Source organism: Roseobacter weihaiensis (genome assembly GCF_020622345.1).
Classification (GTDB): domain Bacteria; phylum Pseudomonadota; class Alphaproteobacteria; order Rhodobacterales; family Rhodobacteraceae; genus Roseobacter; species Roseobacter weihaiensis.
Map to the genome: position 1 here is coordinate 1 of NZ_JACNMO010000028.1, position 54,995 is coordinate 54,995.

Annotated in this window: 59 protein-coding genes and 1 tRNA gene (1 of these 60 running past the window's edge); 36 read left to right on the forward strand and 24 right to left on the reverse strand. The window is 59.5% G+C overall.

Annotation, left to right across the window (positions count from 1 at the left end):
- A partial coding sequence (locus tag H7847_RS22035; RefSeq protein ID WP_227271652.1) for an IS3 family transposase occupies positions 1–576 on the forward strand: 576 nt, incomplete at its 5' end.
- A 265-nt stretch (positions 577–841) separates the two neighbouring features.
- On the opposite strand, the gene H7847_RS22040 is transcribed toward H7847_RS22035, so the two are convergent.
- On the reverse strand, positions 842–2,797 hold the full coding sequence (locus tag H7847_RS22040) for a bifunctional 2',3'-cyclic-nucleotide 2'-phosphodiesterase/3'-nucleotidase (RefSeq protein ID WP_227271653.1): 1,956 nt from the start codon (positions 2,795–2,797) through the stop codon (positions 842–844).
- A 537-nt stretch (positions 2,798–3,334) separates the two neighbouring features.
- On the opposite strand from H7847_RS22040, the gene H7847_RS22045 reads away from it, so the two are divergent.
- On the forward strand, positions 3,335–3,772 hold the full coding sequence (locus tag H7847_RS22045) for an aggregation factor core (protein WP_227271654.1): 438 nt from the start codon (positions 3,335–3,337) through the stop codon (positions 3,770–3,772).
- A gap of 29 nt (positions 3,773–3,801) precedes the next feature.
- Here H7847_RS22045 and H7847_RS22050 read toward each other — a convergent pair whose 3' ends face one another.
- A complete protein-coding gene (locus H7847_RS22050) occupies positions 3,802–4,890 on the reverse strand; it encodes an SGNH/GDSL hydrolase family protein (RefSeq protein ID WP_227271655.1) in 1,089 nt (362 codons plus the stop codon).
- A 227-nt stretch (positions 4,891–5,117) separates the two neighbouring features.
- Positions 5,118–5,801, reverse strand: a complete 684-nt coding sequence (locus tag H7847_RS22055) for a fumarylacetoacetate hydrolase family protein (protein ID WP_227271656.1) — start codon at positions 5,799–5,801, stop codon at positions 5,118–5,120.
- 140 nt (positions 5,802–5,941) lie between these two features.
- Here H7847_RS22055 and H7847_RS22060 point away from each other — a divergent pair, with 140 nt between their 5' ends.
- From H7847_RS22060 to H7847_RS22135, 16 genes are all read left to right on the forward strand, one after another.
- Positions 5,942–6,661, forward strand: coding sequence for a FadR/GntR family transcriptional regulator (locus H7847_RS22060; RefSeq protein ID WP_227271657.1), 720 nt, complete (start codon positions 5,942–5,944; stop codon positions 6,659–6,661).
- An 87-nt stretch (positions 6,662–6,748) separates the two neighbouring features.
- On the forward strand, positions 6,749–7,732 hold the full coding sequence (locus tag H7847_RS22065) for an ABC transporter substrate-binding protein (protein WP_227271658.1): 984 nt from the start codon (positions 6,749–6,751) through the stop codon (positions 7,730–7,732).
- A gap of 59 nt (positions 7,733–7,791) precedes the next feature.
- On the forward strand, positions 7,792–8,607 hold the full coding sequence (locus H7847_RS22070; protein WP_227271659.1) for an ABC transporter permease: 816 nt from the start codon (positions 7,792–7,794) through the stop codon (positions 8,605–8,607).
- Positions 8,607–9,407, forward strand: a complete 801-nt coding sequence (locus H7847_RS22075) for an ABC transporter ATP-binding protein (RefSeq protein ID WP_227271660.1) — start codon at positions 8,607–8,609, stop codon at positions 9,405–9,407. The genes H7847_RS22070 and H7847_RS22075 overlap by 1 nt, the downstream gene beginning before the upstream one ends.
- A gap of 3 nt (positions 9,408–9,410) precedes the next feature.
- On the forward strand, positions 9,411–10,163 hold the full coding sequence (locus H7847_RS22080; protein WP_227271661.1) for an ABC transporter permease: 753 nt from the start codon (positions 9,411–9,413) through the stop codon (positions 10,161–10,163).
- Complete coding sequence (locus tag H7847_RS22085; protein ID WP_227271662.1) at positions 10,160–11,137, forward strand: substrate-binding domain-containing protein; 978 nt, start codon at positions 10,160–10,162, stop codon at positions 11,135–11,137. Before H7847_RS22080 ends, H7847_RS22085 begins: the two co-directional genes overlap by 4 nt.
- Complete coding sequence (locus H7847_RS22090; protein WP_227271663.1) at positions 11,134–11,889, forward strand: sulfite exporter TauE/SafE family protein; 756 nt, start codon at positions 11,134–11,136, stop codon at positions 11,887–11,889. The genes H7847_RS22085 and H7847_RS22090 overlap by 4 nt, the downstream gene beginning before the upstream one ends.
- A 95-nt stretch (positions 11,890–11,984) precedes the next feature.
- Complete coding sequence (locus H7847_RS22095; protein WP_227271664.1) at positions 11,985–12,983, forward strand: Bug family tripartite tricarboxylate transporter substrate binding protein; 999 nt, start codon at positions 11,985–11,987, stop codon at positions 12,981–12,983.
- A gap of 80 nt (positions 12,984–13,063) precedes the next feature.
- Positions 13,064–13,576 (forward strand): tripartite tricarboxylate transporter TctB family protein, encoded by a 513-nt coding sequence (locus H7847_RS22100; protein WP_227271665.1) that lies wholly within the window; start codon positions 13,064–13,066, stop codon positions 13,574–13,576.
- Positions 13,569–15,083 (forward strand): tripartite tricarboxylate transporter permease, encoded by a 1,515-nt coding sequence (locus H7847_RS22105; RefSeq protein WP_227271666.1) that lies wholly within the window; start codon positions 13,569–13,571, stop codon positions 15,081–15,083. Before H7847_RS22100 ends, H7847_RS22105 begins: the two co-directional genes overlap by 8 nt.
- On the forward strand, positions 15,080–16,339 hold the full coding sequence (locus tag H7847_RS22110; RefSeq protein WP_227271667.1) for an LVIVD repeat-containing protein: 1,260 nt from the start codon (positions 15,080–15,082) through the stop codon (positions 16,337–16,339). Before H7847_RS22105 ends, H7847_RS22110 begins: the two co-directional genes overlap by 4 nt.
- A complete protein-coding gene (locus H7847_RS22115; protein ID WP_227271668.1) occupies positions 16,336–16,824 on the forward strand; it encodes an OsmC family protein in 489 nt (162 codons plus the stop codon). The genes H7847_RS22110 and H7847_RS22115 overlap by 4 nt, the downstream gene beginning before the upstream one ends.
- Complete coding sequence (locus H7847_RS22120) at positions 16,818–17,276, forward strand: (2Fe-2S)-binding protein (RefSeq protein ID WP_227271669.1); 459 nt, start codon at positions 16,818–16,820, stop codon at positions 17,274–17,276. The genes H7847_RS22115 and H7847_RS22120 overlap by 7 nt, the downstream gene beginning before the upstream one ends.
- On the forward strand, positions 17,273–19,390 hold the full coding sequence (locus tag H7847_RS22125; protein WP_227271670.1) for a molybdopterin cofactor-binding domain-containing protein: 2,118 nt from the start codon (positions 17,273–17,275) through the stop codon (positions 19,388–19,390). The genes H7847_RS22120 and H7847_RS22125 overlap by 4 nt, the downstream gene beginning before the upstream one ends.
- Entirely contained in the window at positions 19,387–19,752 is a 366-nt protein-coding gene (locus H7847_RS22130) for a site-specific integrase (protein ID WP_227271671.1), read from the forward strand. Before H7847_RS22125 ends, H7847_RS22130 begins: the two co-directional genes overlap by 4 nt.
- A gap of 628 nt (positions 19,753–20,380) precedes the next feature.
- Positions 20,381–21,199: a DUF2189 domain-containing protein gene (locus H7847_RS22135; protein ID WP_227271672.1), complete on the forward strand. Its 819-nt coding sequence runs from the start codon at positions 20,381–20,383 to the stop codon at positions 21,197–21,199.
- A gap of 160 nt (positions 21,200–21,359) precedes the next feature.
- Here H7847_RS22135 and H7847_RS22140 read toward each other — a convergent pair.
- A tRNA-Thr gene (locus H7847_RS22140) sits at positions 21,360–21,434 on the reverse strand.
- Between the two features lie 86 nt (positions 21,435–21,520).
- Between H7847_RS22140 and H7847_RS22145 the strand changes: the two genes are divergently transcribed.
- From H7847_RS22145 to H7847_RS22175, 7 genes are all read left to right on the forward strand, one after another.
- The gene (locus H7847_RS22145; protein ID WP_227271673.1) at positions 21,521–21,700 is read left to right on the forward strand and encodes a hypothetical protein; all 180 of its coding nucleotides are present in this window, start codon (positions 21,521–21,523) and stop codon (positions 21,698–21,700) included.
- A 4-nt stretch (positions 21,701–21,704) separates the two neighbouring features.
- Positions 21,705–22,973 (forward strand): UDP-N-acetylglucosamine 1-carboxyvinyltransferase, encoded by a 1,269-nt coding sequence (gene murA / locus H7847_RS22150; protein WP_227271674.1) that lies wholly within the window; start codon positions 21,705–21,707, stop codon positions 22,971–22,973.
- Positions 22,970–23,437: a DUF2948 family protein gene (locus tag H7847_RS22155; RefSeq protein ID WP_227271675.1), complete on the forward strand. Its 468-nt coding sequence runs from the start codon at positions 22,970–22,972 to the stop codon at positions 23,435–23,437. Before murA ends, H7847_RS22155 begins: the two co-directional genes overlap by 4 nt.
- A gap of 66 nt (positions 23,438–23,503) precedes the next feature.
- Complete coding sequence (hisD, locus tag H7847_RS22160; protein ID WP_227271676.1) at positions 23,504–24,805, forward strand: histidinol dehydrogenase; 1,302 nt, start codon at positions 23,504–23,506, stop codon at positions 24,803–24,805.
- 70 nt (positions 24,806–24,875) lie between these two features.
- The gene (locus H7847_RS22165; protein ID WP_227271677.1) at positions 24,876–25,355 is read left to right on the forward strand and encodes a UPF0262 family protein; all 480 of its coding nucleotides are present in this window, start codon (positions 24,876–24,878) and stop codon (positions 25,353–25,355) included.
- Complete coding sequence (locus H7847_RS22170; RefSeq protein WP_227271678.1) at positions 25,356–25,817, forward strand: arsenate-mycothiol transferase ArsC; 462 nt, start codon at positions 25,356–25,358, stop codon at positions 25,815–25,817.
- 195 nt (positions 25,818–26,012) lie between these two features.
- A complete protein-coding gene (locus H7847_RS22175) occupies positions 26,013–26,468 on the forward strand; it encodes a plastocyanin/azurin family copper-binding protein (protein ID WP_227271679.1) in 456 nt (151 codons plus the stop codon).
- A 17-nt stretch (positions 26,469–26,485) separates the two neighbouring features.
- Here H7847_RS22175 and H7847_RS22180 read toward each other — a convergent pair whose 3' ends face one another.
- A complete protein-coding gene (locus H7847_RS22180; protein WP_227271680.1) occupies positions 26,486–28,048 on the reverse strand; it encodes a peroxidase family protein in 1,563 nt (520 codons plus the stop codon).
- 249 nt (positions 28,049–28,297) lie between these two features.
- On the opposite strand from H7847_RS22180, the gene H7847_RS22185 reads away from it, so the two are divergent.
- From H7847_RS22185 to H7847_RS22195, 3 genes are read left to right on the forward strand one after another with little or no spacing between them, the layout of a single operon-like run.
- The gene (locus tag H7847_RS22185) at positions 28,298–28,612 is read left to right on the forward strand and encodes a DUF3775 domain-containing protein (RefSeq protein WP_227271681.1); all 315 of its coding nucleotides are present in this window, start codon (positions 28,298–28,300) and stop codon (positions 28,610–28,612) included.
- Between the two features lie 3 nt (positions 28,613–28,615).
- Positions 28,616–29,023: a nuclear transport factor 2 family protein gene (locus H7847_RS22190; RefSeq protein WP_227271682.1), complete on the forward strand. Its 408-nt coding sequence runs from the start codon at positions 28,616–28,618 to the stop codon at positions 29,021–29,023.
- Positions 29,013–29,600: a GNAT family N-acetyltransferase gene (locus H7847_RS22195; protein WP_227271683.1), complete on the forward strand. Its 588-nt coding sequence runs from the start codon at positions 29,013–29,015 to the stop codon at positions 29,598–29,600. Before H7847_RS22190 ends, H7847_RS22195 begins: the two co-directional genes overlap by 11 nt.
- A gap of 2 nt (positions 29,601–29,602) precedes the next feature.
- Here H7847_RS22195 and H7847_RS22200 read toward each other — a convergent pair whose 3' ends face one another.
- The 3 genes from H7847_RS22200 to H7847_RS22210 form a co-directional block, all read right to left on the reverse strand.
- Positions 29,603–29,992, reverse strand: coding sequence for a hypothetical protein (locus tag H7847_RS22200; RefSeq protein ID WP_227271684.1), 390 nt, complete (start codon positions 29,990–29,992; stop codon positions 29,603–29,605).
- 72 nt (positions 29,993–30,064) lie between these two features.
- Entirely contained in the window at positions 30,065–31,162 is a 1,098-nt protein-coding gene (locus tag H7847_RS22205; RefSeq protein WP_227271685.1) for a porin, read from the reverse strand.
- Positions 31,163–31,302: 140 nt separating this feature from the next.
- Entirely contained in the window at positions 31,303–32,811 is a 1,509-nt protein-coding gene (locus H7847_RS22210) for a hypothetical protein (RefSeq protein ID WP_227271686.1), read from the reverse strand.
- A 36-nt stretch (positions 32,812–32,847) separates the two neighbouring features.
- Between H7847_RS22210 and lepA the strand changes: the two genes are divergently transcribed.
- Positions 32,848–34,647: a translation elongation factor 4 gene (gene lepA, locus H7847_RS22215; protein ID WP_227271687.1), complete on the forward strand. Its 1,800-nt coding sequence runs from the start codon at positions 32,848–32,850 to the stop codon at positions 34,645–34,647.
- A 166-nt stretch (positions 34,648–34,813) separates the two neighbouring features.
- Here the strand turns inward: lepA and H7847_RS22220 are convergent, their stop codons facing one another.
- The gene (locus tag H7847_RS22220) at positions 34,814–35,374 is read right to left on the reverse strand and encodes a hypothetical protein (protein ID WP_227271688.1); all 561 of its coding nucleotides are present in this window, start codon (positions 35,372–35,374) and stop codon (positions 34,814–34,816) included.
- The gene (locus tag H7847_RS22225) at positions 35,371–35,721 is read right to left on the reverse strand and encodes a hypothetical protein (RefSeq protein WP_227271689.1); all 351 of its coding nucleotides are present in this window, start codon (positions 35,719–35,721) and stop codon (positions 35,371–35,373) included. Before H7847_RS22225 ends, H7847_RS22220 begins: the two co-directional genes overlap by 4 nt.
- Positions 35,722–36,093: 372 nt before the next feature.
- Here H7847_RS22225 and H7847_RS22230 point away from each other — a divergent pair, with 372 nt between their 5' ends.
- Together H7847_RS22230 and H7847_RS22235 are read left to right on the forward strand one after the other, a co-directional pair.
- Entirely contained in the window at positions 36,094–36,273 is a 180-nt protein-coding gene (locus tag H7847_RS22230; RefSeq protein ID WP_227271690.1) for a CTP synthetase, read from the forward strand.
- 77 nt (positions 36,274–36,350) lie between these two features.
- On the forward strand, positions 36,351–36,665 hold the full coding sequence (locus H7847_RS22235) for a TraR/DksA family transcriptional regulator (protein WP_227271691.1): 315 nt from the start codon (positions 36,351–36,353) through the stop codon (positions 36,663–36,665).
- A gap of 63 nt (positions 36,666–36,728) precedes the next feature.
- Here H7847_RS22235 and H7847_RS22240 read toward each other — a convergent pair whose 3' ends face one another.
- The 9 genes from H7847_RS22240 to H7847_RS22280 form a co-directional block, all read right to left on the reverse strand.
- Positions 36,729–36,845, reverse strand: a complete 117-nt coding sequence (locus tag H7847_RS22240; protein ID WP_227271692.1) for an entericidin A/B family lipoprotein — start codon at positions 36,843–36,845, stop codon at positions 36,729–36,731.
- Positions 36,846–37,146: 301 nt separating this feature from the next.
- Positions 37,147–37,269: an entericidin A/B family lipoprotein gene (locus H7847_RS22245; RefSeq protein ID WP_227271693.1), complete on the reverse strand. Its 123-nt coding sequence runs from the start codon at positions 37,267–37,269 to the stop codon at positions 37,147–37,149.
- Positions 37,270–37,336: 67 nt separating this feature from the next.
- Positions 37,337–37,816: a class I SAM-dependent methyltransferase gene (locus tag H7847_RS22250; protein ID WP_227271694.1), complete on the reverse strand. Its 480-nt coding sequence runs from the start codon at positions 37,814–37,816 to the stop codon at positions 37,337–37,339.
- Positions 37,813–38,574, reverse strand: coding sequence for a polysaccharide deacetylase family protein (locus H7847_RS22255; RefSeq protein WP_227271695.1), 762 nt, complete (start codon positions 38,572–38,574; stop codon positions 37,813–37,815). The genes H7847_RS22250 and H7847_RS22255 overlap by 4 nt, the downstream gene beginning before the upstream one ends.
- Positions 38,564–39,712, reverse strand: coding sequence for a glycosyltransferase family protein (locus H7847_RS22260; RefSeq protein ID WP_227271696.1), 1,149 nt, complete (start codon positions 39,710–39,712; stop codon positions 38,564–38,566). The genes H7847_RS22255 and H7847_RS22260 overlap by 11 nt, the downstream gene beginning before the upstream one ends.
- On the reverse strand, positions 39,709–40,293 hold the full coding sequence (locus H7847_RS22265) for a histidine phosphatase family protein (RefSeq protein ID WP_227271697.1): 585 nt from the start codon (positions 40,291–40,293) through the stop codon (positions 39,709–39,711). The genes H7847_RS22260 and H7847_RS22265 overlap by 4 nt, the downstream gene beginning before the upstream one ends.
- Entirely contained in the window at positions 40,290–41,369 is a 1,080-nt protein-coding gene (locus H7847_RS22270) for a glycosyltransferase family 4 protein (RefSeq protein WP_227271698.1), read from the reverse strand. Before H7847_RS22270 ends, H7847_RS22265 begins: the two co-directional genes overlap by 4 nt.
- Complete coding sequence (locus H7847_RS22275; protein ID WP_227271699.1) at positions 41,366–42,613, reverse strand: glycosyltransferase family 4 protein; 1,248 nt, start codon at positions 42,611–42,613, stop codon at positions 41,366–41,368. Before H7847_RS22275 ends, H7847_RS22270 begins: the two co-directional genes overlap by 4 nt.
- Positions 42,610–43,758: a glycosyltransferase family protein gene (locus H7847_RS22280; protein WP_227271718.1), complete on the reverse strand. Its 1,149-nt coding sequence runs from the start codon at positions 43,756–43,758 to the stop codon at positions 42,610–42,612. The genes H7847_RS22275 and H7847_RS22280 overlap by 4 nt, the downstream gene beginning before the upstream one ends.
- Between H7847_RS22280 and H7847_RS26865 the strand changes: the two genes are divergently transcribed.
- Both H7847_RS26865 and H7847_RS22285 read left to right on the forward strand, forming a co-directional pair.
- Positions 43,744–43,875: a hypothetical protein gene (locus H7847_RS26865; protein ID WP_264479680.1), complete on the forward strand. Its 132-nt coding sequence runs from the start codon at positions 43,744–43,746 to the stop codon at positions 43,873–43,875. The genes H7847_RS22280 and H7847_RS26865 overlap by 15 nt on opposite strands.
- 245 nt (positions 43,876–44,120) lie before the next feature.
- On the forward strand, positions 44,121–46,496 hold the full coding sequence (locus H7847_RS22285; protein ID WP_227271719.1) for a mechanosensitive ion channel family protein: 2,376 nt from the start codon (positions 44,121–44,123) through the stop codon (positions 46,494–46,496).
- Between the two features lie 3 nt (positions 46,497–46,499).
- Here the strand turns inward: H7847_RS22285 and H7847_RS22290 are convergent, their stop codons facing one another.
- The 4 genes from H7847_RS22290 to H7847_RS22305 are packed head-to-tail and all read right to left on the reverse strand — an operon-like array spanning position 46,500 to position 52,366.
- Entirely contained in the window at positions 46,500–47,654 is a 1,155-nt protein-coding gene (locus H7847_RS22290; RefSeq protein WP_227271700.1) for an ABC transporter permease, read from the reverse strand.
- The gene (locus H7847_RS22295) at positions 47,651–48,679 is read right to left on the reverse strand and encodes an ABC transporter permease (RefSeq protein ID WP_227271701.1); all 1,029 of its coding nucleotides are present in this window, start codon (positions 48,677–48,679) and stop codon (positions 47,651–47,653) included. Before H7847_RS22295 ends, H7847_RS22290 begins: the two co-directional genes overlap by 4 nt.
- Entirely contained in the window at positions 48,676–50,601 is a 1,926-nt protein-coding gene (locus tag H7847_RS22300) for an ABC transporter substrate-binding protein (RefSeq protein WP_406676033.1), read from the reverse strand. Before H7847_RS22300 ends, H7847_RS22295 begins: the two co-directional genes overlap by 4 nt.
- Complete coding sequence (locus tag H7847_RS22305; protein ID WP_227271702.1) at positions 50,594–52,366, reverse strand: ABC transporter ATP-binding protein; 1,773 nt, start codon at positions 52,364–52,366, stop codon at positions 50,594–50,596. The genes H7847_RS22300 and H7847_RS22305 overlap by 8 nt, the downstream gene beginning before the upstream one ends.
- Before the next feature lie 174 nt (positions 52,367–52,540).
- On the opposite strand from H7847_RS22305, the gene H7847_RS22310 reads away from it, so the two are divergent.
- A complete protein-coding gene (locus H7847_RS22310; protein ID WP_227271703.1) occupies positions 52,541–53,026 on the forward strand; it encodes a class I SAM-dependent methyltransferase in 486 nt (161 codons plus the stop codon).
- A gap of 46 nt (positions 53,027–53,072) precedes the next feature.
- Here the strand turns inward: H7847_RS22310 and rpe are convergent, their stop codons facing one another.
- Entirely contained in the window at positions 53,073–53,765 is a 693-nt protein-coding gene (rpe, locus tag H7847_RS22315; RefSeq protein ID WP_227271704.1) for a ribulose-phosphate 3-epimerase, read from the reverse strand.
- Between the two features lie 286 nt (positions 53,766–54,051).
- Between rpe and H7847_RS22320 the strand changes: the two genes are divergently transcribed.
- A complete protein-coding gene (locus tag H7847_RS22320; protein ID WP_227271705.1) occupies positions 54,052–54,588 on the forward strand; it encodes a peroxiredoxin-like family protein in 537 nt (178 codons plus the stop codon).
- Positions 54,589–54,828: 240 nt separating this feature from the next.
- Positions 54,829–54,995 carry the start of an iron-containing alcohol dehydrogenase gene (locus tag H7847_RS22325; RefSeq protein WP_227271706.1) on the forward strand. Its footprint extends 979 nt past the window's final position, so 167 of the gene's 1,146 nt are visible here — the first part of the coding sequence; its start codon is at positions 54,829–54,831; the stop codon falls past the right edge of the window.

A 54,995-nucleotide genomic window follows, 5' to 3' on the forward strand; every position in this document is an offset into this window, starting at 1 on the left:
GCCATTGGTTCGAGCACAATGGCGCGCGGGCGGCTCTGGCTGAACAACGGGTCGTGCGTGCGTCTGCGGCCCGAACGTCCCAATCATGTGTGGTCCTATGATTTCGTGCAGGATCGTACCGCCGCTGGCCGCGCCTATCGGACACTGAACATCATTGATGAATACACCAGGGAGGCGCTGATGATCCGCGTCGACCGCAAGCTCAATTCCACAGACGTGCTGGACGCGCTGACGGACCTGTTCATCCTGCGCGGGCCACCAGAATATATAAGATCCGACAATGGCCCCGAGTTCATTGCTCAGAAGGTGCGGGATTGGATCGCAGCGGTCGGTGCCAAGACCGCTTACATTGAGCCCGGATCGCCATGGGAGAACGGATACTGCGAAAGCTTCAATGCACGCTTCCGCGATGAACTTCTCAACGGCGAGCTGTTCTACAGCCTGTGGGAGGCCCAAATCCTGATCGAGCAATGGCGCATACACTACAACACGGTCAGGCCACATAGCGCATTGGGCTATCGCGCGCCCGCCCCAGAAAGCATCGTCCAGATGGACCCGAGACCCACGATGCACTAACAATCAAACCGGACCACCCGAACGGGGCACGCCAAGCCTGTCTTTCGCGGTGTTTGACGTATGGGTGCTGTTAGCATCTTTGCTGACATTCGCCACTGCCTTTTCGCATTTGGCGCAATTGGTTGTTCAACCGACTCAAAACCTCGTTGCCTGCAAACGCGGTGAGAACTTTGAACTGGTTGATTAGACTGAGCGCCCCCAGCCTAACCAATATCTCTCTGGCTCTACGGCAAGAGCAACGTTTGTTTTGGACGTATGCAGACCCCTAGAGCGAGATACGGAAGCGTGCAAAACCGTCTGGACCATCGCCAGCGGGTTCTATTTTGACGTCAACCTGATCGAGATAGGCTTTGGCCGCAGGGCCTGTATCGAACAGGACTGTGGTGCCTTCCATCGGTGCGAATGACCAGTTGCTATCTGCCCGCGGGCTGATTGTGCCCTTTTCGACAATATAGCGCACGATGACATCACGGTTGGTGTCCGGGCCTTCAAACACGGTAGTCTCTGATGTTGCACCCGGGAAATCACCGCCACCGCCTGCGCGATAATTGTTGGTTGCGATGATGAACTCGGCCGCCATATCCAGCGGTGCACCATCATAGGTCAGATTGACAATGCGACTTGCGTTTGCATCCAGCAGCACGCCTTTGGGATCGTATTTGGAAGGTTGTGAAAGGTCGATTTGATACTCGACACCATCGATCACATCAAAGTTGTAGCTTGGAAACGCAGGGTTCAGCAGCACAACGTCCTGCGCGCCGGGTGTAACTTGGTTAAAGATGCCCGCTGAACGCTCCAGCCAGTCTTTGACCTGTTGACCTGTAACCCGCACCGCACGGGCGGTATTTGGATAGAGATACAGATCAGAGACGTTCTTGATGGCAATATCGCCCTTCGGTACATCGGTGAAGTACTCCGGGCCACCACGGCCACCAGCCTTGAACGGTGCTGCTGCGGAAAGGATCGGCAAGCCTTCGTGCTCTGTCCCTTTCATCATCTGTTCAATGTACCAGAGCTGCGCGATAGACACGATTTGAACCGACGGATCGTCTGCGACCAGGGCAAAGTAGCTGTGCAGGGGTGCGTCGGTTTTGCCCACAGCGCGGCGAACATAAGTCAGCGTCTCGTCATGCTCGGTTTGCACGGAAGCCAACACCGCTGCATCGCTTTCAACCAGCGGGGTGATCGAGCGGTCATCGTTGCTCTTGGAAATCGGCCGGGCTTCAGACATTGCGGATACAACGCGCCATTCATTGCCGTCTTTTTCAACCAGCAGGTCGATCAGGCCCATGTGGCTGCCCCAGAACCCGCCCATCGTGGCGGGGGTGCCCATCAACGTGCCTGCTTCCACATCCGCACCTGCGAAATCTGCGTAGCCGGCGGAGGGGAAAACCAGATGGCTGTGACCTGTCAGAATGGCATCCACCCCATCAAGCCCGGCTAAGGGAACCGATGCATTTTCCATTCCCTCAGACGCATCCGCCGCGCCAATGCCGGAATGCGAAAGGGCAACGATGACGTCTGCACCCTGTTCCTTCATCTGCGGGATATAAGCCATGGCCGTCTCGATAATATCTCGGGCTTGCACATTGCCTTCCAGATGGCGCCGGTCCCAGTTCATCACCTGTGGCGGCGTAAATCCGATCAGGCCCACCTTGATCGCGTGCTCAGCGCCCGCACCATCCGTCACCTTGTGATCCAGAATGACATACGGCGGGATCAGCGTTTTGTCCTTGGTCGGATCCGACCCCAGTTCCAGCGCGACGTTGGCGTTCACCACCGGGAAATTTGCACCGGCCAGCGATTTCATCAAGAAATCGAGGCCATAGTTGAATTCATGGTTGCCCAGCGTCGATGCATTAAAACCAAGCGTGTTCATCGCTTCGATCACCGGATGCGTGTCGCCTTCCTTCATGCCACGCTCATAGGCAATGTAATCACCCATTGGGTTACCTTGCAGGAAATCGCCGTTGTCTATCAATAGTGAGTTGGACGCTTCATCACGGATGGCTTTGATCAAGGAAGCCGTGCGTGCCAACCCAACTGTATCGCGCGTTTTGTCCGCATAGTAATCATACGGAAACACATGCACGTGCAGGTCTGTCGTTTCCATAATCCGTAAATGCGCCTGATTGTTTGCAGCATTGGCCGAGAACGGATGCAGTGCGATAAAGCCGGCGGTGCTAGTAAGAAAGCTGCGGCGATTGAGCGTGATGGACATGAGTATACTCCCCCAAGGATTAACTGATTTCCCAATACCACATATTGGTATTCTTTTGATGTCACGTCGCAAGACGAAACATTGGGCGGATCCTATTGGCAGGCGGCATGAACACGCGGCTTATGCCCAACTTCTGTCAAAAAGAGGCTTTGACAGGCGTTAGATGAAGTACGATGTGATCACTCAGCATAGGGCGGTCTTTTGTGCCAGTTTGCGCAAAAGCGACCGTTCGCACGCGCCGCTGCATATGGCACTTTGGGCTCTTGCCCGACCTCGGATGCGGCGCAGCATCGCCTCCGCCCAGATCTGCTGGGCTGTACCGACGGCCCAATGTGTATGTACCGGCTGCTGTTCGCAAATGATTTCTTCGCATGTTCTCGGAAGTCGCTCATATGTATCCGGCCTACTGATCGACGCGCGGGTCGTGGCCTTGCTGGGGTTATCTGAAGTCAGAACAGGATGGAGATCGGAGATGAAGCACCTTACCCTTGCCGCCCTTTTTGCGACCCTCTGCCCCCGGCGATTGCGGAGGTGGTTGTGCGCTTCGACGAAGCTGCCCCCAAAGATCGGTTTACAGTTGAGAATGCGGGCTCTTGTCCACTGGGGGAGTTTACCCTCAGAATCGATCTTGGCGCCTCGGCGGCTGGTTTGATTTTCGATGTGACCGGGCAGGGGGCTGGCGTGCAGGTTTTCCAACCGCTTGAACTGGTGGAGGGGCAGGCGTTTTTATCGGAGGTACCGCAAGTGCGCGATGGTGACAACGTGATCGTACTGCCTGTCATGTCGCTGTCGCCGGGCGGGCGCATTGTTTTTACCGTTGATGTGGATGACACTGCCGGAAGCCGCGCCACGATAGTGTCCGGCGCGGAAATCCAGGATGCAAAGATTGTTCTGGAACAGAACGCGACTTTGCTGGAAGCAACCTTCGGGCAGGATGCCGTCGCAGGCGTTGCTTTCAGCGGGTGCCATACCTGAGCGCGGCGGAAAAAGCGCCGGAATGTTGGCTATGCGGCCTTTTCCCGGCGCCGGCGCAGAGCCATCGTGGCACCGAGGGCTGTCACGAGCATTAAGGCAGGGGCCGGAAGTGGAACGGGTTGTATGTCGTAGGTCTGCACCAAGCCTTCGCGCGTCAAATCAGCGATCAGCCCGTGTCCGTTCTGCGTTGGATGAATGTTGTCAAAATAGAGAAATCCCGAACAGTCCGCCACGCCGGGGGTCAGTACACAGGCATTCTGAGTATCGCGCAACCCAAGGGGGGCCAGCCGGTCTGCATCCGTTAACGCGCCGTAGATGTCGACGCTGGTGACATTGACGCCAGTGGCGCGCAGCCCGTACAGATAAAGCCCCAGCGCGCTGTTGTAATTTACCACTGTATCTGACAGCGCGGTGCCCAGACCTGTGGTGTCATCGTTGAAGAGTGGAATGACGGAAAAGTCCGGCACATTCATGACGACAAGGTCGTTGATGCCGGCCCCGACAAGCGCTTTGATGTTTGCCTGAACCGCCCCAAAGGTCGCCTGAGCAACCTGCGGCAGAGTGACGGTCGGATCAGCCCCGTTGCTGATCGCCTCCGCGGCGTCCAGAAAGTCGTTGCCCCCGACGAAAACCGTCACCAAAGGGGTGCTGCCCCAGTCCGATTGCCGGTCCAGCAGCCCGCCCTGACCGTCGGGATACTTTGGCGTTGTGCCGGACAGGGTCAGGAATTCATTGAGCTCAAAGGAGGTTGTGAAACTGTCACCTGCCGCAACCTGGGCATCCAGATCAGGGGGGCCGCTGCCGTTGCCCCCGGCGCGGGCGGCGCCGAACGACAGGTTTGCAGTGGCCTTGCCGGCGGCGGCAAATGCGTCTGTAAATTCACGGGCCCAGGTAAAACCATCGGATGAGACGCCGGGCTGTTGCAGGGATGAGCCGCCCGGCAGCGGGATCGGGGGCACCTGTTGTGCCGCGAGGCGGGACACCATGGTCGCGGTATTCCCATTGTCGGACAGGCTGTCTCCCAGCACCCAGAAGCTCGTGAACTGATCTATAATGGGCGAGGCGTGAACGGGTGTTGCGAGGATCGTGGCCAGCCCGAATGCTGTTAAGTATCTCATCTGGTTTCTCCCGGTTGGTTTCGCTTCTTTGCTGAGCGCTGGGCAAACCCTAGGCGATCCAAGGCGGGCAGGGCTAGTCTACCCTTGCGTCACTTCTCGCGGCTGTGGAACCTCGCTGCGTGACCACGGGTCTGCCACTGCCAGCTCGCAATCCGTTTTTCAAAATCAAAGGCGGGCGGGGTATGATGCCCCGCCCGCACAAGCCTAGAATCTCAATGTAACAGGCGTCAGACGACGGTCACCGTCATGGCGCCGAGACCCTCGACGTCGATTGTCATCTTATCGCCTTTCTGCACCGGGCCGACCCCGGCGGGCGTGCCGGACAGGATGACATCGCCGGGGGCGAGGGTGTAATACTCCGACAGGTAAGAGATCATTTCGGGAACCTTCCAGATCATCTGGTTCAGGTCCCCTTCCTGCTTGATATCGCCATTGACCTTCAAAGTCAGTTTGCCGTGGTCAAGATGGCCGACCTCTTCCACCTTGTGGATCGGTCCAACCGGGGCGGAGGCGTCGAAAGCCTTGCCGATCTCCCAGGGTCGTCCCATCTTTTTTGCGACACCCTGAAGATCCCGGCGGGTCATATCAAGACTGAGGGCATAGCCGTAGACATGGTCCAGCGCGCTTTCCAGCGGAATGTTGGTGCCGCCGGATTTCAGAAAGACGGCGACTTCTGCTTCGTGGTGCACGTCGGTGCTTTGGGGCGGGTACGGAAAGCTGCCGGTTGTGTTCAGATCATCAGGGTTTTTCTGGAAAAAGAACGGGGGTTCACGGTCCGGATCGTGGCCCATTTCCACGGCATGGGCGGCGTAGTTACGCCCGATGCAGTACACGCGGCGCACGGGAAAGGTACCTCCGCTGGCGACAGGTACAGAGACTGTCGGTGGAACGGGAATCACGAAGTCGGACATAGAACTCTCCCTGAGTTTTGATGATTCCTTGTGTCTTACACGCGTCGAATAAACAAATCAATCCAAACCAATTTTTATGTATACAAAAGAATACATTGATTATAGTCAAGATACAGGTATTTTGGGCAGGTATGAATGCTTTGGCTAACCAATATCAAACCAATTTGCTGATTGATCGCGCGTCGGATGACATCGAGATCGTCAGCCGCGTGCGGGCCTTCATCGAGAAGGGGGACTACCAGCCGGGCGACAGGCTGCCAGCAGAACGTCATCTGATCGGGAAATTGGGGATGCCGCGGGGCGCGTTGCGCCGCGCCTTTGACGCGTTGGAGCGCGAAGGGGTGATCTGGCGTCACGTGGGTAAGGGCACCTTTATTTCGCGCGACAGTCAGGAGGCGCTGCCCAACGTCGCGGACTGGACGACAGACGTCGCGCGTCAGATCACGCCGTTGCGGATGGTCCGCGCACGGTTGTGCATCGAGCCTGCCCTGGCGAGCGAGGCGGCCCTGAATGCCTCTGCCTCTGCAGTGACGAGAATGCGCATTGCGCAGGAGCGCGCGAGCGCCGCGACCAATTGGGAAGACTATGAAACTCAGGACGATCTTTTCCACCGCGCCATCGCCGAGGCGTCGGACAACCTGCTGCTGTTGGGGCTTTTCGATCAGTTGAACAAGGTCCGCCGCGCGGTGGCTTTCGGGGCGGTAACGCGCAGTACGCCAAGGCCATCGGCCGAGCATTCCAGCTTTGCAGAACACGAAGCCATCGCAGAGGCCATCGAGCGCCGCGACCGCGGTGCGGCACAGGATGCCATGCGGGCGCATCTGCAATCCGTGTCCAAACGTCTTTTCGAGGAGGGCTAGGAGCACATCAGAGCAGCATCATTCCGAAAGGTCCCGGCAGAGGATCGTCTGAATTCGATACATCGACATGCACCAAGGGAGGAGCACATGTCCTTTTCAAGAAGACTAATCCTGAAAGCCGCAGGCGCGGTCACCGCGTTTGCGATGACGGCGACCGGGGCGCTGGCCTCTGACCCACTGCGCGTCGGCCTGGGCGATATTGCAAGCGTTGAAAGCCTCAACCTGCTGATTGCGATGGAGCGGGCGAAAGAGCGGGGCGTGGACATGGAGATGACATTCTTCAATTCCGAGGATGTCGCCGTGCAGGCTGTTCTGTCCGGTGAAGCGCATATCGGTGTGGGGGCACCCTATGCTTTCATGGCTAACTCCAAAGCGCCGATCCGCATGTTTTTCCGCATGTCGACCTTGCTGTTCTTCCCGGTTGTGAATTCCGAGGTCTACGCGGGATGGGCTGATCTGGACGGGCAGGAGATTACCGTGCATTCGCGTGGCTCCGGCACAGAGGCACTTATGCGGCTGATGGAAAAGGTCCACGGTATTGAATACGCCAACGTTTCGTATGTTCCGGGCTCCGAAGTGCGTGCAGGCGCGATGTTGCAGGGCACGATCAATGCGTCGATCGTGGACGCTGCCAACTTCCGCCTCCTGCAAGAGCAGGGCGGCGATAAGTTCGCGCGGTTGCCGCTGGACGGGGTGAATGCCACGGATGAAGCACTTTACGCCCGCGCGGACGTTCTCGAAGGGCGCGCGGATGAGATGCAGATCTTTGTCGAAGAGCTGCTGCGCACCTGGCACGACATCGCGGAAAATCCCGCCATCGTCGAAGAGTTGCGCCTGCAGTATGATCTGCTGCCGGACCTGCCGGAAGACGTCATTGCCGAGGCGGTGCCTTATTACACCGAGGCTGTGGAAAACGGCATCTACCCTCTGAACGGCGGGCAACCCTCTGATGCGCGCGATGACATCGCCTTTCTGGCCGCTGCCGGACAGGTCGAGGGCGACCCCGAGGAGGTGAACCCTGCAGAGTATTGGGATTTCACAGTGCTCGACGCGGCCAAAGCATCGAACTGACCCCGGTCTGACCGCCCCGGCATCGGTCGGGGCGGCAGTCTCACGCAAGGACAGATGGAATGTCGAGTGTTCAGACAAACTCCGGCCTGATTGCAGGCCCCACCAGCAGGGCTTTTGCGATGGTGGGTGGCACGCCGCTTTTGTGGCGGCTGGCCTCGCTCGCGATCTTCTGCGCGGTGTGGGAAATTGCGGGACGGACCAACTTCAACTGGGCTTTTCCAACTTTTTTCGAGACGATGGCGGCCCTCTGGTCCATGCTGGCGGATGGGTCGATGATCATGGCCTACGGGCGCACGCTGGAGCCGCTGGTGATCGGCCTGGTGATCTCGCTCAGCATTGGTGTCGGGGCGGGTGTTCTAATGGGCCTGCGCAGGGATGCCGAATGGATCACCCTGCCGATCTTTATCACGATGCAGGCCGCCCCGATGGCGGCTCTCATTCCGCTGATTACCTTTGTTTACGGCATCGGGCTGACCGCCAAGGTGCTGGCGGTGTGCATGCTCGCCATGCCGGTGATTGCCATCAACAGTTACAAGGCCGTGCGCAACGTGCCGCCCTCTCTGGTGGATATGAGCCAGAGCTTTATGGGCAGCCGGTCGCAACAGGTGTTCAAGGTCATCCTGCCCGCCGCCAGCCCGATGATGTTTGCAGGTATTCGCCTCGGCGTCGCCGAAGGCTTTTCGGGCGTGGTGCTGGCCGAGTTGCTGATCACCCCGACAGGGATCGGCGATCTCATTACCTTCAACCGCTCGATTGCGAAGTTCGATCACATGTATGCGGCGATCTTTTCCATCGTGGCCTTTGCGGTCATCGCCGTGTCGCTGCTGCACCGTCTGGAGATTACGATTTTCCGGCCTGAGAAACGAGGCGCCTGATGAACATGAATACAGCGATCAATATACAGGAGCAGGCGGCCACGGACGCGATCATTGAGGTGCGCGGCGTGCACAAGGTCTACGGCGAAACCGTCACCGCGCTTCAGGATATCAACCTCGATTTCAATCGGGGCGAGTTGACCTCGCTGCTGGGCCCTTCCGGGTGTGGTAAGACCACCCTGCTGAAAATCATCGCAGGCCTGCTGAAACCCACCAGCGGTGAGGTCCGTGTCAATGGCCGCCCGGTGACGGGTCCGGGTCCGGAACGCGCCTTTGTGTTTCAGGACTTCGCGCTGATGCCCTGGGCCACAGTGGTGCGTAACGCGGCTTTCGGGCTGGAGCTTCAGGGGGTGGCCAAGGCCGAGCGGGAGGCCCGCGCCCGCCACTACGTCGAAGAGGTCGGGCTTGCGGGGTTCGAGGATAAATACCCGCATGAGCTTTCTGGGGGAATGCGCCAGCGGGTTGGGCTGGCCCGCGCACTGGCGGTGGATGCGGATGTTCTGCTGATGGACGAGCCCTTTTCAGCCGTCGATGAGCAGACCCGCCGCAAGTTCCAGGAAGACCTGATCCGTCTGCGCGAGGTGGAGAACAAGACCTTCATCCTCGTGACCCACTCCATCGAAGAGTCCGTGTACCTGTCGGACCGGATCATCATGTTGTCACCGCGTCCGGGGCGGCTCAACCGCATCGTCACGCCGGAGATTGACCGGTCCGGCGACCCGGATCTCATTCGTCGCAACCCCGAGTACCTTGATCTCATTGATGAGATCTGGACCGGGCTCAGAGCCTATGTGGAGTAGCTGATGGAACTTTATGGCTTCAAGGTTCCCCGGTTTACCGCGTTGCTCTTTTGGGCCGCACTTTGGGAATTTGTCGGACAGTTTGAGCTGTTGTTGCTGTTCCCGCCGCTCTCGGAGGTGCTGATGGCCCTGCCGGACGTTCTGACGACGCCAAGCTTTGGCGAAGCGGCCCGCCTGACGGTGGCAAGCTACCTGGGCGGTCTGACACTGGCCATCGTGATCGGTGTGGGGCTGGGCATGTTGATGGGGTTGGTCAAGGCCGCCGATAACCTGTTGAACATGTGGGTGAATATTTTTCTCTCAGCCCCCCTGTCGGCGCTCGTCCCGGTTATCATGATCCTTTTCGGCATGGGGATGCCCACCGTGGTGGTGACCGTCTTCATGTTTGCCGTCTGGATCATTGCGCTGGATACGCGGGCCGGGGTGTTGCATGTTTCGCCCTCGCTGATGGAGATGTCGCGCTCCTTTGGCGCATCGCGCGTCGCGCGTTTTCGCATCATCCTGTGGTCCGCCATGCCGGAGATCCTGGCCGGCGTGCGCCTTGGTGTGATCCGCGGGGTCAAGGGGGTTGTGATCGGTCAGCTGCTGGTCTCCATCATCGGGGTGGGCGCGCTCTTTTCGCTCTATTCGCAAAACTTCCTGATGGCGCATTTCTGGGCGCTCATCCTGATCCTGTTTGCCTTTGCATTGACCCTTGCCGATCTCATCGCCCGGCTGGAAACGCGCATCGAATACTACGCAGGCGCGCGCGCATGAAGCTGACGCTCGCCACCTGGGACCACGACCGCGTCATGCCGCTGCATGACGGGCGGGTCACCGTGCCGGGCGTGGCGTTTGACAGTCACATCCTGCCCACTGGCAAGCTCTTTCCACTTGCGGTGCAGGAGGCGCGGTTCGACATCACCGAGCTGTCGGTATCGAGCTATGTGCTGCAGGTTTCGCGCGGCGAAAGCGCCTATACCGCTATCCCGGCCTTTATCAGCCGGGCCTTTCGGCACAGCGGGTTTTACGCGCACCGCGATGCCCGGATCGAGACCTTGGCCGATCTGGCGGACAAGCGTGTCGGGGTGCCCGAGTATCAGATGACGGCCGCCCTGTGGATGCGCGGTCTGCTGGCCGATGAATACGGTGTGGATTGCACGAAACTGCACTGGCGCACCGGGGCGCTGGACACCGGCGTGCGGCACGAAAGACTGGCCCTTGATCTGCCCGACGGCATGGTTGTTGCGCCGATCAAGGACGGTGAGACGCTTCAGGACCTCTTGCTGGCGGGCGAGATTGATGCGCTTTTGGCCCCCAACCCGCCAAAGGCGTTTCTGGAGAATGACCCGGCGATCAGACGCATTATCTTGGACTTCGGCCCGGCCGAACGCGCCTATCACCGCAAGACGGGGTTCTTTCCGATCATGCATCTGATCGGCGTGCGCAAATCACTGGTCACGGCGCACCCGTGGTTGCCAAAGGCCCTGCTTGACGGTTTTACCAAGGCCCGTGACATCGCGCTTGACCGTTTGAATGCCGTGTGGCTCGGGTCGGCCAATCGCCTTTCGTTGCCCTGGCTGAACGAAGCCATGGAAGCGACCCGCGCTGCGATGGGTCAGGACTATTGGCCCTACGGGTTTGAGGCCAACCGCAAGGAGCTGACCGCGATCTGCCGGTATTCCAGCGCGCAGTACCTTGCCGCCCGCCCCGTCTCTCCCGAAGAGCTTTTCCCGGAGGCGGTGCGATGACCCCCGAGCTGATCCACGCGGGCCTTGGATGGCCTGTCGCAGGAACACTGGCGGCGCTGAGCTTTGTGGCGTCTTTCATCACGGTGGCCTTCGGGATTGGCGGCGGGGCGGTGATGCTGGCCGTCATGGCGGTGCTCTTGCCTGCCGCAGCCATCATCCCGGTGCACGGTCTGGTGCAGCTGGGCTCCAACGCCGGGCGGTTGTCGATCATGTTGGGCCATGTCCAGCGCGCGGTGATCCCGGCGTTTTTGCTGGGCGCCATCGTTGGGGTGGCAATCGGTGGATCAATGGTGGTGCAACTGCCTGCGGGGGCCATCCAGCTTGGGGTCGGCATGTTCATTTTGTGGTCGGTCTTTTTCAGACCCCCCGGCTTTATGCGCAACTCATCCAGCGTTACGGGCGTTCTTTCAAGTTTTCTGACGATGTTTTTCGGCGGAACCGGCCCCTTCGTGGCGACCTTTGTCAAAGCGCAAGGGTTCGACCGGATGGGTCATGTGGCCACCCATGCCGCTTTGATGACCATCCAGCACCTGCTGAAAATCCTGGTTTTCGGCTTTCTGGGCTTTGCCTTTTCTCAGTGGATCGGATTTGTCGCCTTGCTGATCGCAGCCGGCTTTCTGGGCACAGTCGTGGGCCGTCAGGTGCTGACCAAGATCAACGAAAAGCGCTTTCACTTGCTGCTCAACGCCGTGCTGACTGTTCTGGCATTGCGGCTGATCTGGTCGGGAGGGACCGGGCTGATGAGCGGATAGCCTTATCTGACAACCAAATGTTCAGGCAGTGCGCCAAGCCTGAACTCAGAACAAAAAAGGCGCAAGGAGAAATGTATTCAAGGGAGGATACCAGAATGACGAAGATGAAAATGAACCGCCGGATGCTTCTCGGCACCGGCATCGCGGCATCTGCGATGACTCTGGCCACGCCGGGTCTGTTGCGGGCGTCCAGTTTCCCCGACCGAAACATGAAGGTCTACATTCCGACCCGCGAAGGCGGTGGTGCCGACCGAAACTTCCGTGCGTTTTCCAGTGTCTGGAAGACCAAGCTCGGGGTGGATTTTGAGCCCGGATTCTATCCCGGCGCCTCGGGTCGCGTGGGCTATGAAATCTACATGGGCAAGGCCGAGCCTGACGCCTACAACCTGATCTTTGGCAACATGGGGCCGGAGGTGCTGAACTGGGCGGTGCAGGCTCCGAGCTTTGACGTGGAGGATTACTTCTATTTTGGCCGGGTCGACACCGATCCGGGCTGCGCGTTCGTGGGCGCTGAAAGCAGCTTGCAATCCATCGAAGACATCATTGCCGAAGGTAAAAAGCGGACCCTGACCGTGGGCACGAGCCGTATGGCGCATCCGGCCTCCATCGGGATTCTGGCCTTGGGCGAGGCGACGGGCGCGAGCTTCAACCTGATCCCGCTGTCTGGCGGCAAGAACACCGTCGCAGGGGCCGTTACGGGTGAGGTTGATTTCTCCGTTCTGACCTCCGGGTCCGTGATTGCCGCGGGTGACAGCGTCAAGACCGTCTTGGTGTTTGGCGAAAACAAGGTCGGTGAGGCCCTGGATAATGCGCAAAACATCAATGACGCCTTTGATCTTGATCTGCCCGAGATGCTTTCGTCACGGGCCTTTGGCATCCACAAGGCGGCTGCGGACAATCATCCTGACCGGTTTGAAAAGCTGGTGGAGACGTTTAACGCCACCTTCGAGGATCCTGCGCTGATGGAATCCTACGTCGCCGCAAACGGCACGCCGGAATATCTCAACAACGGGGGTGTCGAAGAATGTGCACAGTTCGTCAAGGACATGCTTGAGCTTGGGAACCGCTACAAGCCGCTGCTGACCGGTGCCTAGGGCCTGAGAAATGCGCCGGCGCCTTGGGAGGGGGCCGGCGTTGTCGCTTGACTGCTGTCTGACGCCGCACAGGAAACACCATGGCTCATGATCCGAACCGCGCACCGCGCCATCTGGGCGCTGACCTTGTCATCCCCATTCTGGCTGTGGTCTTCACGCTCTACTTCTTTTCGACGATCTGGAACTCGCCCTGGACCGCACAGGTCAGCGCGTTTTCCATCGGCGGGGTCCTGCTTTTTATCTGCCTTTTGTTTTTCATCAAGGTGACCGGGCAGCTCCGGCGGGGGGAGGGGCGTCTCACCTTCACAAGCCTCGTCAATTTCGAGGACATCCGCAGCGGGCGGGTGGCGCTGATTGGCACAACAATCGGGTTCTGTGTCTTGATCGACACGCTGGGTTTTACGCTCACGACCTTCCTGTTCCTGTGGCTCAGCATGGCGATTCTGGGGGCGTTTAAACGCCTCGGGCGGGTCACGATCACCTCGGCCATTCTGGCCTTTGGCGGCTGGGCCGTGTTCATCCTCGCCTTCGAGACCCGGTTCCCGCGCGGCTGGTTCGAGCAGACCATGCAGACGGTGCTGAGCAATGGGTGAGACAGCTTCCCTTCTGGCGACGGTCTTTCTGGAAACGATCAGTTTCTGGTGGGTCATAATACCGACCATTTTCCTGGGCCTCATCGTGGGCGGCATTCCGGGCTTTTCAGCGGCCAATACGATCATCATCCTGATGCCGCTGACGCTTGCGATGGATCTGCAGACCGGGCTGATCTTTATGGTTTCGCTTTATTGTGCCGCGCGGATGGGGGCGGGCATTCCGGCCATTCTCGTTAACATCCCCGGCACCGCAGGGGCGGCGGCCACCCCGCTCGACGGCTATCCGATGACCAAACAGGGCCGTGGCCAGCAGGCCTTGGCCATCTCATTTGTCGCCTCTTCGCTGGGCGGGTTGCTGACCACGATGATTGCCCTTGCCGCCATGCCGATCCTGGCGCGCGTGGGCTTCTACATGCACTCGGTGGAGATGATCGTGGTGATGCTGTTTGGCATCTCGCTCATCGCGTCGATCGCCGCGCAGGACATGCTGAAAGGCCTGATCGCCGGTTTCTCCGGCCTGATGCTGGGCGCGATTGGCACCGATGTGGTCTATGCCACACCGCGCGGCACCATGGGTTTTCTGGAGCTATACGATGGCGTGCCGCTCATCCCGGCGCTAGTTGGGCTTTTTGCCGTCTCCGAGGCGTTCATCATCATCGAGAAACGCGTGATCCTCACCAAGCAGGGCCAGAAAGCCATGGAGAATCCCTCCTGGGCCGCGACCTTCGAGGGGGTCAAGGACGCGCTCTCGCGTTGGACCCATATTGGCTGGACTTCGGTGATCGGGTTGGTGATCGGCGTGATTCCCGGTGCGGGGGCCTCCATCGCAAGCTTCGTGGCCTACCAGCAGTCGCGCACGTTCTCCAAAACACCCGAGAAATACGGCACCGGCCATATCGAAGGGCTTGTGGCCCCGGAAAGCGCCAACAATGGCGTGACCTCGGGGACGCTGGTGCCGCTCCTGGTGCTGGGTATTCCGGGCGGGGCCACGGCGGCGATCATGCTGGTGGTGATGCAATACCACGGCGTCAGCTTCGGCCCCTCTCTCTTTCAACAGGAACCAGAGGTCGGTTACGGCATGTTCATGGCGATGGCGGTGTCTTACCTGCTGATGATCCTCACGATCATCCCCCTGTCACGCTACATGAGCCGGGTGACCACGGTGCCGACGATCTATCTGGCCCCGATGATCATCTCCTTCACCTTGGTGGGGGCCTTTGTGCCGCGCGAATACATGTTCGACATGTATCTCGCCCTGGCCTTTGGTGTGATCGGCTATATCGCGCGCCGGACGGGCTATCACGTGGCCGCGATCTTGATCGGCGTGATCCTCGGACCCTTGCTGGAGACCTATTTCCTGCGGGCGCTCAAAAAGTCCGAAGGCGATATGATGGTGCTGTTTTCCTCGACCCTTGGAAACATCCTTTGGGTCGCTTTGGTGGTATCGCTGGTGCTGCCCGCCGTTCTGGACTGGCGCCGCAAGAAAAGGGAGCTTTTGTCGTCATGAAAGTTGCATATGAGATAGAAACCGGGAGTAATATCCGGGCGTTGGGGCGGCTCGACATTCCAGGCGGCGGGCAGGTCGTGGTGCAGGGCGACTACGCCTACATCGGCCATATGAAACCGCCGCACGGGACCTCGATCGTGGATGTCTCTGATCCGGCCAACCCGAAGGTGGTGGCGCATATCGATCCGCCGGACTGGTCGCATACACACAAGGTACGTGTGGTGGGCGACCTGATGATTACCAACGTCGAGCAGGACCGCCGCCATTTTCTGCGCAAGGGCAACAAGATCCCGGCGCTCAGGCAGAGCGGCAAATCCGAGGCTGAGATCGCGGTCGCTCTTGGCGTTCACCCTCACGATATCGCGGACCTCGATGCGGCGCGGGAACGGGGCTACGACGGCGGTGGGTTCCGGGTCTGGGATATTTCCGACAAGACGCAGCCCCGGCTGTTATCCTATGTCAAAACCTATGGTTTTGGGACGCATCGTTTCGACATGGATGCGCATTACGCCTATATCTCCACCGAGATGGAGGGCTATGTCGGCAATATATTGGTGATCTACGATCTGGCGGACCCGACCACTCCGCGCGAAGTGTCGCGCTGGCATATGCCAGGCCAGCACGTGGCCGCGGGCGAGGTGCCCACCGGGGCAGGCTACAGCCACCGGCTGCATCACGCGATGCGCTGCGGCGATGAGCTTTGGGCCGCGACCTGGCATGCCGGGATGCGGGTGCTTGACGCCACGGACATCACCAGGCCGCGCGAGATCGGCGGCTACGCCTGGCCCCAGGCGATCCCGGAACCCACCCATACCGTGATGCCGCTGGAGCAGCCCATCAACGGACGGCGCTATGCCGTGGCCATTGATGAGGAACACGCGCATCTGCCCGGCCGTTTGCACGGGTTTGTCTGGGTCATGGATGTCACCGACCTCAGTGCGATGGAACCTGTCGCCGCCTGGGACCTCACAGAGCGGGCCTGTCCCTTTATCGGCGAGGAAGGTGCCCGCTTTGGCGCGCATCAGTTCCGCGAAAAGCTCGACAGCACGTTGGTTTATTGCACGTGGTTTGCCGGCGGGCTGCGGGTGCTCGATCTGGCGGACCCCTTGCTGCCGAAAGAGGTGGCGCATTTCATTCCCGCGCGCGGGCCGGAGGGGGCAGCGCCGCAATCCAACGACGTGGATGTGGGCGAGGACGGCCGCATCTATTTACTCGACCGTGTGAACGGTCTCGATATCCTGGAGATGACACTATGACTGATGCCGCTGACGATCTTTTGCCCCCAAGCGTGGACCCCAAACGCAAAGCTCTCGGGATCCGGCGCGTTTCCGCCCGCAACGAGGGATCGACCCGCAGCGTGATGATGGTGCGCGATCACGTGGTCATCACCGACGAGAAAGAAAGCAACACCGGTCCCACGCCGCTGGAGATGACGCTGTCGTCGCTGTGCGGCTGCGAAGGGGTTATCATCAACCGCTGTGCCGAGGCGATGAAGTTTGACTATTCGGCTGTCGATATCGAAGCCGATGGCGAGGTGGATCAGCGCGGCAGTCGCGGGGTGCAGGGGGTCCGGCCCTATTTCAACTGGGTCAAGATGCGTATTCGCATCCACACCAATGAAACCGATGATCGCCTCGACCGGTTGCGCAGGAACGTCGAATATCGCTGCCCGGTGATGAACCTCTTTACCTCCGCGGATGTAAAGTTGGATGTGACCTGGGAAAAGGTCGCGCCTTGCTGAAACTCCGCATCAACGGCCAGCTGCGCGCGGTGACCTCCGCGCCCGACACGCCGTTGGCCTACGTTCTGCGGGATGAATTCAAGCTGAAGGGTACCAAGATCGGGTGCGGGTTGGAGCAATGCGGGGCCTGCACCGTTCTGGCCGACGATGAGGCGGTGCAGAGCTGTGCAACCCCGGCCGCGGTTTTTGAAGGGCGCGCGATCACCACCATCGAGGGTCTGTCACAGACGCCCGAGGGCAAACGGGTGCAGCAGGCTTTTGTCGCTCAACGAGCGGCCCAATGCGGCTATTGCACGGCGGGGCTGGTGGTTGCTGTCACCTCGCTGCTGCGCACCCAGGGCGCGTTTGATCGCGCCACCGCCCAAACTGCCTTGCGGGGACATTTGTGCCGCTGCGGGTCGCATCCTCGTGTGCTGGCCGCAGCAGAGGCAGCGCAAAAGGGCGACGGATGAGCCTGACCGTCTATCCTTTCGTGCGCGACTGGCTGCGTGTCGCTCAGGGCAGGCTGGTCTTGCGAACCGGCAAGGTCGATATCGGCCAGCGGATATCCACGGCGCTGATGCGCATCGCAGCCGAAGAACTGAGCCTGCCGATTGACCGGATCGATGTCGCCCCGGTCCGCACAGGCGACAGCCCCGATGAGGGGATCACTTCAGGCAGCAATTCCATTCAGCAAACGGGCCAGGCTCAACGCTTAGCCTGCGCGACGGCACGCGGGGCGGCGCTGTTGCGGGCGGCAGAGGGTTTCGGGGTTGATGTTGCAGCGCTTGATCTGGCGGAGGGCCTTGTCAGACATCGCGGCAGCAACAAGCAGATCAGCGTTCTCGACCTTCTGTCAGAACTTGCGGATGATCTGAAGGTCGACCCAGAGGCACCATCGCGGGCCCTGAACACGGCCTTGGGGGACGCCCCGCCGCGAGGCCTGCGCGCGATGGTCGAAGGAACCTTTGCCTACCTCCATGATCTTGAGCGCCCTGGTATGCTGCACGCGCGTATTGTGCGCCCCCCGGTGCTGGATGCGGTACTGATTGACATTGATCCCGATCCGCTGCACCGCGCGCAAGCGGCAGGCTTGCAGATCATACGCGATGGCTCCTTTCTTGCCGTGGCGGGCACGCCGGAATGGGCGGTGGTCCGCGGCGCGGAGAAACTCTCAGCCGCCTGTAACTGGGACATTGGCACCGGCCTTGAGACCGGCGATGTGTTTGAGGTGATGGCAGAGCGTGACGCAGAGCGTCTCACCGTCGTAAACGGTTTTCCCGAGACATCCCTGCGGCTGCCCGAGCCCATCGAGACGCCAGATTTCGAAGCCACTTTCAAGCGGCCCTACACGCTGCATGGGGCTTTGGCCCCCTCAGCCGCCTTGGCCGAGTTCAAGGCGGGGCAGTTGGAGATTCTGACCCATAGCCAGGGCATATACCCGTTGCGTGACAGCATCGCGGACAGTTTGGCCATGGCACCGGAAGATGTCGTTGTCGAACATGCGCCGGGCTCCGGCTGCTACGGGCACAACGCGGCGGATGATGTGGCCTTTGAGACAGCTCTCATTGCGCGTGCCTTGCCGGACAGGCCCGTTTTGCTGAAGTACACCCGCGCGGATGAGCACGCGCGCGAGCCTGTCGGGCCTGCTATGGCCGTGTCGGTGCGGGCCAGTCTGGACGATGAAGGCGAGGTCGCCGCACTCTGGATGGAGGCGCGGGGCGATACCTTTCGCGGCCGCCCACGTGCGGGTCCGAACAGGGCAGGCGCGGCGCGTCTGGCCGCCAACAGGGCCCGTGATGCGGACATCCCTCGCTTTGTGCCGGAACCGAACATGAACAGGCACGCCGGGTTGCACCGCAACCTCGACCCGATCTACGCCTTTGCCGATAAACGGTTGGTCAAGGCGCTGGTGCCGGATCTGCCTTTACGCTCCTCGGCGCTGCGATGTCTTGGGGCTACCGCGAATATTCTGGCCCTTGAGAGCATGATGGACAGCTTGGCGGGGCGCGCGGGGGCGGACCCGATTTCCTACCGGCAAAGGCATCTCGAAGATCGCCGCGCCGCTGCCGTGCTTGACAGGCTGCAGGACATGCTCAAACGACCACCGTTCCTTGGGGAGGGCGCGGGCCGGGGTATTGCCTATGCGCAATACAAGAACGCCATGACACGGGTTGGGGTGGCCGTTGATCTGACGGTCCAAGAATGTGGTGCGGTTCGGCTGGATCACGTGCGCCTTGCTGCCGACGCCGGGCGGGTGGTGGATGCCGATGGGCTCCGGGCGCAACTGGAGGGCGGTGTGCTCCAAGGGGCCAGTTGGGCCTTGCATGAAGAGGTGCATTGGGGTCCCAGCGGGAGAGAAACCTTGGATTGGGACAGCTATCCGGTGCTGCGCTTCGATGAAGTCCCAAAGATCACCATAGAGGTGATTGGCGGCGGGGATGCGCCGTCTGTCGGCGCGGGTGAAGCAAGCCCGCCTCCCACCGTGGCCGCCATCGCCAACGGCATTTTTGCGGCAACCGGTTTGCGGCTGTACCGGCTGCCACTTAACGCGGATGCGATCATGACGGCCGCTCTGCAGGAGTGAAGCTGCTTCCGCTATCTGACTATCTGCTCAAATTGCTTCGGGAAGGAAAAGACAGCGCGGGGGCTTCCCCATGGGTGTTTCCTGGTAACGGTCCCGCCGGTCACATTGTCGAACCCAAAAAGTTTTTTCAGCGGGTCAGCGCTGCTTCAGGCGTATCTTTTACACTTCATGACTTGCGTAGAACTTACATCACGATTGCTGAGAGCCTGGACATTCCACACTATGCGCTCAAACGGTTGCTGAACCATCGCTCATCTGCTGACGTTACGGGAGGTTATATTATTATCAACGTGAACAGACTGCGCGGCCCGGTTGAACTTATTTCCGAACGCATCCTCCAAATGAAAGATCGCCAGCGCTGATTGGAGTAGGGACGTTCAACTCAGCTGAATTGTGTCCGACAATCTCCAAGAGCTCCAAGCGTTGATACAAACGCAGTGTGCGTATAACCTTGGGCTTAGCGAACTGTGGAGGCTGCAAAATGCTCGTCGAGTTGCAGACCAGACGCCGCGCTGTTGCGTTGGCATATCGAAGATATGTTGAAGCCGACTATGCTTGGAACAGCTCTACCCAAAGTGCTATGAGTTGGTTTCCTGATGCCCGTCAGGGCCACGTTGCGACTATTGGAAACCCAGGATCCAAAGTTCGCCGCTTATATCGTCAAAGTGAGCGCGCAATACTTCAGTTGGAAACGGCACGGCTAAAGCTCAACCTAGCAAAAACACGATTGTTGAAAAGGCATCGCCAAGCAAGCATAGGGCCGCTTCTTATTGGCCTCTCCCTGAGCAGCAATCATTAGCGAAGTATTTCCCCCTTCTGGACATTCGTCACAAACCGGCGAATGGCCCAGTATGGATTAGCTTAAATTCTTTCCCTTGCCCTTAAGCCGCTCGAGGCGCAAACTTGTTTGCGAAGGAGGGATGTCTGTTCCACCGTTGGGGTTGCTGGCTGACCGGCCAGCATTGCGCCTTCCTTCGGGAGGAGTATGTCATGGCATCGAAGACTGCAGGTTCCAAACCGCCGAACAATCTGACACCACGGCAGGACGGCATTCCCAAAGTCAACAAGGTGACTTCGGACGATATAGCGGCGTCGCTGAGGGCCGGTTTTTCAGACTTTTTGGCGCGCCCCTTCATGAGCGGCTTCTTCGGCTTGTTTTATGCGGTATTCGGGCTCTTGTTTGTGTGGGCCCTGGTCTGGCTCGGCAAGATATGGATGATCATTCCTGCAGTTGTAGCCTTCCCTCTGGTCGCACCCTTCGCCGCCGCCGGTCTCTATGAAATGTCCCGCCGGTTGCAGGCGGGAGAAAGTTTTGGTTGGTCGGAAATCTTGACCGTCGTGGCCGATCAACGCAACCGCGAAATGGGCTGGATGGCCTTCGTCACTCTATTCATTTTCTGGGTGTGGATTTACCAGGTCCGGCTTTTGCTGGCGATCATCCTACAGGATGCATCCTTCTCGGATTTTAAGGGGTTTTTGAACGTCGTATTCTACACACCGGAGGGCTGGACCTTCCTTGCTATTGGCATCTGCTTAGGTGCAATTCTTTCGGCGGCACTGTTCTCGGTGACCGTCGTCGCCATGCCCATGCTGCTCGATCGGGAAACTAATTTCGTTTCCGCCATGATAACGTCGGTCCGCGTCGTCATGGAAAACCCTGTGGTTATGCTCACCTGGGCGGCAATCATCTCGGTCACTATGCTGTTGTCTTTGGTTCCCGTGTTTCTGGGCCTAATCGTCACTCTGCCGGTCCTAGGTCACGCCACTTGGCATCTTTATCAGCGGGCTGTTTCGCCGGTGGAAGGGTGATCTGTCCAGCCAACAACTGGAGCATTGCGTGCTTTTATTACACGTCCGCTCTGGTCGCACAGAGCCTTATAGAAAAGCCACGCCAATTAAAGTTAGAAATTAGAACAACGGCTTGACCGTGTTTTGCGCTAAGGGTTCTGGCTAAAAATTAGTGTTTTGATGGTGCTGCTGCGGAGATTTGAACTCCGGACCTCTCCCTTACCAAGGGAGTGCTCTACCCCTGAGCTACAGCAGCGCCGATGCGCGTGGGTGTTAGACGCAATCCAACATCGGTGCAAGCCTAATCTGGACGCTTCCCGGCCCCTGCGGTAGACAGCGCTTATGGCAGAGAAACCAACCCCCGAAATTGCCGGTCAGACCGGCTCGACCCGCGATGACAGGCTGAAAGCGGCGCTCAAGGCAAATCTGGCCAGACGCAAAGCGCAAAGCCGGGCGCGGGTCAGGACGACGGGGTCGCAGGATAACACACCGGATACCTCCGGGCAGGATAAGGACGCGTAGGCGCATGGATTCGATACTCGTAAAGGGCGGCGGCAGCCTTCAGGGGCAAATTCCAATTGCCGGGGCCAAGAATGCCTGTCTCACGCTGATGCCTGCGACACTGCTGTCTGACGAGCCTCTGACGCTGACCAATGCGCCGCGTCTCTCGGACATTCGCACAATGACACAACTGCTGCAATCGCTTGGGGCCGAGGTCACCTCGCTCAACGACGGCAAGGTTTTGGCGATGTCGAGCCATAACCTGAACAACGATACTGCGCATTACGATATTGTACGCAAGATGCGGGCATCGATCCTTGTGCTGGGCCCGATGCTGGCGCGCAACGGGCATGCGATTGTCTCCTTGCCGGGGGGATGTGCGATCGGGGCGCGGCCTGTGGACCTGCATCTCAAGGCGCTTGAGGCCATGGGGGCCGAGCTGGACCTCAAGGACGGCTATGTGCACGCCAAGGCGCCCGGGGGCCTTAAAGGTGGCAAGGTCGATTTCGAATTTGTCTCTGTCGGGGCGACGGAAAACGCCCTGATGGCTGCAACCCTCGCAAAGGGGACCACTGTTCTGAACAACGCTGCGCGCGAGCCGGAAATTGTCGATCTGGCGCGCTGTCTGCGGGCCATGGGCGCGCAGATCGAAGGCGAGGGGAGCTCGGCGATCACAATCCAGGGTGTCGACCGGCTGGGTGGCGCCATGCATGCCGTTGTTGCCGACCGGATTGAACTCGGCACGTACATGCTGGCACCCGCGATCTGCGGCGGTGAGGTTGAACTCTTGGGCGGGCGGATCGACCTGCTGGCATCTTTCTGCGAAAAGCTCGACGCAACCGGGATCAGCGTCAGCGAAAGCAAGGACGGGCTTGTCGTCAAACGCAAGAACGGCGATGTCCGCGCGGTCAACGTCACAACCGAACCCTTCCCCGGCTTTCCCACCGATCTGCAGGCGCAGATGATGGCGCTGCTCTGCACCGCAAGGGGGACCTCGGTGCTCGAAGAGAAGATCTTTGAGAACCGGTTCATGCATGCGCCGGAACTGATCCGCATGGGGGCCGATATCGACGTGCACGGCGGTACCGCAACGGTCACGGGGGTGGAAAAACTCAAAGGCGCCCCTGTCATGGCCACCGACCTTCGGGCCTCCGTGTCACTGATTCTGGCTGGCCTTGCAGCCCAGGGAGAGACGCGCGTGGCAAGGGTCTACCATCTGGATCGCGGATATGAGCATGTGGTTGCAAAGCTCTCGGGTGTTGGCGCCAACATCGAAAGGATTTCGGATCAATGACCGATGCCCGATTTGAGGATGGTCGCGAAGCACCGATCGCACTGGTTGCCTTTGATGCGGAGGATTTGAAGGTTTTGGCCTCGCTCTCGCAGGATGCTGTATTTCCCGCAACCGAGATGCAGTGGGACAGGGCCGCAGGCCGGTTTGCCCTGCTGCTGAACCGTTTTCGCTGGGAGGAAGGCCCCGCGCGCGCCGTCTCGCCAGAGCGTGTGCAATCCGTGCTGGCTTTTGATACGGTCACCGCCGTTGCCACAAATGGTGTGGACCGGAGTGACAAGGAAACGGTCCTGTCACTGCTTACCATTTCTTTTGAGGAAACCGAGGCCCCCTCGGGCCACATCCTTTTGACGCTTGCGGGGGATGGCGCGATCCGCCTGACTGTCGAAGCCATCGAGGCGACGCTGAAAGATGTCACCAAACCTTACGTTGCGCCCTCAAAACAGACGCCGAACCATCCGGATTGACCGTCTGTCGACGCCTCCTATTTCTACCACAGGCGTGTGTCGCGCCATAGTCGCCAAAGGTCCGTTATGCCCGTCTACCTGAATGCCTCCGATCCCGATTTCGAGGCTGCGTTCCAGTCGCTGCTGTCCGCCAAACGCGAAGACAGTCCCGATGTGGATGACACTGTTGCGGAGATCATCGCGGATGTCCGGATGCGCGGCGACGCGGCCGTGCTGGCGCTGACCGAACGGTTTGATCGCGTCTCGCTGACGGCAGAGACGCTGCGTGTGTCTGCTGCCGATGTGGACAGGGCGGTTGCCTTGGTGCCGGAAAATCAAAGCGCGGCGCTGACACTCGCGGCGGATCGCATCAGGGCCTACCATCAGCGGCAGCGTCCTGAAGATGCCGAGTGGACGGATGAAACCGGCGCAACCCTCGGCTGGCGCTGGAGCCCGGTCGGCGCAGCAGGGCTCTACGTGCCTGGGGGGTTGGCCTCCTACCCCTCGTCGGTTTTGATGAACGCGATCCCGGCCAAGGTTGCCGGCGTGCCCCGCCTTGCCATGGTTGTCCCGACACCGGAGGGTGTGTTGAATCCGCTGGTCCTCACCGCCGCCCGCCTCGCAGGGGTGGATGAGATTTACCGGATCGGCGGCGCGCAGGCCATCGCGGCACTGGCGTACGGCACGGAAACCATACCGCCCGTGGACAAGATCACCGGCCCCGGCAACGCTTTTGTGGCTGCCGCCAAGCGCCGTGTCTTTGGCAAGGTTGGCATTGATATGATTGCAGGACCGTCCGAGATTCTGGTGATTGCGGATGGCGACAATGACCCCGACTGGATCGCGTTGGATCTGCTCAGCCAGGCCGAACATGACGAAAGCGCGCAATCCATCCTGATCACCACAGATGCCGATTTCGGGCGAGCCGTCGCTGCGGCTGTTGACAAACGTCTGGAAACGCTGGAACGGCGCGCGATTGCCGGGGCCTCCTGGCGCGATTTTGGAGCGATTATCACGGTTGATGATCTTTCCACCGCAGCCCGGCTGTCTGACCGGATCGCGCCGGAACACCTGGAACTCTGTGTGGCCGATTCCAAGGGTCTGAGCGGGCAGATCACCCACGCCGGCGCCATCTTTCTGGGCCAATGGACGCCCGAGGCGATCGGCGACTATATCGGGGGCCCAAATCACGTGCTGCCCACCGCACGATCTGCACGGTTCTCATCAGGGCTCTCGGTGCTCGATTTCATGAAACGGACAACGCTGGCGCAGATGAGCCCTGCGGCGCTCCGCGCCATCGGCCCTGCGGCGGAAACACTGGCCCGGACCGAAAGCCTGCAAGCGCATGGGCTGTCGGTCACGGCGCGCCTGCGGAAGTTAAACGACTAGGACGGTTGCTCTTTGCGCCCCAACCGCGCTAATCAGGGACGGTTTGATCCTGCCCTGAAGAAGCATTGCTATGTCCCGTATCTCGTTTATTGCCCTCGACGATGAAGGCCTGCCGCCGCCCACCCCCGAGATTGAGCAAGAGCGCAAAGTCGCAATGTTCGATCTGCTGGAAGACAACAGCTTCGTGCTGCCCAGCCGCGACGACCGCCCGGTGCCCGAGGGACCCTACCACCTGAACCTTGCGATCCGCGACAAGCGGCTGGTCTTTGACCTGAAGACCGAAAATGCTGAAACAGCCGCGGAGTTTCATCTCTCGCTCGGGCCATTCCGGCAGGTTGTCAAAGACTATTTCCAGATTTGCGAAAGCTATTTCGATGCGGTCAAGAAATTGCCGCCAAGCCAGATCGAAACCATCGACATGGCCCGCCGCGGCATCCACAACGAAGGCTCGCGGGTGTTGCAGGAGCGCCTGGAAGGCAAGGCGGAGGTCGACACCGATACTGCGCGCCGGCTCTTTACCCTGATCTGTGTTTTGCATTTTGGCGGGTAGATGACACAAGAGCTGCCACAATCGGTCCTGTTTTGTTGCGACCACAACGCTGTGCGCTCTCCGATGGCAGAAGGTATCATGAAAAAGCTCTACGGCACAGGGACGTATGTCCAGTCCGCGGGTGTCACCAACGATATGGAGATCGACGGCTTTTCCATCGCGGTGTGTCAGGAACTGGATGTGGAACTGTCCCGCCATCGCTCACGCAGCTTTGACGAGATGGAGAACTGGGGGGATGATCTCGGGTCCTTTGATCTGGTGATTGCGCTCAGTCCGGCAAGCCAGCGCCGGGCGCTGGAATTGACGCGGTTTTACAGCCTGGAGGTGGAATACTGGCCGATCCTCGATCCCACCGGGCTGGGAGAGACCCGTGAGGCCAAGCTTGTCAGCTACCGGCAGGCGCGCGACCAGATCAGATCGCGCCTGATCGACCGGTTCGGAGAGCCCACGGAGCGCACATAGAACCGCCTTTCATGCCAGTACAGATGATGCCTGGCTATATCCGACTGTTTTGGTAAAGTTTATTGCCTTTCAGCAGTACCTTTCTTAGGATGTCTCTCGACGGATGCTCTGCTTGCGGCCTGACACGCGTCGGGACGCCACATGGGAGGCACGCGAATGACGGGGGACACCGCTCGGTTTAGCCGCAGAAAGGCAATGCAGATCACAATTGCAGCTTCCTGTTGCGGCACTGCGGCACAGGCGCAGGCACGTCGGATCGATCAGATCACCGATCCCATGGCCACGGCGGCGACAGGCATGTTCCGCTTCACGCCGGACCTTGTGATGGCAGAGCCGCACAGCACGCTCAATTTCCTCAATAGCCGGGGCGAGCATACGGTGCACTCGGTGCCGCAGCTTTGGCCGGCGGGGGTGCCGGAGGTCGCGATATCAAATCAACCCGAGGCGGTGGTGACGCTGCCAACGGATGGGCTCTATGCGTTCCGCTGCAAACGACATGGGCAATACGGGATGGTGATGCTTGTCGTTGCAGGTGATCCGGGCGATCTGAGCCGCGTGCCGGATCAGATCGCCCGGATGCGTGCGCGGGACCTAGAGAAACAGGCTTTCCGTGCTTTGGTTGAACGGCTGGCGTCAGCCCGTGAGGGCTGACAGGGGGCAGGCGGGGTTTATTCGGGCACCCATTGCGCGCGGGTCATGCCGACAAAGGTATCACCGGCCCCACCGGCAACATTACGGTCCAGAACGTCCCGCAGCCGGGCGGTTTTCTGAATGGCTGTCCAGCCGGGTGCGGAAAACGTCGACCGTTTGAAGACATGTTCCGACAACAGGGGATTTGTCAGCGCCTGGCTGAAGGCGTCCAGCGCTACAAAGACCAGCACAAGGTTTGGCAGCGGGCTGTTGGCCACGCGATCCTGACAAAAGAGACCGACGTGAAAATCGACATCGCGCGGGCTTTCGTAAAACGCTGCAAGACGGCTGGCAACGTCCGGATCGGATGAGATCGCCTCGAAAGAGGCCGGGCGCGGCTGGCTCATGTAGGCGCAGTAATCCGAAAAGCTTGCCAATTCGCAAAACCGATCCTGCACGATGGAGGCGACCTCAATGTGCAAGAGGTCGGATGCTGTATTGCGCGGACCAAGCTCGGCGGCCTGAGTATTGCTGATCCCGGCAAAGCTCTGCAACAGTCCGTGCTCCAGCAGCGGGCCGTTGTTCATGAAAGTCTCCTTAACCGGCCACATCTCGGTGCCCCATTTGATCCGGTCCGGAATGAGGGCGTGCCAGCGATAGAGCAGGCTGAATTCAGTGGTGATCCAGTTGGGTTTGTTCCACGGCGCTTTCCAGGCGACCGAGGGATCCGCCCGCAGATTGAAGGGCAGCGGCGAGATGTGGTTGATATAGTCCTCCACCACGATCTTGATAAAGAGAACAATCACCGTGTTGCGCGCGGTCTCAAAGACGCGATCATCTTCCCAGTCTGGGTGGGCTTTTTCGATTTCCGCGGCCAGCCTGTTGTGTTCGCGCAGAAACAGTGTGTTCAGCATGGCAACCTGCGGCACCGAGTTCGCCCGGTCACCGCCAAAGGCAAAGAGCTTGGATTTGCGCGCCTCCTCCAGCTGGTCTTCGCCCAAGGGCGGGTCCAGCGCCTCAAAATCCGGGTCCAGCGTGCCGTCTTTGTAAAGGAAGAGCGCGTATTCCTCATTCCCCAGCCTCTGGGACTTCAGCCGTCCCTTTTCACCGGGTGCGTTCGATTTGAGCCGCAGGGCATCGGTTTGCATTTTCGTACGGCCATAGAGCGGGCACAGATCGATCTCGTGATTGGAGGTATTGCGCTTGAGATGGCTGTCTGAGGATTTGCCCCCTGGTGTCAGATGTGGCGATTCCGTGCGAATGAACCCATCTGTCAGATATTGTGCAAAAGCCGGAAAGAGACAGGTCGATTTCGGGCAGAGCCTTTGGGTTTCCCCTTTGCGTTCGAACAGGACCTTGAGCGCTTGTGGGTCAGGGGCCGTGTCCCGCGGACGGGGTGGCAGGTGGCGCGCGCTCCAGCGCCGATCGGTGAGGCCTGACCAACTGACATAATCATGTTCCGTGCTCAGCGGATGTGGGCGCGATCTGGCGCGCTTGACGACCCGGTTTATCGCCCAGCGGTTGGCCCAAGACGCCAGAGGCGGGATCGCCTCGACAACAGAGAAAAGGAATTTTTGAATATTATATGAAAGACTAGACATAAAAAGGACCTCGAAAAATTGTTCAAATATATGGTGATTTTCCCGCAATTTGGTGGGATTTCCTACGGTTTTTTCCAATCCCGCCGTTTTACCACCACGTTTTGGGCACGCGACATGCTAGACTGATACGGGCGGGCGCCGGAACTGAGATGAAATCCGCCCGTCGGTCTGGTTCAAAGCCGCAGGGCCGATTTTGCCCTTGCGCAGCCTTTGCGAAACCCACAAGCTGCTGGAAAAAGGATGCTCAAAATGCTCGAAATCAGTACCAGAAAAGTAGCGCGTGTTATCCTGCTCACCCGCGAATACGGGCCTGATAGCACGCATCTGTCCGACTACATCGGCAGCCTGAACGACGATGAGAAAGCCAACCTCGTCGCGCTGATGTGGGTCGGTCGGGAAAGCTTTTCCGCCCAGGAGTTTGAAGAGGCCAAGGAAGAAGCCCGTCGCGAGGCCTCCGCCCCAACCGAAAGCTATCTGTCCGGCATTCCGGGCCTTGCAGAGCATCTGGAAAGCGGTCTTGAGGCCCTTGGCATCGATGTCACCGACGTTGAAGACAACCTCTGACACATGTCCGCTATCATAAAACGATATTTTGAGGCCTTCAACGCCAAGGATATTCCCGCCATGTTGGAGTGCTTGTCCGATGATGTGGCCCACCATGTGAATGAAGGCACCGTCCGGCGCGGAAAACCAGCCTTTGGCGCGTTTTGTGCCCATATGGCCCGCTGTTACGATGAGACGCTTACCGACATGGTGATCTTCGAGGCGCCTTCGCAGGGGCGGGCTGCAGCGGAATACACAGTGAACGGTACCTATCTGGCCACGGATACGGGGCTGCCCGCAGCCCATGGTCAGCGCTACAAGCTTTCGGCGGGGTCGTTTTTCGATGTGGCGGAGGACAAGATCACGCGGGTGACAACCCGCTACAACCTTTCTGACTGGATCGCGCAGGTCTCCGGTAGCGATGGCACTTGATATCCGCAGGCTGGACGGGCCTGAACGCGCGGCTGCCTTGACGGACGTGGCAGCCTTGCGCATGGCGGTATTTCGGGAGTGGCCTTACCTTTATGAGGGGACACCCAGCTACGAAGAAGCATATCTGAAACCCTATCTGACCGAACCAAAGGCCGTTCTGATCGGCGCATTCGATGGGGACAATCTTGTAGGGGCGTCAACAGCCATGCCTCTTTGCGCGCATGCGGATGATTTCGGTGCGGCTTTTGCAGGGTCTGATATCTGTGTTGCGGAGGTATTCTATTGCTCGGAAAGTGTGCTGTTGCCGGACTACAGAGGGCAGGGGGCAGGACATGCGTTTTTTGATCTGCGCGAGGCCGCGGCACGGGACCTTGGGTATAAAACCAGCGCTTTTTGTGCCGTGGTGCGGCCGCAGGATCACCCTGCACGGCCTGCAGGCTATCGCCCGCTTGATGGTTTTTGGAAGGCACGCGGCTACCGCCCGCTTTTGGGTGCAATCGCGCAGTTCTCGTGGCCTGATGTGGGCGAAAAAAGAGAAAGCATCAAGCCGTTGCAGTTCTGGACCCGCGCTCTTTGATCTTAGCTTGAGGCGCACATCGTTTCTGCGGTTTCAGCAAAGCCGGCCCACGCGTACCAGAACCTTTCATTCTCCGGGCTGTCGGACAATTTGATCTGTTGCAAAAGCTCAGGCTCACCGAAAAACCGCACTGCGCGCTGCTGATCGGACTGGCTGAGGGTAAGGTTGGCCGCCGCTTGAATGCAGCCACACCGCTCCTGATCCGCCACGCGACGGTTATGGATCAGGCAGGCTGCCCCGATGGGCCCGGTGGCAAAGCGCGGTGCATTTTCCACAGACGCAGGTAAGACGACCTCTGCCGTGCGATCATTGCCGCCACAGGCCGCAACGAGGGAGAGGCCCAACACAAGGATACCAGAGCGCAGAGCGCGTGAAAAAGAGCACAGGATCATGGGACGATTTATGGCGCAGACGGCGGGAAGGTGCAATCAATCGATGGCTGAAACACCTGCGCGGCACATCTTTCAGAATTTCCAGCGCGCCCCGACCAGAATCACATCGATATCTTCGAAATCGGTGCCTGCCGCATCGAACTCGTAGGTGCGATAGCTGGCGTAGAGTTCCATGTTGTAGGCGTCGATAAACTGCACCGCCGAGAGCGCCCAACTGGTGCTGTCTGACCCATCGATTGCGTAATCACTGCCTTCAAACAGATCGACTGACAAGGCCGTGGTGCCAAGCGCGAACCAGTCCTGCTGGTAGCCCAGCTTGACATAGTAATAGCTTTCGTCGCCCTCATCGAGGCGGGAGGAGGCCAGCGCCACGCTGACCCCGCTGGGCTTGTGCAGCATCGCGATGGAGCCGCCCAGGACTTCTTCGTCGGTGGTGTCATCGTCATCGATCCACTGATACCCCAGTTGTCCGTCGACAAGGACATCGCCGAAATCCTGCGAATATCTCAGCGCGATATCGGTGAATTCACGGTCGTCGGACTGGTCCAACTCTTCCTCACCATAGGAAATGCTGCCCGTAAAGCCATTGAAGCTCGGCGTATCGTACCGCAAGCGCAGGCGTCTGCTGCCGTCAAAGAGGCGGAACGCATCCCCCACGTTTACGCCAGAAAACGCGCCATCCTTGGGCCGGAACGCAAAACCGGCGGCCAGATCGTCCACGCCGCTATAGGCCACCACGGAGGTTTCCGACAAATCCGATTCCGTGATGCCGTCCGCGGACATGCTGCCCTGCCCGACATAGAAGGTCCCGAAATTCGGCGTTTCGTAGATCACCTCGAGCTTGCGCAAATCGGTGCGGTTCAGGTCGATGTCGAGGTCATTGTCCTCGATACTGGCCTCGCTTGAACTGGCAAAGCCTAGACCGGTCTCAAAGTTGAACCGGATCGTCGCGCCATTTGCCAGATCATCGGAATACCGCAGCCCGATGCGCGTGTTGGAGGTGTCGTTGTCCGCAATGAAGGTTTCGCTCTCGGTGCCGTCATCCACATCGAAGAGGCCAAAGTTGATCTGGCCATAGACTTCAAACGTCGGATCGGCGGCCCCAACCTGCGGGGCGGTGAATGCAAGTGCTGTGAGCGCGGTTAATCTGATGGGGAGCGAGCGTGTCATAAAGCCTGCCTTTCGAGAAACAGTGCTGGTGGTAGAGCCGTTATTTTCTACTATACCGCGCAACGCCGGCCCGCACCTGACATTTATCAAAAGTAGTGCGGTTGGGCATATAGGTCAGGAACAACGTCGCAGAGTGCGTACTAGAGCACGCCAAAGAGACGTAAACCGACTTGAACGAGCGCCCAAAGCACGCCGCCAGCAAGACTGACTAGCCGAACGGTCTTGATAGCATTACTGTCGAAAATCTCGGCGCTTTTCGCCGTCATTTCACTATAGAGGATCGACATGCGGGACACGCGCCCGAAGATGCGCGTTGTTTCATCAGCGCCTGGCAGTGGTGGTGCACCGCTTGGCAACGGCAGCGTCGCGTCGTTTATGAGCTGAGGGATATCGGTGGCGAAGTCTTCTCGAAGTACATCTTGACTGATGGCTTCCAGAACGGGCTTTGCCTCTTCAAGAAGCTTCCGATCTTCATCGGATAGTTCCCGGATCCGTTGCTCTGCAAGTTGCGCGCGATTGGCCGCGACATCAGGATGGTTTGCGCGAATGCCGCGGACGCATTCTTCGACTGCATCCAGCAGCGCAAGGTTGTCTTCACTTTGTGGCAGCTCCTGTGTCTCATGAAGTTGGCGGCGAAACCCGACCGCGACGGAGGTAAAGTCCATTTCCATCCGCTGCGGATCGTTTGAGTATTGGCGAACTGTCCTCTTCAGAACCCGGACCTCTCTGGAGGACTCGTTCAGGCCGTTGTTTCCCTGCAGGGCATCGTCCAGCGAGTCCTGCATGCGTAACAACAGAGCGCCCAAAAGCGGAGGGTTCTGGATCTCCATCGGTTCAACACGAAAGAGGCCGGAAACCGGGTCAAGGGTGAGGTCTTCGGCGAGCGGTGCTTGGTCCGATAGAAACTGAGCTTTGATCTCTTCGATCCGGCGGGCGACGGTTGCCTGACCTTCGTTCCATTCGGCATCGGTTATTTCAAGTGCGATGCGTTGGGTCAGCTCCCACGGGAGCGGTGTGCCGTTGAGGGTCGCTTCGTACCACTCGATCCAGAAGGACCAGTCGGCGTCCAAATGGGTCAGATCTCTTTTTAAAGAAAGCCAGCGTTGTTTAATCTTCTCTGGAATTCCACTGTGTGACCAAAGCGGTCCCCATTGATTGACTGCATTGGCATCGTCAGAGGCAATGAACCAAGCATGGTCATACTCGGCAAATGATTCAGTCGCTCTTTCCTGCATCTCGATCAGGTCGGTCTTGAAATCCGAGACACCACCAGAGCTTGCAACCACATACCAAGCACAACAAATCGCGGCGAACTTAGCAGCCTCAGTAGCACCGGAAGCGCAAGCGCATTCAATTGCACTTTTCGCAGCCGCATAAGAGACAGACCTTGATGCTGAATCGGGGCGTGTGAAAGGCTCTAGAAAGCGGCTGTCCAGTTTTGGTTCATTTGATGTGACACTGGCCAGCAAAAGTGCGCGCCAGGTTAGCAGCAGATCATTTGCCAAATTCTCCTTTGACGTACTCTCTGGCAAACGCGGCAAGGCCCGCAGCGCACAGCGACATGCAAACCAGATCTGCGTCTGATGGTCCTGCGCCTCCAACCACGCCTGCGCGCTTGCCTCATCAGTTATCTGTACCCGCTCAACCACCTTGACCGCCCCGCAAAACCCCTACATATCCTCACCATGACACCGCTTTCACATATCCGCAATTTCTCCATCGTGGCGCATATCGATCACGGGAAATCCACGTTGGCCGACCGGCTTATCCAGTCCACCAACACCGTGGCCGACCGGGATATGAAGGAGCAGATGCTCGACAGCATGGACATCGAGCGCGAGCGCGGCATCACCATCAAGGCACAGACCGTGCGGATCAATTACACCGCAGCCAATGGTGAGGATTACGTCCTCAACCTGATCGACACGCCGGGGCATGTGGATTTCGCCTATGAGGTCTCGCGCTCCATGCGGGCAGTCGAAGGCTCGCTCCTGGTGGTGGACAGCACACAGGGCGTCGAGGCGCAGACGCTGGCCAATGTGTATCACGCGATTGATGCGGATCATGAGATCGTGCCCGTCTTGAACAAGATCGACCTGCCCGCGTCCGATTGTGACCGCGTGGCGGAGCAGATCGAGGATGTGATCGGGATCGACGCGTCAGGTGCCATTCGGGTGTCGGCCAAGACCGGCGAGGGCATCATAGAGACTCTGGAGAGCATTGTGCAGAACCTGCCCGCGCCGAAGGGCGAGCGGGATGCGCCGCTGAAGGCGATGCTGGTGGACAGCTGGTATGACAGTTATCTCGGTGTGATCGTGCTGGTGCGAATCATGGACGGGGTGCTGAAGAAGGGCGAGCGCATTCGGATGCTGTCGAATAACTCAACGCACCATGTGGACCGCATTGGCGTGTTCCGGCCCGCGATGACGGTGATCGATGAGCTGGGTCCGGGCGAGATCGGTTTCCTGACGGCCTCGATCAAGCAGGTGCGGGACACCCGCGTCGGCGACACGATCACCCATGAGAAGAAGGGCACCGAGGACGCGCTGCCGGGGTTCAAGCCGTCGCAGCCGGTGGTGTTCTGTGGGCTCTTCCCGGTGGATTCTGCGGAGTTCGAGGAGCTGCGCGACAGTATCGAGAAGCTGGCGCTGAACGATGCGTCGTTTTCCTATGAGATGGAGACCTCCGCCGCGCTGGGCTTTGGGTTCCGCTGCGGGTTTCTGGGGCTGTTGCATCTGGAGGTGATCCGCGACCGGATCGAGCGCGAGTATGACATCGAGCTGATCACCACCGCGCCCTCGGTCATCTATCACATCCACATGAAGGATGGCACGATGATGGAGCTGCACAACCCCGCCGACATGCCCGACCTGACGCTGGTCGATCATCTGGAGGAGCCGCGGATCAAGGCGACCATTCTGGTGCCGGATGACTACCTCGGGGATGTACTGAAGCTCTGTCAGGACCGGAGAGGCATCCAGCTGGACCTGACCTATGCGGGCAGCCGCGCGATGGTGGTCTATGACCTGCCGCTCAACGAGGTGGTGTTTGATTTTTACGACCGGTTGAAGTCGGTCACCAAGGGCTATGCGTCTTTTGATTATGCGATGATCGGGTACCGGCAGGACCAGCTGGTGAAGATGTCGATCCTGGTGAACGACGAACCGGTGGATGCGCTGTCAACCATGGTGCACCGCGACCGGGCGGAGCAGCGCGGGCGGGCGATGGTCGAAAAACTCAAGGACCTGATCCCGCGGCATATGTTCAAGATCCCCATTCAGGCGGCCATCGGCGGCAAGGTCATCGCCCGCGAGACGCTCTCGGCCATGCGCAAGGACGTGACGGCCAAGTGCTATGGCGGGGACGCAACGCGCAAACGCAAGCTGCTGGACAAGCAGAAGGCCGGCAAGAAGAAGATGCGCCAGTTTGGCAAGGTGGATATTCCGCAGGAAGCGTTCATTAGCGCACTGAAAATGGATGGGTGAGCGCAGGTGCGGGCTTACCCGGCAATCGCTCCAGTGGAGCGATTGATGAGCGAACGGGCGAAGCTCCGGGGGTATAATTTATGGTAACGCTGAGTGGAAGCGATCATATTAAGGATGTTGTCGCCATCAATACCTTTGCCGGTGAAGGCAATTAAAATGCATAAAATCAATTAGTTGGCTTTAATAGTACTTTGCGAGCTTCTGACGGTTCTAGGTTAATTGTGTCACTCCAAAACAGCATTACTTCGTCGGCACTATACATCTCACCCTCTTTATTTGTGGCGACGTGCTCCGACCTCGAACCGCTTCGTAAAACCTCGACTAAATCTACATCTGTCGGAGTACACGTTGGACATAATTCTATAATAGGATCAATCTTGTTGAATTTCCCGGCTTCATCCAAGATGCCCATCTGAGCCCCCTGCAAAGCCCACTCTTCAAAAAATGCTTTTGAATCTGTGTCGCTCAGCTCTTTAGATTTTTCCAAAGTGACCAATTTTCCAATTTTGTACTGGCTGATTTTTTCAGGGTTCGCCATTGCCGCAGCATGTAGTTGAATCCTTTTCCAACCTGTCAAGGCTTCAAGCTCGTATACATTTCCAGAAAGCGCGACCGAGGGTAAAGCTTGTGGTTCTTCGCTTTGCGCAGACGCCGCCCAAGCGCCTAATATCAAGAAAATAGAGAGACCTAATATGAACTCACGCGATTTCATGTTGAACTCTTTCATGCGCCTGATCCTACCAATGCCGTGATGCCAATCACAAACCCCGGTAACGACATACTATTGATCATCAAGGTTAAGAAATGGTTCATTTTTTCATGCGCAGTTAATGCAATTGTTGCGATCCATACTGCTAACCATAACATAATACCTGTGTCTAAAATACCAACAATGCCAGGATCACTTTCTAGCGAACGCTTGTAGCAGTCCCAAAGTCTGGGGGCGACGATGAAAAGTGAAAAAAATGCCGACCAAAATACTACTTTGGCTAGGCTGAAGCAGGTTTCCGAGCATTTGTCGTCACTGCAGTTTTTGCCGGGTGCCATCACGCCGTCGAACCAACTTTTTGTCATAAATAACTCATTTATCAGAAATATCACTTTGGAACGTATCGGCTGACTATACGGAAGAAAAAGCATCTTTTCGAATCTCAATTTTGGAAGAGCTGCGCTTCAGTACGAATTTGTACAGATCCACCCTAAATGCACTTAGAAATTGCAAATCCTCCGGATTTGCAGCTCCCGAACCATCCCCACGGTTCGGGCGCGGCGTACTAAATCAACGGGACCACTTGCATCTCGCTGCCCTGGGCTCCGCCCGCGACTATGAGACTGTCCACCGGACCGCTTTAAAGAAGCGCCAGACCCCGCTTTGACCCACATCAAAGCCGCGTCCCACGCCCCCGGATAGGGTGCGCGCAGAACCGGTGAAAGGAGGGTTCTTTTATGCTTCGTGTTGCCAGTATGCTTTATGCCATCGTTGCCCCTACTCTGGCGGGGGCCGGTGTGATTGCCGTGCTCGTTATGGGAGCCTCAGGGGTCGTCCCAATCGTCGCGGCAGCGGCTGCCGGGGCCGTCCTTGCCTTGCCCGTCTCCTACGTTATTGCCAACAAGATCGTGAGCTGACGCGTGTCTTGACCCACATCAATGTCACATGCGCCAAGGCCTGACAGCCTGCCCAGAACATCAGAGGAGGTACCAAGATGGATATCAAGGTTCAGGAACAGATACTACGCGCCCGCCGGGATGAGCTTGCGGGCGGGTTGTCGGAGATCGAACACGCGTTGGACAAGCCCATGCCGAAAGACTGGGAGGATCGCTCCTCCGAGCGGCAGGGCGATGAGGTGCTGGAAGCGCTGGGTCATGTGGAACTGGCCGAGCTCAAGCGCATTGACGCGGCCCTGGCACGGATTGAGGACGGCACCTACGGCGACTGCCTGAAATGCGGTGAGCCGATTTCGGACGCGCGCCTTGACGCGGTGCCGGATGCCGCCCTCTGCAAGACCTGCGCAAAGTAGAACGGGTTGTCGGATGACGCCCCGCTGCGGGGGCGGCGTTGCGATGTCTGAAAGGCCGTGCCTTTAAAAGGTGCGGTCGAGCGCGTTGCCTGCATTTTGCACATCGCGTCCGATGCCTTTGGTTGTTTCACAGGCGGCAAGCGCCAGAATAACGCCTAGAAGAACGGCAATTCTCACCATGGGGATGTCCTTTTCGAAGTGGTTTTTCAGGACGTTCTATACCCTATTTGCAGGGGGATTCACGCGAAAAATCATCCTTGACCGCGTGCGGTATCAGTCATGCTATGGCCCTGTTACCCGATCTCTCATCCCTTCTGAGGTGGGCGCACTTTCCGCAGAATGCTTGCGTGCGGGCGCGGGGACCGTATGGATCGGTGGCGCATCGTCCAATGCAACGCTCCCCAAGGCGTTCGGGAGAATGAAAAAGCGGCTCTGAGGCCGCTTTCTCGCTCATATGGTTGCTTGGGATCAGCTGATGGGCTTAGCCGTCAATCGCATCATCCAGTGCCTGCCCCGCATCCTGAACATCACGTCCAACACCTTTTGTCGTTTCGCAGGCGGCGAGCGCGGTCAGGACAACGGCAAATGTAACAATTCTCAGCATCTTTGGATCCTCTCTTCTGTGCGATGTCAAAAGACAACGTCACATTGTGGAAAAGGTTCCCGGCAACTTACAGGGCCTGGTAAAAGTGATATCGGTCAGGGGCGATGGTGTCCGGCCCTCTCACCGGCCGGAACCCTGTCAGGGGCTGTTGGCTGACAACAATACCACCCGGCACCATCAGGGCTGCAATCAGCGGAGAGAGCCGCGCCCCCTCTGCCACGTCCTTTTCCTTGATGCCATAACCAAAGTCGTAATGCGCAAGCGCGGCCCGCACGCCGCGATGTGCAAGTGCGCGCAGCATCTCATCGGCTTCGCCTTGCAGGAAGTCTTCTGCGGGCGGCATGCAGGACGGGTGGGGCTGCAGCACGCGGTCAATCACCCAGATGCGCCGGTCGGGGAGGTTTTCCCGCAGATGGTCATAGGTCCGACCATTCCCCAGCCCGAGTTCGAGAACCTCCCCGCTTAGATCCGCGATGCGGGCCGCTGCCCAGTTCAACCCGTCGATCTGGGCGGTTATCCGGCGTTGCATCGATTCCAGTCGGCTCATGTGCCTGTCTCCAAAAGGGGGGTGATGGGCTGCACCGCCGCACCTCCGTCCAGCATCTCCTGCAGGAAACTGTGCGAGAAATCCCACAGTTCGGCAGTGTGAATAAGGTGATGCGTGAGATAGCCCAGAGGTTCTGCGGGATCCGCTGCACCCGTGCGCCGCGCCAGCAGGACATCAACGGTCTGTGAGATCAGCAGATCGGGGTCTTTCAGGCTGCGGGTGCCGTGCCAGTCCACAGGGTCGATATGCGTGTTGATCTGCACCAGACCGGGCGCTGCCATAGGGGCGCTGCGGGCGGTGAACGTTGACAGGCCGCGGTACCCTGCGGCACCAAGGCAATCCGCGTAAACAGGGTCGATCCGGTTCCAGGGCGGGACAAAGACCGGCAGAAAAAGCTCTCCAAAAAGCCTGCGCATCTGGGTGAGGGCCAGGGTCAGATTGTCCGCACCGTCTTTAGTGTAAAGGCCGAATTCGGCCTTCTTGGCCCCGGCGGGGGTGTTGTTCTGGTGTAGCCATCCGTGCACGAGCGGCACCATGTGATCTGAGGTGGCGGTCAATTCCGCCAGGGTTTCCTGCGCAACGCCGGGGATCACCGCAAGATGCACGGGAAAATCGAGGCTTTCGGCAAGACGGTGTAATTGATCGAGCGGGCTGCTTGGGGCTGTCACGTCATCATCCCGCCACCAAACAGGCAGGTTCAGGCCACTGCGGCGATACTCTTGCAGCGCATGGCGCAGCGGTGTCCAGTCAGGCTTCATCGCGATGCCTTTCCAAGAGGTGCTGAACAATCGAGACGCTGCAGACAGCTCCTTTCAGGCCCTGGGTGCGCGCCGGACGGGGCGGAGAAGCGGTCGCGGCGCGCAGGGTCTGCACCAGCCTTGAGGCGGAGAGATCGGCTGATTTCAGCACCACGATCCCGTCAAGACGCGCCAGTGCTTTTGCGCGCAGGGACTGCTCCACCTCGCCGCCATCGTCGAAGGGAACAAAGACTGTCGGCGTTCCCGCCTGCAGGACATCGAGTGCGGTGTTGTAGCCGCACAGGCAGACGGAGGCGCTGGCATGGTGCAGCATCTGCCGGAAATCCGGTCGCGCGGGTTCCACCGTGACGTTCTGCGGGGCCTGCTCCCGCAGTCGGACGCAGCGCGCTTCGGCCTCGACGCCTCCCACCAGAAGATGCCATTGCCGGGGGGCGTCGATGCGGGCCGCTTCAATGGCCGTTTGGTAGAGCGTTTGACCGACATTGCCGCCCCCCGCGCTGACCAGTACCCTGTCTGTGCCCAGTCCCTGCGGATGCGGTCCGGCGGGCGGTTGGGCGACAAAACCGGTATAGTGCAGTTTTTCAGATATCGCGTCCGTCAAGGGCCAGCTCAGCCCCAGCGGGGTCAGCGCCGCGTCCGAATGCACCAGAACCGCGTCATAGCAATCTGAAATCATCTGCGCGGTGCTGGCTGCTTTGGCAGGTTTCGAGGGCGGGGCGAGGATGTCGCGGATGGAGGCACAGATCAGCGGCTTTGGTATCTGCCGCCCGGCGGCTTCCAGAAGCGTGCGAAATTCCGCGGCCAAAACGCGCCTGCCGAAGGGAAAGAGTTCGGTAATAACCACATCCGGTCTCTGGTCGGCCAGGAGGGCGCGCAACTTGTCCTGTCGCGCCGTGAGCAGGGTCTGTGACGCGGGCTGGCCCTCATCATCAAGCAACCTGGTGAAATGCGTCCCGTCCGATTGGAGCGGGGGGAGCTGCACCAGATCAATACCCTCGGCATTGAGATGGCGCGCAGGCAGGCCGCCGGACACGACCGTGATCTCGTGGCCCGCCGCTGCAAATGCGCGCCCGAGAACCAGCGCACGCGCCAGATGACCGCTGCCCAAAAGATGCGTCACGACAATCAGAACTTTCATGCCGTGCGCGCTTCCAGCCTGATCGGCTCACCCGCAACGCGTAGCCCGCCCTCCGTCATCTCCAACACGAAAAGCCGGTCCCGCTTGATGCGAAACGGTGCCGGGCCATCAAAATCCCACCTGGTGGCGTCCGCCATCAGCACCCGCATGATCCCGATATGGCAGACCGCGACAGTGTCGGTCCCGAGGCTTGCGAGCCAAGGCTGCAAACGGGCGCGGACATCCGCCGGGCTCTCGCCGCCTGGGGGGCGGTAGGCCCATCCCCAGTCTTCGATATGGCGGTAGCCACTGCCCGATGATGCCAGCAGATCGCGCCCCTTCTTGCCCTCCCAGACCCCCCAATCCATTTCGATCAGCGCGGGCAGGCTCACAGGTGTTTTACCGCTGATAAGCTCTGCGGTCTCAACCGCGCGCCGCAGGGGGCTCGAGACAAGGGCTGCAGTGTTCCAGGGTGCTGGCAGGGCAAGCGTGGCAAGATGCCGGGCCGCGTCCGGATCGAGCGGGATATCCGTGCGCCCCTGTATGCGGCCTGCGCGGTTCCAGGCGGTATGCCCGTGTCGGATGAGCGCCAGACGGATCATTGCAGAACCTCGATGATGGTTTGTTTCAGGGTCTCTGCCGCGGGTCCCAGCAGGTGATGTCTTGCGATGTGCTGCCGGGCTTCGGCCCCAAGATGCGCGATGAGTTTCGGGTTTGCCAGCAGGAAATCAAGCCGCGCGGCCAGCGCCGGTGCGCCAAGCGACGGGTCGGGGTAGGCCGCACCGGGAGCCAGCACGTCGCGCACGCCCGGACGGTCCTGGGCCACGACCGGTAGCCCCTGCGCCTGCGCCTCAAGGTAGGTCATCCCGAAGGCTTCATTCACGCCGGGCCAAAGCAGCAGGGCGGCATCCTTGTATGCCCTTTGCATTTCCGTGGGCCGCAGTGCCCCCAGAAAGGCGACCTGCTTGCCAAACGGGGCCATCATCGTCTTGACCTCCGCATGGGCGGGGCCATCGCCTGCGATGTTCAGCGTCCAACCTTCCGTTTTCAAGGCGGCGAGGCTGTCTGCAATCAGACGGTAGGAGGCCAGCTTGTCGCCATGGCGCTGCATCCCCACACTCAGCAGTCCTTTGCGCTTTGTCGTTGGTGTCGGCGGCAGGTCTTTCCGGGGCAGAAAGGGGCGCAGGTGGACAAGGCGCTGTGACGCGGCACCATAAGCCTGCAGCGCGGCGCTGTCGTGGGAGGTCAGGTAGAAAACGATCGCTGCGGCGTCGGTTGCGGCTTCCGCTGCCTGCGCGTAACCGGCCCAGGGGCCCTGCAGCCTTTTGCGGGCGCGGGTCGCTTCAACAAGCAGGTAGGGGATTTTCAGCGCGTCCGCGACGACAGGCCCGATCAGATCGGGGGCCTTGTAGTAGTTGTGATAGGTGATCCAGACACGCCAACCCGCCGCCTGGCCCGCCGGGATAAGTCGCGCCACCTCGCGAGCGGCCTTTTCGTGCCGGGCCGCCTGAACCTGCGCGTCGCCTGCGCCATCGCGGGTTTGCAGTTCCGAGGCCAGATCGGTGTCAATGCCGCCCAAGCTCAGCGCCTGCAAGATGGCTTGTGCCATTGTGCGGTCGCCGGAGGGCACAGGATGCGTGGGTGGTTTCATCGGGGCGTAGAAAGCAGCGCGGATCATGGTGCGCCATCCATCATCCGGTTCAGCCGGCGGGTCAGCTGCGCGATGCCCGGCTCCATCCGAAACTCCGTCTTGAGCCGCGCATATGCAGCCTCCGCCATGCCGGGACCGGCCTCCGGGCGCGTCGCGAAAGCTCTGATTGCAGCCGCGAGGCTTTCAGGGCTGTCATCGGTCAGCATGCCATGGATGCCGTTTTCGATGAATTCCGGAATGGCGGAGACAGCGGTGGAGAGGATCGGCAGCTTTTGACTTGCCGCCTCCATCAGAACATTTGGCAACCCGTCACGATCCCCGTCCGCGGCGATGCGGCTGGGCAGGACAAAGAGGTCGCTCGCCCGCATTTGTGCGATCACCTGCGGCTGGTCGCAGGCCCCGCGCCAGGTGATGCGCGGCGCGATGCCTGCGGCCTCGGCCCGCGCGCGCATGTCCTGATTGAGGGCGCCGCCGCCGATATGGGTCCAGTGCCAGTCCAGATCCCCGGGCAAGAGCGCCAAAGCGGCAATTAGCCGGTCAAAGCCTTTCTTTTCCACCAGCCGTCCCACCGACATCAGGGCAAGCGGCGCTTCGGGCGGACGCGCGGTACGCGCGGGGGGCGGGGGAAACCGGTTCAGATCAAGCCCGTGGTAGACCAGATCAATGCGGTCGGGGGTGTCTGCAAGGTGGCGCAGATGCGCCGCTCCAAAGGCGGTGCAGGTTGCGCCGAAGGCCGCCCCCTCGGTCGTCCCCGACAGTTTTTCGCGCAGCTCCCAGTCGGGTGAGGTCCAGATATCCTTGGCATGGGCTGAAAAAGACCATGGCAGACCGCGCAGAATGGCGGCATAGCGCGCCACGGACGACGGGGTGTGGAGGAAATGCGCGTAGATGCCTGCCGCGTCGCTGGGCAGTTCCCGCGCCAGGACGCAGGCCTGACCAAAACGGCGGGCCCGGTTTGGCGTGCGGTCGCGGGCGTAATCGGCGCGAAAGCATCGCCAGGCTGCTTTAAATCCCGGCAGCTGGCGCGCGGACAACACCGCGCGCAACACGCGCAACGGCGCGTCTTTGAGGTACTCGGGCAGATAGTGCACGGGCGCCCTGATCTGGTCATGAAGGGGATGCGTCTTGGTATCCGTCGGGTGGCGCAGTGACCAGATTTCAAACACGAGCCCTGCTTGCTCAAGCGCTGCCAGCTCCTGGGCGATAAATGTTTCTGACAAGCGGGGCCACCCTTTGACCACGACCGCAAGCCGCGCCGGTTTTGATGTCATGGCCTCGCCATCAGCGCGTCCGCGCGGGTAACCACGACGTCCAACCCCTCCAGCAGACCCTCGGCCCCCGCCTCGGAGGGTTTCGCCTGACCCGCCAGTCCCCGGATCGCGCCGATCATTGCCTCCGGTGTCATACCGTCCCGGGTCTCATCCAGCATGCGGACCAACCCAAGCTCTTCGGCGCGGGAGGCTCTGATCCACTGCTCCAGCCGCGGGACCGTACGGGGCACGATGACGGCGCGCTGATCAAAGGATAAAACCTCGCAGAAAGTATTGTAGCCGCCCATGCAGATTACCCCCTGCGCCCCCGCAAAGAGCGACTCGATCCGGCCGTCAAAGCCAACCGCGCTTACGCGGCCATTCAGCTTGGCAACCCGCTGCTCGAAGGCATCGCGCACCTCGCCCGACAGGAACGGGCCGTAAACCAGGACCGCGTCGGGGCGCAGCGTTGGGTCTTGCTCATAAGCCTGCAGCACCAGATTGACCATCGTTGATCCGTCGCCACCCCCGCCAGGGGTGACCAGAATATAGGGCGTGTCCGGTGTTTCGGCCTGGTCCGTAATCTCGCGGCGCAGATAGCCTGTCCAGTGGATCCGCGACCGTGTCTGCGCGCTGAGCGGAAGGCCCTCGGTGGGATCATAAACCGATTTCGGGCCATAGACCCAGATCTCATCGTAAAACCGCTCGGTCGCCTCGACCGATCCCTTGCGAGCCCACTCGGCGGCCAGCACCCTGGCTTCATCAAGCACGTCGCGCAACCCAAGCACCAGCCGGGTTTTGCCGCGTGCCACCAACCACTCAAGCGTCGGCAGCAGCTCCCCGCGAAACCCGGTTGGCTCTTTGTCGACGATCAGCAGATCAGGGTCGTACTGCTCAATCGTGCCCTGGATCAGCGCAGATCTCAGCGCTGTTGTCTCGTCGATATCCAGACCCAGCGTCTGGCTCATATAAGAGCCGTCATAAAGCTTGGTCACGCCGGGCAGGCGCACGTGATCAACGCGTTCGGGAAAGGTAAAGCGCCCCGCCACGGGCGAGCCCGTCAGAATGATGGCGGACGCATCCGGGTCTGCCTTTGTCAACGAGGATGCTAGCGTCCGCGACCGGCGCAGGTGACCCAAACCAAAGGTGTCATGACTATAGAACATGACGCGCTTGGGGCGCTCGGGGTCTCTGCCGTCATGACGTGGCGCATGGTCCTGAGGGGTGGCGCACTTGGTCTGGTAGTTCATCTTGTCGAAGCCTTTACACCGCGCCGCATCTGATGGGCTTTGTAACCGCTTTGGCGGGGGTGGACCGTAACCCAGGTCGCAGGGGTATGTCGTTGGCACATAGGCCGGTCCTTGGTTCGTGATGCCTGGGTTTTTGGTAGAGCACGCACTTTCTGGCATAAATATCCCAGGGGTGCAAAACACGAATGCACACTGCCGCTCGAGATGATGTGTAATTGCATTGTGCGCCTCGCTCACCTACCGTTGACCTATACGAATTCATTTGGACGACCAATGTGATACGCGCGCCTTTTATTGCTCTTTTCCTTTCCTTTTCAGTCTTGTTGCTGGCTTTTGCGCCGGAAACCCTGCAGGCGCAAGGCATTGGATCGCTGTTTCAATCCGATGAACCCGAGGCCGAAGAAGAGCGTGCGGACCGGATTTCGGACATCATGGAAAAGGCCGCGCAAAACGGCGTTGGCGTGGTGGTGATCGATACCAATGGTAACATCGTCTCCACGGCTGCCGAGCCCGACCCACCGGCCAATGCCCCCCCGGTGCAGGCCGGCAGTTCCGCCCTGATGCAGACCCAGGACACATTGGTTCAATTTCGGGCCACACTGATACAGCGGTTTCTGGATTTTCCAAATGATTTCAATGAGGTGCTGTATATTCTGCGCGCGACCAGCCCCGATGGCACCATCTGGGCTTTTTTCACAGCGCTCTATACATCGCTTTTTCTGTTCGGCATCGGAATGATCGTTGAAAAGAAGGTCTACGGTCGGTACATCGCACGCGGGTTCGTTGTTTCCCGCAGTAAAGACGACCCTGTCGGATACGCCGAAAAAATGCCGTTTCTTGTCTTTCGCTTTTTCATGGGCGTCATCGGCATCCTGGTTTCCATGGCGGTGGCCTATATCATTGGGGCGGCCGTTTTCGGCCCGCTGGAAGACGCAGGCATGCAGTTCACGGTGGGCATTATCAATACCGCCTATTTTTTGAGCAGGCTGGTCGCGGGGCTGTGGCGTATGATCCTGTCGCCCTATCTGCCGCAGTACCGTATCCCGCTCCTTAGCACACGGGATGCGCGGCATCTGTATTATTGGCTGGTGGCGCTGGGGACGTTCGACATCTTTCGGCTGCTCTTTACCACCTGGGTCAAGGAGTTGGGACTCAACTACGATGTCTATGTTTTCATGGCAGCCGTGTCGGGGGCCATCGTGGTCTTGCTGAACATCCTCATGCTGCTGGTGATGCGCCGCCCGCTGACCCATGCCATCCGACAAGGGGCCCCCAGCGAAAGCCGTACCTCCGTCGTCAAAATCATCTCGTCGGTCTGGCTGGCCGCAGCCATCTTTTACATCCTCTACGCCTGGGTCCAGGGGACCTACGGGCTGGTGATCGGTGATCCGCCCAAAGCCCCGCTGATTGCAGGCGCCTATGCCATCCTGCTGTCGATCCTGGTGGTCTACGGCGTAATCAACTTTGTCATCGAACGCAGCTTTGCCCGCGCCCGCGCGATCCGCACGGTGAACACCGCGCCACTGCCGATTGGCATCGAGGGCCAGGGGCCCGAAGAGAGCGCGGCGCAGGCGGCTCCGGCACCTCTGCCGCCGCCCCAGCGGATGAATACCTTTGAGGGGTTGGCGCGTCGTATTGCAGGCATTCTGGCCTTTGTGGCGGGTATCTATGCGTTTTTCTACATCTGGGACAACAACAGCACGCAGATGGTGGAAAGCTTTGCCAACCGGCTGTTGGACGTCATGGTGATCCTCTTTATCGGGTACATCGTCTATCATGTCTTCCGCATCTGGATCGACAAGAAGATCGAAGAAGAACAGAGCAACGGCGTAGAGGCCGAATTGGGCGACGAGGGCGGCGGCAGTTCGGCGTCTCGGCTGGCCACCTTACTGCCGCTCTTTCGGAACTTCATCCTCGTGGTGCTGATGGTCACTATTCTGCTGATTGTCCTGATGGAAATGGGCATCAACGTGGGCCCGCTTTTTGCTGGCGCAGGGGTCGTGGGCGTTGCCGTCGGTTTCGGGTCTCAGGCGCTGGTGCGCGATATCTTCTCGGGCGGGTTCTTTCTGTTTGATGATGCCTTTCGCAAGGGCGAATATCTCGACGTGGGCGGGGTGAAGGGTACGGTCGAAAAGATCTCGGTCCGTTCTTTTCAGCTGCGCCATCACCTGGGAGCCCTGCATACCATTCCCTTTGGCGAAATTCAGGTGATGACGAACTATTCGCGCGATTGGGTCATCATGAAACTGCCGCTGCGCGTGACCTATGACACCGACGTGGAAAAGGTGCGCAAGCTTATCAAGAACCTGGGCATCGCTTTGCTGGACGATCCGGTGATCGGGGACAATTTCATTCAACCGCTGAAGTCACAAGGCGTGATCGAAATGCAGGACAGTGCGATGATCATCCGGGTCAAGTTCATGACGAAACCCGGCGATCAGTGGCTGGTGCGCAAGAAGGTCTACGAAGAAATCCGCAGTCTTTTCGAGCGGGAGGGCATTCACTTTGCCCACAAGGAAGTCACCGTACGTCTGGCTGACGGCAAGGTGGATGAGTTGTCGGAAGACGACAAGAAGGCGATTACTGCCGCGGCACAAGCTTCCATCGAAGAGGACATGCTGGAGGGTGGCGTCGAAGATGGCGATGATCGCTAGCGCTTAGTCCTTGTAGGGGTCCAGCGAGGCGCGCAGACCGTCACCCAGAAAGTTGAACGCCAGCACCACAAAGATGATCGGCAACATCGGGATCGCCGTCCAGGGGTAGATCTCGATCGAGGCGAGGTTTTGCGCATCATTCAGCATCACGCCCCAACTGACCGCAGGGGCGCGCAGCCCCAGCCCCAGAAAGCTCAGCGCGGTCTCTCCAAGGATCATCGCCGGGATCGACAGGGTTGCAGAGGCGATCAGGTGCGACATGAAATTGGGTAGCAGGTGCCGTCGGATCACGCGACCGGGTTTCGCTCCCATCATCTCTGCCGCGCGCACATATTCCTCTTCGCGCAGCGACAGAAACTTTGACCTCACCGCCCGCGCGAGCCCCGGCCAGTCCAGAATGCCCAGGATGATGGAAATGATGAAAAATACCGCCACCGGCCCCCAATTCGATGGCACCGCCGCAGAGAGCGCCAGCCAGAGGGGCAGCTCAGGCAAGGACCGCAGGATTTCGATCATGCGGTTGATGAACCAGTCGGTCTTGCCGCCGAAGTACCCCGCAATCGATCCAAAAAAGATCCCCAGCGCAAAAGACACCGTGATCCCGATCAGGCCCACCGTCAAAGAAAGCTGGGCACCATAGAGAATGCGGCTGAAGACGTCGCGCCCCAGCCTGTCGGAGCCCCAGAGAAAGACCGTGGCGCCTTCGGGGGCGCAGAAGAGATGTGTGTCGGACGGGATGAAGCCAAAGAGGTTATACCGCTGACCTTCACAGAAAAACTCCAGCGGCATCGGCGTGGAGGTGTCGGTCTCATAGCTCCAGCGGTAGTTCACCAGATCGGCGGTTGCGTCGATCGGATAGACATAGGGGCCGATGAACTGACCATTGTGCCAAAGGTTGATCGACTGCGGCGGCGCGTAGAGGTAATCCGCGCTGCGTTCATTTGGCGTATAGGGGGCGATGAACCCCGCCACGGGGAGCATCAGGTAGCAGAGCAGCAGGAAAACCCCCGAAATCAGACCCAGTTTGTGCCGTTTGAATTTGCGCCAGACAAGCACCCAGTTGGACGCGTCCATGTCCGAGCGTTCGAGCGCGCTGAGATCAACCTCGTCCGAGTAGGGGGCGTCGTCGACATAGCGACCATCTGGCAGTCTGCTCATCCGCTGCGTGCTCCGTACCGGATGCGCGGATCAAGCAGTACAAGCAGCAAATCAGAGATCATCGTGCCAATGAGCGTCAAAAGGGCCACAAACATCAGGATGAAGCCTGCGAGGAACTGGTCTTGTGATTTCAAGGCCGTGAGCAGGGACGGCCCGATGGTCTGCAGACCCAGCACCACCGACACCAGGACCGAGCCCGAGATCATGGCCGGCAGCAGGTTACCGATATCTGCCACAAAGGGGTTGAACGCCATCCGCAGCGGGTATTTTGCCAGCAGTTTGGCGGGGGCGAGGCCCTTTGCCTTGGCGGTCTCGACGTAGGGTTTGCTCAATTCATCCAGCATGTTTGCCCGCAGCCGCTGCATCATCGCGGCGGCGCCGGAGGTGCCGATGACAAAGGTTGGCACGATCAGGTGCAACAGGACCGATTGCACCTTCTCCCAGGACATTGGCTCACCCTCAAAGCGCGGGTCCATCAGCCCGCCAATCGGCAGGTCAAAATACTTGTTGCCGTAATAAAACAGCATCAACGCGAGCAGAAAGTTCGGCGTGGCCAGCCCCAGATACCCCACAAAGGCAGCACTGTAATCAATCCAGGTTTCCGATTTGGCGGCGGCAAGGACCCCCAGCGGCAAGGCAACCAGATAGACGAACAGAACGGCGGCCAGATTGACCAGCACGGTGAGCCACAATGCGTCGCCGACGATTTCGCTGACGGGGCGGTCAAACTCGAAAGACCAGCCAAAGTTGCCCTGAATGAGCCCGTACCAGCCCTGCGGCCCCGGCGCCATGCCGACCCAGATCAGGTATTGATGCCAGACGGGGCGGTCGAGGGCGTATTCGGTGCGCAGAAACTCTGCCTTGGCAACGCCCTCGGCCTGGCCGGTGGCGCGCAGTTCTGCGATCTGGTTGCTCAGATAGTCGCCAGGGGGCAGGTTGATGATGACAAAGATCAGGATCGACACCACCCAGAGCGTCAGCAGCATCGTTATAAACCGATAGATCGCGTAGCGCAGAAACATCATTGGGTGATTTGCTGAAACGGGTCTTCGTAGAAGAATTCGTCAATCCGGTGGATCCCGAAATGCGCACCGGGGTCCCACGCCCATTTTCCCTTTTCCGGCACGTTGCGCAGCTTTTCAGAGACCACAACCGGCTGGGGGGCCTGTGAGAGGATACCGATGCCGAACTGGTTTTCCGCATGAATCCTGAGCATCTCGCGCCAGATGGCGCCGCGTTCCTTTACATCGGTGGTGTGATCCCAGTCGTAGCTGAGCTGCATCAGTCGCTCAGCCTCGGGCATATCGGGCGGCTCGCCCACTTCGCCGCTGGTCTGATAATACTGCCCCCATTTGGGCCAGGCAAAAAACTCCTGATGCTTGGGGGCGAGATACTCTGGCGGCGTATAATGCTGCGGCAACCCGTTGTCCCAGCCGAACCAGACCGCCGCCATGCTGACGCCGGAATACACCCGGTTGCGCAGAATATCCCGATCAAGCGGCCGCATCACGAGCTTGATGCCGATCTCGCGCCAGGTATCCGTGATGATGGCCAGCGCATTTTCCACTTCCTTACGCTCGCCCGCCGTTTCGATGACGAACTCCATCGGTCGACCGTCCGGCAGCAGGCGGGTGCCGTCCGCTGTGCGCTCCGTCAGGCCCATCTCATTGAGCAGCGCATTGGCTTTGGCGGGGTAATAGACCGACCACCGGTAGAGATTGGCGGTGTCGTGAAACGGGCTGTCGGGCAGCGCGGTCATGCCGCCTTCGGTTGCCAGCCCGAAGTAAAGCGCGCGATTGATCATCCGCCGGTCAATGCCCATCGACAGGGCGCGCCGAAAGCGGACGTCGCGGATGACCTCGCGCCAGACGGGGTCGGCAAAATTGAGGTTGGGGTAAATCGTGATCTGGTTGGCGGCCCCATTGGCCCACAGCAGGGTCTTGTACCCCGCGCCGTCCACCTCGCCTTTTTTGAGAATTGAGATGTCGGGAAAATCCAGACCGCGCGCTTGCAGGTCGACCTCGCCCGCGTTCGCTTTGGCCGCGATCAGACCGCCGCCCACGACCGTCATGTTCACAACGTCGATATAGGGAAGCTGAACGCCCCGCGCGTCAATGCGGTGATAGTAGGGGTTGCGTACAAACAACTGACGGGTGCTGTTGTTGTTGGTGGCGTTCATCCAGGGCTGCAGGGTTGGCAGGGCCGGATTATCGAACTTATGCATGTTGTCGCGGTCATTGTGCAGCGCGGCCCAGGTCCGGACCCGCGCTTTCTTGATCGCTTTTCTCAATGTCGTTTTATCGGTGAAATCTGCGTGAAACTGTTTGAGGTAATGTGCCGGGCGATAGATGTAAAAAGGGCTGGCCTGTGCCAGAAGCTGCAAAAATCCCGGGTTCGGTGTGGGCCATTCGATTACCACCGTATGGGCGTCCGGAAAGGACATCTCGGCCAGAGCACCGTCGACAATGAGGTTGTGAGATGGCCCGGAGGGGTTTAACTCATCGTTCAGGGCGACGTGCTTCCAATAATATTCGAAATCCGCCGAGGTGAAGGGATGCCCGTCTGACCACTTATGTCCGCGGCGCAGACGCAACGTGAATTTGCGCCCCTCCTCAACCTCTACGGCGCGCAGAATATCGGGGTAGAGGTTGTAATCACTGTCGTATCCGACCAGGCGCGCGTAGCCGTAGACTACCATCTGGCGCACGTCCTTGGAGCGTGAAACCAGCGTGCGCAGGGTGCCTCCCTGTTGGCCAAAGCTGCGGCCCTTGGCTTCGAGATCGACGATCAGGGGATCGAGCGGCAGCCGTTCCGAAACCGGCGGCAGGTTGCCGCTTGAGACCTCCATGGCCCAGAAGCTGCTTTCTTCGGGGGCGGCCGGGCTGGCGGCCTGCACCGGCTGCATAAAGATCAAAAGCGAGAGACAGCAATAGAAAATTCTAAACATGACAACGTACCTTGTGGCCGGGGGCAAGCTCAGTCAAAGCGGGGGCGGCAATGCCTTCAAATCTGAATTCTTCGGGCCAGCTTGCAGGAGAGCCTGCCCCTTTGGCAACCAAATTGAGGTCAATCGGCCTGTTAACGTCGGGTTCCGGCTGGGCTGCGATCAACGCGCAGGTATAGGGGTGTCGTGGCGCATAAAAGAGCGCATCCGGGGTCGCCTGTTCGACAACGACCCCCTGACGCATGACGGCCACCTCATCGGCGATCCGCGCGACGACCGCCAGATCATGGCTGATAAAGAGATAGCTCAGCCCCATTCGGTCCCGAATGTTTTCGAGAAGGCACAGGATCTGTTCCTGCACGGAAACATCCAAAGCCGATGTGGGCTCATCACAGACCAGCAGAACCGGATCGAGCGTCAGCGCCCGCGCAATCGACAGCCGCTGTCGCTGACCGCCCGAAAACGCATGCGGGTAGCGCGTCAGCATTGACGCATCAAGCCCCACCCATTCCAACACTTCCACCGCCTTGTCGCACCGTTCCGCCTTGGTGCCGAGGTCATGGATATCCATCGGTTCGGTCATGGTCTGCTGGATGCGCATGCGCGGGGACAGGGAGGAATAAGGGTCCTGAAACACCATCTGGGCCTGCCGTTGAAACCCGATACGCTCTGCAGGCGACATGGCATGCACCCTGATCGGCGTCTCATTTGCCCGCGGCCGAAAAAGAACTTCTCCCCCCTGATCCGGCGTCTCTGCTCCCAGGGCAATCCGTGCACAGGTGGTCTTGCCCGATCCGCTTTCGCCCACGACCGCGACCGTCTTGCCGCGCTCCAGCGTCAGGTTGACCTCATGGCAGGCCGTCACCACCTGCGGTTTGCGCCACCCCCCTGCGCGCATCGTGTAGGTCTTTGAGACGTTCCGCAGCTCCAGAATCGTGTCATTGCGCTTTTCAGCACGCGTCGGTGCGGCGACCTTCGGGATCGCCGGTGCGGCTGCAAAGAGCTTTTGGGTGTAGCCATGGGCAGGGGCCCCCAAAACTGCGGGGGCAGGGCCGCTTTCCATCACGCGCCCCTTGTTCATCACCACCACGCTATCCGCCATATTGGCGACCACCCCCAGATCATGGGTGACCAGAATAACCGCCATGCCGATCTCGCTCTGCAAATCCTTGATAAGGCCAAGAACCTGCGCCTGGGTGGTCACATCAAGCGCCGTTGTCGGCTCATCCGCGATCAACAACTCGGGCTTGGCCACCATCGCCATGGCAATCATCGCGCGCTGCCGCATGCCGCCCGACATCTCGAAGGGATAGGATTTCCACACCCGTTCCGGATCGGGAAAACCGACCCGCTCAAAGGTTTCCAGCACCGCCTTCTTGGCTGCGCTGGCGCTCATATCCCGGTGCAGCATCAAAACCTCCGAAACCTGATCGCCAAGCCTGTGCAGGGGCGACAGGGAGCGCATGGGCTCCTGAAAGATCATCGAAATCTGATCGCCGCGCAGGCTGCGCATGGCGCGTTCACTGAGGTGCAGCAAATCCATCTGCGGACCTGTTTCAGAGGCAAACTGGATCGAGCCGCTCAATATGTGGGCGGTGTCCGGCAGAATACGGAGCACGGATCGACAGGTGATGGTTTTTCCAGAGCCACTCTCACCGACCAGTGCCAGCGTTTCCCCCGGCATCACCGAAAAACTCACATTGCGTACGACCGGGTCTGCCGCGCCAAAGCAAATGCTCAGATCAGATACATCAAGCAGCGGAGTCATAACGTTTCGATCACTTCCTCTCGGGGTCCGGTTCTGTCGGCGACTCTCCGCCATATATAGTCAACGCGATTTCCTGCTTCAGGTCCAGCATCCAGAGCATTCGAGGTCTTTGGGCTGTCAATTATCCGCAAAAGAGGGCATGGGAGCCGCAAATGCTGAAGAAAGGACCCTGTCATGAGCCGCCTTGACCTGTTTATTGATCGCATGATGTCCCAGCGGGCCTGTCTCAATCATGCTGCGGCCCTGACTGCAGATCTGACGGGTCCCGTGTTTGAGCTGGGGCTGGGCAACGGGCGCACTTATCACCATATGCTCGAAATCATGCCCGACCGGGAGATTTATGTGTTCGAGAGGGCGGTGGCCTCTCACCCCGATAGCACGCCCGCAGGGAACCTCACCGTGCTGGGCGATGTCTTTGACACCCTGCCGGAGGCGCTGGCGCGTTTTGGCGCCACTGTCCGTTTGATCCATGCGGATCTGGGCGGTCACAGTGCGGAAAAGAACGATATCTTTGCCAGGCGTGTGTCGCCGCTGGTCGAGCCTTTGTTGGCCACGGGGGGCCTGATGGTCTCCAGCGACCGGATGTATTTTGAGACGCTCAAGGAAATCGACCTGCCGGAAGATGCCGTGCCGGGGCGCTGCTTTATCTACCAGCGATAGCCCCGAATGCATCTTGGGGGAGACCAAAGTGATTTGCAGGGAGGGCTTAAACCGTTGTCGTGAGCACCGCGTCCCTGATCGCCTTGATATTTGTGCCGTAGGGGGCAGGATCAGACACCGAGCCGCCCCGGAACACCGCTGATCCGGCCACAAGCACATCCGCGCCGGCCGCAGCGACAAGCGGCGCTGTCGAGGGATCAACACCGCCATCGATTTCAATGTGGACAGGACGGTCACCGATCATGGCGCGCAGCTGACGCACTTTTTCCACCTGACTGTGGATGAATTTCTGGCCGCCAAATCCAGGGTTCACCGTCATGACGCAGACCAGATCGACCATATCCAGAAGATGCTCCACCGCCGGGGCCGGGGTGCCGGGGTTCAGCGCGACACCTGCCTGCGCACCGGCCCCCTTGATGGCCTGAACGGTGCGGTGAATATGCGGGCCGGCTTCGACATGCGCGGTGATGACGTCAGCCCCCGCCTTTGCAAAGGCGTCAATGAAGGGATCAATCGGCGTGATCATGAGATGCACATCCATCACCCCCCTGATGTGGGGGCGGATGGCGGCACAGGTGGCCGGGCCGAAGGTGATATTGGGCACGAAGTGTCCGTCCATCACATCCACATGCACCCAATCCGCGCCCTGCGCCTCAATCGCTTCGCATTCCGCGCCGAAGTTGGCGAAATCTGCGGACAGGATGGAGGGGGCAATTTTCAGAGATCTGTTAAAGGGCATGGCACGGGGGTCCTCTGCGGTGCGGGATGAGCGGGCTATATCTGTCCTTGCGGGGGAAGGGCAAGGGAAAGCCAGTTTGCACCGGGCCTGCGCGGGGATTTCTGACCATGACGCAAAGGTACAAGTGGGCGACAGCACCGTCGGTCTGGTGCATCTGGTGGCGGGTGGCAGGCCGGCCAGCCTGTCCGGTGCCGCCTGTCGGGTACAACTGGTTGTGATTGCGGGGTGCTGGCATTTCAGGACTCTGCGTGAAACAGTATCGGCATCAACAACAGAAAGTCCTCCCATGCTACTGCCTCGCCAAAAAGTACCTGATCTGACGGTTCCAACACTGGAACATGGCCCTTTCGATTTGTCGAATGATGCCGCCGAGAAAGGCACGGTTGTCTGTTTTTACCGCGGGCTGCACTGCCCGCTCTGTGCAACTTACCTCGCTGAGTTGGAAAAGCTGACCCCAGGCTTTGAAGAGCGCGGTGTGAAGACCGTGGCGTTGAGCACCGATGGTCTTGAGCGGACCCAGCAGATGGCCGAAAAGATGAACGCCAAGACCCTGCGGATGGGATATGACCTCAGCCTGACCAAGGCGCGGGAGTGGGGGCTCTATATTTCGACGTCGCGCGGCAAGACATCGATTGGCATTGAAGAACCCGCCCTGTTTGCCGAACCGGGGCTCTTTATGATAACGCCCGCGCAGACGCTTTATTACGGATCCGTCCAGACCATGCCTTTCGTGCGCCCGCATTTCTCGGAGCTTATGGGTGCGTTGGATTTCGCTATTCAGAACGACTATCCGGCGCGGGGGGAATACACCGGCGCGGTCTGACACTCGCCAGCTTTGAAACGGCGCGGCTGCGCCGCACGTCATGTCCTGCGTCTTTCTTTCTTGAAAGACGCAGTGCTGCCGCCTGTTGTGACGCGCGGATGTTGTGGAAAATTCGTTCAGCATCTTGCAACCGGCTCTGAGCATTGAGAACCGCCTGGACAACTGGCGATCTCGTGGTTGGCAATTTGCTGCGGGCCCCGTATCTGTGCCAAATACTTCTGGTCACTGAAAGGGTTTGAGATGACGCCGACTGCCAATTGGTCCTATCCGACTGCAATACGTTTTGGGGCGGGCCGCCTTTCCGAGTTGGGGGAAGCGTGCCGCACGGCGGATATCAAGGCCCCCTTGCTTGTCACGGACAAGGGATTGGCAAATCTGCCGATCACCACGCGGGCATTGGACCTTCT

What these genes read in the sequence shown, in the direction of transcription:
- H7847_RS22040 (WP_227271653.1), bottom strand. Translation starts at nt 2,797, where the DNA reads ATGTCCATCACGCTCAATCGCCGCAGCTTTCTTACTAGCACCGCCGGC.
- H7847_RS22050 (WP_227271655.1), bottom strand. Translation starts at nt 4,890, where the DNA reads ATGAGATACTTAACAGCATTCGGGCTGGCCACGATCCTCGCAACACCC.
- H7847_RS22055 (WP_227271656.1), bottom strand. Translation starts at nt 5,801, where the DNA reads ATGTCCGACTTCGTGATTCCCGTTCCACCGACAGTCTCTGTACCTGTC.
- H7847_RS22065 (WP_227271658.1), top strand. Translation starts at nt 6,749, where the DNA reads ATGTCCTTTTCAAGAAGACTAATCCTGAAAGCCGCAGGCGCGGTCACC.
- H7847_RS22070 (WP_227271659.1), top strand. Translation starts at nt 7,792, where the DNA reads ATGTCGAGTGTTCAGACAAACTCCGGCCTGATTGCAGGCCCCACCAGC.
- H7847_RS22075 (WP_227271660.1), top strand. Translation starts at nt 8,607, where the DNA reads ATGAACATGAATACAGCGATCAATATACAGGAGCAGGCGGCCACGGAC.
- H7847_RS22080 (WP_227271661.1), top strand. Translation starts at nt 9,411, where the DNA reads ATGGAACTTTATGGCTTCAAGGTTCCCCGGTTTACCGCGTTGCTCTTT.
- H7847_RS22085 (WP_227271662.1), top strand. Translation starts at nt 10,160, where the DNA reads ATGAAGCTGACGCTCGCCACCTGGGACCACGACCGCGTCATGCCGCTG.
- H7847_RS22090 (WP_227271663.1), top strand. Translation starts at nt 11,134, where the DNA reads ATGACCCCCGAGCTGATCCACGCGGGCCTTGGATGGCCTGTCGCAGGA.
- H7847_RS22095 (WP_227271664.1), top strand. Translation starts at nt 11,985, where the DNA reads ATGACGAAGATGAAAATGAACCGCCGGATGCTTCTCGGCACCGGCATC.
- H7847_RS22100 (WP_227271665.1), top strand. Translation starts at nt 13,064, where the DNA reads ATGGCTCATGATCCGAACCGCGCACCGCGCCATCTGGGCGCTGACCTT.
- H7847_RS22105 (WP_227271666.1), top strand. Translation starts at nt 13,569, where the DNA reads ATGGGTGAGACAGCTTCCCTTCTGGCGACGGTCTTTCTGGAAACGATC.
- H7847_RS22110 (WP_227271667.1), top strand. Translation starts at nt 15,080, where the DNA reads ATGAAAGTTGCATATGAGATAGAAACCGGGAGTAATATCCGGGCGTTG.
- H7847_RS22115 (WP_227271668.1), top strand. Translation starts at nt 16,336, where the DNA reads ATGACTGATGCCGCTGACGATCTTTTGCCCCCAAGCGTGGACCCCAAA.
- H7847_RS22125 (WP_227271670.1), top strand. Translation starts at nt 17,273, where the DNA reads ATGAGCCTGACCGTCTATCCTTTCGTGCGCGACTGGCTGCGTGTCGCT.
- H7847_RS22135 (WP_227271672.1), top strand. Translation starts at nt 20,381, where the DNA reads ATGGCATCGAAGACTGCAGGTTCCAAACCGCCGAACAATCTGACACCA.
- H7847_RS22145 (WP_227271673.1), top strand. Translation starts at nt 21,521, where the DNA reads ATGGCAGAGAAACCAACCCCCGAAATTGCCGGTCAGACCGGCTCGACC.
- murA (WP_227271674.1), top strand. Translation starts at nt 21,705, where the DNA reads ATGGATTCGATACTCGTAAAGGGCGGCGGCAGCCTTCAGGGGCAAATT.
- H7847_RS22155 (WP_227271675.1), top strand. Translation starts at nt 22,970, where the DNA reads ATGACCGATGCCCGATTTGAGGATGGTCGCGAAGCACCGATCGCACTG.
- hisD (WP_227271676.1), top strand. Translation starts at nt 23,504, where the DNA reads ATGCCCGTCTACCTGAATGCCTCCGATCCCGATTTCGAGGCTGCGTTC.
- H7847_RS22165 (WP_227271677.1), top strand. Translation starts at nt 24,876, where the DNA reads ATGTCCCGTATCTCGTTTATTGCCCTCGACGATGAAGGCCTGCCGCCG.
- H7847_RS22170 (WP_227271678.1), top strand. Translation starts at nt 25,356, where the DNA reads ATGACACAAGAGCTGCCACAATCGGTCCTGTTTTGTTGCGACCACAAC.
- H7847_RS22175 (WP_227271679.1), top strand. Translation starts at nt 26,013, where the DNA reads ATGCAGATCACAATTGCAGCTTCCTGTTGCGGCACTGCGGCACAGGCG.
- H7847_RS22180 (WP_227271680.1), bottom strand. Translation starts at nt 28,048, where the DNA reads ATGTCTAGTCTTTCATATAATATTCAAAAATTCCTTTTCTCTGTTGTC.
- H7847_RS22185 (WP_227271681.1), top strand. Translation starts at nt 28,298, where the DNA reads ATGCTCGAAATCAGTACCAGAAAAGTAGCGCGTGTTATCCTGCTCACC.
- H7847_RS22190 (WP_227271682.1), top strand. Translation starts at nt 28,616, where the DNA reads ATGTCCGCTATCATAAAACGATATTTTGAGGCCTTCAACGCCAAGGAT.
- H7847_RS22195 (WP_227271683.1), top strand. Translation starts at nt 29,013, where the DNA reads ATGGCACTTGATATCCGCAGGCTGGACGGGCCTGAACGCGCGGCTGCC.
- H7847_RS22200 (WP_227271684.1), bottom strand. Translation starts at nt 29,992, where the DNA reads ATGATCCTGTGCTCTTTTTCACGCGCTCTGCGCTCTGGTATCCTTGTG.
- H7847_RS22205 (WP_227271685.1), bottom strand. Translation starts at nt 31,162, where the DNA reads ATGACACGCTCGCTCCCCATCAGATTAACCGCGCTCACAGCACTTGCA.
- lepA (WP_227271687.1), top strand. Translation starts at nt 32,848, where the DNA reads ATGACACCGCTTTCACATATCCGCAATTTCTCCATCGTGGCGCATATC.
- H7847_RS22220 (WP_227271688.1), bottom strand. Translation starts at nt 35,374, where the DNA reads ATGAAAGAGTTCAACATGAAATCGCGTGAGTTCATATTAGGTCTCTCT.
- H7847_RS22225 (WP_227271689.1), bottom strand. Translation starts at nt 35,721, where the DNA reads ATGACAAAAAGTTGGTTCGACGGCGTGATGGCACCCGGCAAAAACTGC.
- H7847_RS22230 (WP_227271690.1), top strand. Translation starts at nt 36,094, where the DNA reads ATGCTTCGTGTTGCCAGTATGCTTTATGCCATCGTTGCCCCTACTCTG.
- H7847_RS22235 (WP_227271691.1), top strand. Translation starts at nt 36,351, where the DNA reads ATGGATATCAAGGTTCAGGAACAGATACTACGCGCCCGCCGGGATGAG.
- H7847_RS22240 (WP_227271692.1), bottom strand. Translation starts at nt 36,845, where the DNA reads ATGGTGAGAATTGCCGTTCTTCTAGGCGTTATTCTGGCGCTTGCCGCC.
- H7847_RS22245 (WP_227271693.1), bottom strand. Translation starts at nt 37,269, where the DNA reads ATGCTGAGAATTGTTACATTTGCCGTTGTCCTGACCGCGCTCGCCGCC.
- H7847_RS22250 (WP_227271694.1), bottom strand. Translation starts at nt 37,816, where the DNA reads ATGAGCCGACTGGAATCGATGCAACGCCGGATAACCGCCCAGATCGAC.
- H7847_RS22255 (WP_227271695.1), bottom strand. Translation starts at nt 38,574, where the DNA reads ATGAAGCCTGACTGGACACCGCTGCGCCATGCGCTGCAAGAGTATCGC.
- H7847_RS22260 (WP_227271696.1), bottom strand. Translation starts at nt 39,712, where the DNA reads ATGAAAGTTCTGATTGTCGTGACGCATCTTTTGGGCAGCGGTCATCTG.
- H7847_RS22265 (WP_227271697.1), bottom strand. Translation starts at nt 40,293, where the DNA reads ATGATCCGTCTGGCGCTCATCCGACACGGGCATACCGCCTGGAACCGC.
- H7847_RS22270 (WP_227271698.1), bottom strand. Translation starts at nt 41,369, where the DNA reads ATGATCCGCGCTGCTTTCTACGCCCCGATGAAACCACCCACGCATCCT.
- H7847_RS22275 (WP_227271699.1), bottom strand. Translation starts at nt 42,613, where the DNA reads ATGACATCAAAACCGGCGCGGCTTGCGGTCGTGGTCAAAGGGTGGCCC.
- H7847_RS26865 (WP_264479680.1), top strand. Translation starts at nt 43,744, where the DNA reads ATGACTATAGAACATGACGCGCTTGGGGCGCTCGGGGTCTCTGCCGTC.
- H7847_RS22280 (WP_227271718.1), bottom strand. Translation starts at nt 43,758, where the DNA reads ATGTTCTATAGTCATGACACCTTTGGTTTGGGTCACCTGCGCCGGTCG.
- H7847_RS22290 (WP_227271700.1), bottom strand. Translation starts at nt 47,654, where the DNA reads ATGAGCAGACTGCCAGATGGTCGCTATGTCGACGACGCCCCCTACTCG.
- H7847_RS22295 (WP_227271701.1), bottom strand. Translation starts at nt 48,679, where the DNA reads ATGATGTTTCTGCGCTACGCGATCTATCGGTTTATAACGATGCTGCTG.
- H7847_RS22300 (WP_406676033.1), bottom strand. Translation starts at nt 50,601, where the DNA reads ATGTTTAGAATTTTCTATTGCTGTCTCTCGCTTTTGATCTTTATGCAG.
- H7847_RS22305 (WP_227271702.1), bottom strand. Translation starts at nt 52,366, where the DNA reads ATGACTCCGCTGCTTGATGTATCTGATCTGAGCATTTGCTTTGGCGCG.
- H7847_RS22310 (WP_227271703.1), top strand. Translation starts at nt 52,541, where the DNA reads ATGAGCCGCCTTGACCTGTTTATTGATCGCATGATGTCCCAGCGGGCC.
- rpe (WP_227271704.1), bottom strand. Translation starts at nt 53,765, where the DNA reads ATGCCCTTTAACAGATCTCTGAAAATTGCCCCCTCCATCCTGTCCGCA.
- H7847_RS22320 (WP_227271705.1), top strand. Translation starts at nt 54,052, where the DNA reads ATGCTACTGCCTCGCCAAAAAGTACCTGATCTGACGGTTCCAACACTG.